Annotated in this window: 52 protein-coding genes (1 of these 52 only partly in view); 11 read left to right on the forward strand and 41 right to left on the reverse strand. The window is 72.1% G+C overall.

Annotated features, from left to right (window positions below):
* Together hrpA and B7K25_RS03445 are read left to right on the forward strand one after the other, a co-directional pair.
* Positions 1-2953, forward strand: partial view of an ATP-dependent RNA helicase HrpA gene (gene hrpA, locus B7K25_RS03440; protein ID WP_084104224.1) — the 3' portion only. 1487 nt of this gene lie to the left of the window's left edge; 2953 of the gene's 4440 nt are visible here — the last part of the coding sequence; the start codon falls outside the window, past its left edge; its stop codon occupies positions 2951-2953.
* A 19-nt stretch (positions 2954-2972) separates the two neighbouring features.
* A complete protein-coding gene (locus B7K25_RS03445; protein WP_084104226.1) occupies positions 2973-3926 on the forward strand; it encodes an alpha/beta hydrolase in 954 nt (317 codons plus the stop codon).
* Between the two features lie 155 nt (positions 3927-4081).
* Here B7K25_RS03445 and B7K25_RS03450 read toward each other — a convergent pair whose 3' ends face one another.
* The 20 genes from B7K25_RS03450 to mraZ form a co-directional block, all read right to left on the reverse strand.
* The gene (locus tag B7K25_RS03450; protein WP_234988058.1) at positions 4082-4999 is read right to left on the reverse strand and encodes an RluA family pseudouridine synthase; all 918 of its coding nucleotides are present in this window, start codon (positions 4997-4999) and stop codon (positions 4082-4084) included.
* Complete coding sequence (lspA, locus tag B7K25_RS03455) at positions 4992-5603, reverse strand: signal peptidase II (RefSeq protein WP_084104230.1); 612 nt, start codon at positions 5601-5603, stop codon at positions 4992-4994. The genes B7K25_RS03450 and lspA overlap by 8 nt, the downstream gene beginning before the upstream one ends.
* On the reverse strand, positions 5600-6052 hold the full coding sequence (locus B7K25_RS03460) for a TraR/DksA C4-type zinc finger protein (protein WP_084104232.1): 453 nt from the start codon (positions 6050-6052) through the stop codon (positions 5600-5602). Before B7K25_RS03460 ends, lspA begins: the two co-directional genes overlap by 4 nt.
* Positions 6053-6164: 112 nt before the next feature.
* Positions 6165-6989: a DivIVA domain-containing protein gene (locus B7K25_RS03465; RefSeq protein WP_084104234.1), complete on the reverse strand. Its 825-nt coding sequence runs from the start codon at positions 6987-6989 to the stop codon at positions 6165-6167.
* A 115-nt stretch (positions 6990-7104) separates the two neighbouring features.
* Entirely contained in the window at positions 7105-7404 is a 300-nt protein-coding gene (locus tag B7K25_RS03470; RefSeq protein ID WP_084104236.1) for a YggT family protein, read from the reverse strand.
* Between the two features lie 19 nt (positions 7405-7423).
* Entirely contained in the window at positions 7424-7906 is a 483-nt protein-coding gene (locus tag B7K25_RS03475) for a cell division protein SepF (RefSeq protein ID WP_084104238.1), read from the reverse strand.
* A gap of 82 nt (positions 7907-7988) precedes the next feature.
* A complete protein-coding gene (gene pgeF / locus B7K25_RS03480) occupies positions 7989-8711 on the reverse strand; it encodes a peptidoglycan editing factor PgeF (protein ID WP_144018819.1) in 723 nt (240 codons plus the stop codon).
* Between the two features lie 6 nt (positions 8712-8717).
* Positions 8718-9896, reverse strand: coding sequence for a cell division protein FtsZ (gene ftsZ / locus B7K25_RS03485; RefSeq protein WP_084104240.1), 1179 nt, complete (start codon positions 9894-9896; stop codon positions 8718-8720).
* A 148-nt stretch (positions 9897-10044) separates the two neighbouring features.
* Positions 10045-10929 (reverse strand): cell division protein FtsQ/DivIB, encoded by an 885-nt coding sequence (locus B7K25_RS03490; protein WP_159450095.1) that lies wholly within the window; start codon positions 10927-10929, stop codon positions 10045-10047.
* A 454-nt stretch (positions 10930-11383) separates the two neighbouring features.
* Positions 11384-12838 (reverse strand): UDP-N-acetylmuramate--L-alanine ligase, encoded by a 1455-nt coding sequence (gene murC, locus B7K25_RS03495; RefSeq protein WP_234988059.1) that lies wholly within the window; start codon positions 12836-12838, stop codon positions 11384-11386.
* Complete coding sequence (locus B7K25_RS03500) at positions 12835-13974, reverse strand: glycosyltransferase (protein ID WP_084104244.1); 1140 nt, start codon at positions 13972-13974, stop codon at positions 12835-12837. The genes murC and B7K25_RS03500 overlap by 4 nt, the downstream gene beginning before the upstream one ends.
* Positions 13967-15202, reverse strand: coding sequence for an FtsW/RodA/SpoVE family cell cycle protein (locus tag B7K25_RS03505; protein ID WP_084104246.1), 1236 nt, complete (start codon positions 15200-15202; stop codon positions 13967-13969). The genes B7K25_RS03500 and B7K25_RS03505 overlap by 8 nt, the downstream gene beginning before the upstream one ends.
* 11 nt (positions 15203-15213) lie before the next feature.
* Positions 15214-16590 carry a UDP-N-acetylmuramoyl-L-alanine--D-glutamate ligase gene (gene murD / locus B7K25_RS03510; RefSeq protein WP_084104248.1) on the reverse strand — a complete coding sequence of 459 codons (1377 nt, stop codon included), beginning with the start codon at positions 16588-16590 and terminating at the stop codon, positions 15214-15216.
* Positions 16587-17684, reverse strand: a complete 1098-nt coding sequence (gene mraY, locus B7K25_RS03515) for a phospho-N-acetylmuramoyl-pentapeptide-transferase (RefSeq protein WP_084104250.1) — start codon at positions 17682-17684, stop codon at positions 16587-16589. The genes murD and mraY overlap by 4 nt, the downstream gene beginning before the upstream one ends.
* Complete coding sequence (gene murF, locus B7K25_RS03520) at positions 17681-19069, reverse strand: UDP-N-acetylmuramoyl-tripeptide--D-alanyl-D-alanine ligase (RefSeq protein ID WP_084104252.1); 1389 nt, start codon at positions 19067-19069, stop codon at positions 17681-17683. Before murF ends, mraY begins: the two co-directional genes overlap by 4 nt.
* Complete coding sequence (locus tag B7K25_RS03525) at positions 19066-20757, reverse strand: UDP-N-acetylmuramoyl-L-alanyl-D-glutamate--2,6-diaminopimelate ligase (protein ID WP_084104526.1); 1692 nt, start codon at positions 20755-20757, stop codon at positions 19066-19068. Before B7K25_RS03525 ends, murF begins: the two co-directional genes overlap by 4 nt.
* Positions 20758-20768: 11 nt before the next feature.
* Positions 20769-22790 carry a penicillin-binding protein 2 gene (locus tag B7K25_RS03530; protein WP_084104254.1) on the reverse strand — a complete coding sequence of 674 codons (2022 nt, stop codon included), beginning with the start codon at positions 22788-22790 and terminating at the stop codon, positions 20769-20771.
* The gene (locus tag B7K25_RS03535; RefSeq protein ID WP_084104256.1) at positions 22787-23200 is read right to left on the reverse strand and encodes a hypothetical protein; all 414 of its coding nucleotides are present in this window, start codon (positions 23198-23200) and stop codon (positions 22787-22789) included. The genes B7K25_RS03530 and B7K25_RS03535 overlap by 4 nt, the downstream gene beginning before the upstream one ends.
* The gene (rsmH, locus tag B7K25_RS03540; protein ID WP_084104258.1) at positions 23197-24180 is read right to left on the reverse strand and encodes a 16S rRNA (cytosine(1402)-N(4))-methyltransferase RsmH; all 984 of its coding nucleotides are present in this window, start codon (positions 24178-24180) and stop codon (positions 23197-23199) included. The genes B7K25_RS03535 and rsmH overlap by 4 nt, the downstream gene beginning before the upstream one ends.
* A gap of 105 nt (positions 24181-24285) precedes the next feature.
* Positions 24286-24753, reverse strand: coding sequence for a division/cell wall cluster transcriptional repressor MraZ (mraZ, locus tag B7K25_RS03545; RefSeq protein ID WP_084104260.1), 468 nt, complete (start codon positions 24751-24753; stop codon positions 24286-24288).
* A 234-nt stretch (positions 24754-24987) separates the two neighbouring features.
* Here mraZ and B7K25_RS03550 point away from each other — a divergent pair, with 234 nt between their 5' ends.
* From B7K25_RS03550 to B7K25_RS03560, 3 genes are all read left to right on the forward strand, one after another.
* On the forward strand, positions 24988-26004 hold the full coding sequence (locus B7K25_RS03550) for a MoxR family ATPase (protein ID WP_084104262.1): 1017 nt from the start codon (positions 24988-24990) through the stop codon (positions 26002-26004).
* Positions 26005-26073: 69 nt separating this feature from the next.
* On the forward strand, positions 26074-27375 hold the full coding sequence (locus tag B7K25_RS03555; protein ID WP_084104264.1) for a DUF58 domain-containing protein: 1302 nt from the start codon (positions 26074-26076) through the stop codon (positions 27373-27375).
* Positions 27372-29549: a DUF3488 and transglutaminase-like domain-containing protein gene (locus B7K25_RS03560; protein ID WP_084104266.1), complete on the forward strand. Its 2178-nt coding sequence runs from the start codon at positions 27372-27374 to the stop codon at positions 29547-29549. The genes B7K25_RS03555 and B7K25_RS03560 overlap by 4 nt, the downstream gene beginning before the upstream one ends.
* A gap of 125 nt (positions 29550-29674) precedes the next feature.
* Here the strand turns inward: B7K25_RS03560 and B7K25_RS03565 are convergent, their stop codons facing one another.
* Entirely contained in the window at positions 29675-30064 is a 390-nt protein-coding gene (locus B7K25_RS03565) for a DUF3040 domain-containing protein (RefSeq protein ID WP_084104268.1), read from the reverse strand.
* A 91-nt stretch (positions 30065-30155) separates the two neighbouring features.
* Here B7K25_RS03565 and B7K25_RS03570 point away from each other — a divergent pair, with 91 nt between their 5' ends.
* Positions 30156-30932 carry a spermidine synthase gene (locus B7K25_RS03570; RefSeq protein WP_084104270.1) on the forward strand — a complete coding sequence of 259 codons (777 nt, stop codon included), beginning with the start codon at positions 30156-30158 and terminating at the stop codon, positions 30930-30932.
* A gap of 139 nt (positions 30933-31071) precedes the next feature.
* Here B7K25_RS03570 and B7K25_RS03575 read toward each other — a convergent pair whose 3' ends face one another.
* Both B7K25_RS03575 and B7K25_RS03580 read right to left on the reverse strand, forming a co-directional pair.
* Positions 31072-31275 (reverse strand): cold-shock protein, encoded by a 204-nt coding sequence (locus tag B7K25_RS03575; RefSeq protein ID WP_084104272.1) that lies wholly within the window; start codon positions 31273-31275, stop codon positions 31072-31074.
* A gap of 141 nt (positions 31276-31416) precedes the next feature.
* Positions 31417-32340, reverse strand: coding sequence for a PAC2 family protein (locus B7K25_RS03580; RefSeq protein ID WP_084104274.1), 924 nt, complete (start codon positions 32338-32340; stop codon positions 31417-31419).
* Positions 32341-32525: 185 nt separating this feature from the next.
* Here B7K25_RS03580 and B7K25_RS03585 point away from each other — a divergent pair, with 185 nt between their 5' ends.
* Positions 32526-34736: an AAA family ATPase gene (locus B7K25_RS03585; protein ID WP_144018821.1), complete on the forward strand. Its 2211-nt coding sequence runs from the start codon at positions 32526-32528 to the stop codon at positions 34734-34736.
* Between the two features lie 326 nt (positions 34737-35062).
* Here the strand turns inward: B7K25_RS03585 and B7K25_RS03590 are convergent, their stop codons facing one another.
* Entirely contained in the window at positions 35063-35863 is an 801-nt protein-coding gene (locus tag B7K25_RS03590; protein WP_144018822.1) for a hypothetical protein, read from the reverse strand.
* 100 nt (positions 35864-35963) lie between these two features.
* Between B7K25_RS03590 and serA the strand changes: the two genes are divergently transcribed.
* Together serA and B7K25_RS03600 are read left to right on the forward strand one after the other, a co-directional pair.
* Positions 35964-37160: a phosphoglycerate dehydrogenase gene (gene serA / locus B7K25_RS03595; RefSeq protein ID WP_371328275.1), complete on the forward strand. Its 1197-nt coding sequence runs from the start codon at positions 35964-35966 to the stop codon at positions 37158-37160.
* A gap of 83 nt (positions 37161-37243) precedes the next feature.
* Complete coding sequence (locus B7K25_RS03600) at positions 37244-39298, forward strand: DEAD/DEAH box helicase (RefSeq protein WP_084104282.1); 2055 nt, start codon at positions 37244-37246, stop codon at positions 39296-39298.
* Positions 39299-39609: 311 nt separating this feature from the next.
* Here the strand turns inward: B7K25_RS03600 and nrdR are convergent, their stop codons facing one another.
* Positions 39610-40068, reverse strand: coding sequence for a transcriptional regulator NrdR (nrdR, locus tag B7K25_RS03605; protein ID WP_084104284.1), 459 nt, complete (start codon positions 40066-40068; stop codon positions 39610-39612).
* Positions 40069-40558: 490 nt separating this feature from the next.
* Entirely contained in the window at positions 40559-40990 is a 432-nt protein-coding gene (locus B7K25_RS03610) for a LysM peptidoglycan-binding domain-containing protein (protein WP_159450096.1), read from the reverse strand.
* Positions 40991-41159: 169 nt separating this feature from the next.
* Between B7K25_RS03610 and lexA the strand changes: the two genes are divergently transcribed.
* Entirely contained in the window at positions 41160-41876 is a 717-nt protein-coding gene (gene lexA, locus B7K25_RS03615; protein WP_200807828.1) for a transcriptional repressor LexA, read from the forward strand.
* An 82-nt stretch (positions 41877-41958) separates the two neighbouring features.
* Here the strand turns inward: lexA and B7K25_RS03620 are convergent, their stop codons facing one another.
* Genes B7K25_RS03620 through hflX form a run of 3 tightly spaced genes read right to left on the reverse strand, consistent with a single transcriptional unit; the run spans position 41959 to position 45850 of the window.
* Positions 41959-42183 carry a hypothetical protein gene (locus B7K25_RS03620; RefSeq protein ID WP_084104288.1) on the reverse strand — a complete coding sequence of 75 codons (225 nt, stop codon included), beginning with the start codon at positions 42181-42183 and terminating at the stop codon, positions 41959-41961.
* Between the two features lie 33 nt (positions 42184-42216).
* Positions 42217-44301: an ATP-dependent DNA helicase gene (locus tag B7K25_RS03625; RefSeq protein ID WP_084104290.1), complete on the reverse strand. Its 2085-nt coding sequence runs from the start codon at positions 44299-44301 to the stop codon at positions 42217-42219.
* Between the two features lie 40 nt (positions 44302-44341).
* Complete coding sequence (gene hflX, locus B7K25_RS03630) at positions 44342-45850, reverse strand: GTPase HflX (RefSeq protein ID WP_084104292.1); 1509 nt, start codon at positions 45848-45850, stop codon at positions 44342-44344.
* A gap of 60 nt (positions 45851-45910) precedes the next feature.
* Between hflX and B7K25_RS03635 the strand changes: the two genes are divergently transcribed.
* Positions 45911-46519 carry a class I SAM-dependent methyltransferase gene (locus B7K25_RS03635; protein WP_084104294.1) on the forward strand — a complete coding sequence of 203 codons (609 nt, stop codon included), beginning with the start codon at positions 45911-45913 and terminating at the stop codon, positions 46517-46519.
* A gap of 115 nt (positions 46520-46634) precedes the next feature.
* Here the strand turns inward: B7K25_RS03635 and B7K25_RS03640 are convergent, their stop codons facing one another.
* From B7K25_RS03640 to B7K25_RS03695, 12 genes are all read right to left on the reverse strand, one after another.
* On the reverse strand, positions 46635-47219 hold the full coding sequence (locus tag B7K25_RS03640) for a YdeI family protein (protein WP_084104295.1): 585 nt from the start codon (positions 47217-47219) through the stop codon (positions 46635-46637).
* 18 nt (positions 47220-47237) lie between these two features.
* Positions 47238-48161 carry a diaminopimelate epimerase gene (dapF, locus tag B7K25_RS03645; RefSeq protein WP_084104297.1) on the reverse strand — a complete coding sequence of 308 codons (924 nt, stop codon included), beginning with the start codon at positions 48159-48161 and terminating at the stop codon, positions 47238-47240.
* 52 nt (positions 48162-48213) lie between these two features.
* The gene (miaA, locus tag B7K25_RS03650; protein ID WP_084104298.1) at positions 48214-49179 is read right to left on the reverse strand and encodes a tRNA (adenosine(37)-N6)-dimethylallyltransferase MiaA; all 966 of its coding nucleotides are present in this window, start codon (positions 49177-49179) and stop codon (positions 48214-48216) included.
* Positions 49180-49186: 7 nt separating this feature from the next.
* On the reverse strand, positions 49187-50740 hold the full coding sequence (gene miaB, locus B7K25_RS03655; RefSeq protein WP_084104299.1) for a tRNA (N6-isopentenyl adenosine(37)-C2)-methylthiotransferase MiaB: 1554 nt from the start codon (positions 50738-50740) through the stop codon (positions 49187-49189).
* 2 nt (positions 50741-50742) lie between these two features.
* On the reverse strand, positions 50743-52203 hold the full coding sequence (gene rny, locus B7K25_RS03660) for a ribonuclease Y (RefSeq protein WP_084104300.1): 1461 nt from the start codon (positions 52201-52203) through the stop codon (positions 50743-50745).
* A 26-nt stretch (positions 52204-52229) separates the two neighbouring features.
* Positions 52230-52706 carry a regulatory protein RecX gene (locus B7K25_RS03665; RefSeq protein ID WP_159450097.1) on the reverse strand — a complete coding sequence of 159 codons (477 nt, stop codon included), beginning with the start codon at positions 52704-52706 and terminating at the stop codon, positions 52230-52232.
* 53 nt (positions 52707-52759) lie between these two features.
* Complete coding sequence (gene recA / locus B7K25_RS03670; protein WP_084104302.1) at positions 52760-53848, reverse strand: recombinase RecA; 1089 nt, start codon at positions 53846-53848, stop codon at positions 52760-52762.
* A gap of 211 nt (positions 53849-54059) precedes the next feature.
* A complete protein-coding gene (locus B7K25_RS03675) occupies positions 54060-54293 on the reverse strand; it encodes a DUF3046 domain-containing protein (protein WP_084104303.1) in 234 nt (77 codons plus the stop codon).
* On the reverse strand, positions 54293-54604 hold the full coding sequence (locus B7K25_RS03680; RefSeq protein WP_084104304.1) for a helix-turn-helix domain-containing protein: 312 nt from the start codon (positions 54602-54604) through the stop codon (positions 54293-54295). Before B7K25_RS03680 ends, B7K25_RS03675 begins: the two co-directional genes overlap by 1 nt.
* A gap of 91 nt (positions 54605-54695) precedes the next feature.
* Positions 54696-55211, reverse strand: a complete 516-nt coding sequence (locus B7K25_RS03685; RefSeq protein ID WP_371328276.1) for a CinA family protein — start codon at positions 55209-55211, stop codon at positions 54696-54698.
* Entirely contained in the window at positions 55198-55788 is a 591-nt protein-coding gene (gene pgsA, locus B7K25_RS03690) for a CDP-diacylglycerol--glycerol-3-phosphate 3-phosphatidyltransferase (protein ID WP_234988060.1), read from the reverse strand. The genes B7K25_RS03685 and pgsA overlap by 14 nt, the downstream gene beginning before the upstream one ends.
* A gap of 24 nt (positions 55789-55812) precedes the next feature.
* Complete coding sequence (locus tag B7K25_RS03695) at positions 55813-57612, reverse strand: bifunctional sugar phosphate isomerase/epimerase/4-hydroxyphenylpyruvate dioxygenase family protein (RefSeq protein WP_084104307.1); 1800 nt, start codon at positions 57610-57612, stop codon at positions 55813-55815.
* Positions 57613-57671: the final 59 nt, after the last annotated feature.

Below are 57671 nucleotides of genomic sequence, written 5' to 3' on the forward strand. Positions count from 1 at the left end.
CCTGCGCACGTCGCTCGCGTCGGTGCTGCTGCAGATGATCGCCGTGGGCGTGGTGTCCTCTCCCGACGACGTCGCGGCCTTCCCCTTCGTCGAGCCGCCCGACACGCGCGCCATCCGCGACGGCGTGCAGCTGCTCACCGAGCTGGGCGCGATCGCGACCGATGACGGCGGTCGCGCACGGCTCACGACGACGGGACGCTCCCTCGCGCGCCTGCCGATGGACCCGCGCCAGGCGCGCATGATCGTCGAGGCGGGGCGCCACGGCGTCGCGCGCGAGGTGGCGATCATCGCGGCCGCCCTCAGCATCCAGGATCCGCGCGAGCGGCCGGCCGAGCACCGCGAGGCCGCCGACGCGCTGCACCGACGCTTCGCTGACCCCACGTCGGACCTGCTTGCCTACCTCAACCTCTGGGAGTACCTGCGCGAGCAGCGCCGCGACCTGTCCGGCAACGCGTTCCGTCGGCTGTGCAAGAGCGAGCACCTGAACTTCCTGCGCGTGCGCGAGTGGCAGGACGTGGTGGAGCAGATCCGCATCACCGCCAAGCCGCTGGGGCTCGCCATGCCCCGCGTTGACGCGCAGCGTTCGTCGGACGTCGCTGATAGTCAGGCGCATCGCTACGTGTGGAACGCCGACGCCATCCACCGGTCCGTGCTCGCCGGGCTGCTGTCGCAGCTGGGCATGCAGGAGACCGGCGAGCCCAAGGCGTCGCAGTTCTCCCACCTGCGAGGGCCGCAGCGCGAGGCGGCGATGCGCCGCGCGAAGAAGCAGGCGCGCAACGAGTACATGGGCGCGCGCGGAGCGCGGTTCGCGATCTTCCCCGGCTCTCCCCTGTCCAAGAAGCCGCCTGCGTTCATCATGGCCGCGGAGCTGGTCGAGACCAGCCGTCTGTGGGCGCGCGACGTCGCCGCGGTCCAGCCCGAGTGGGCCGAGGACCTTGCGGGAGACCTCGCCAAGCGCACGTACTCCGACCCGCACTGGTCCAAGCGCCGCGGCGCGGCCGTCGCGACCGAGAAGGTGCTGCTCTACGGCGTGCCCATCGTCGCGGACCGCACGGTGCTGTGGGGCCGCGTCCGCCCCGAGGAGGCGCGCGACCTGTTCATCCGCCACGCGCTCGTCGAGGGCGACTGGGACACGCACCACCGCTTCTGGAAGGACAACCAGCGGCTCATCGAGCAGGCGGAAGAGCTCGAGGCTCGCTCCCGCACGCGCGGCCTGCTCGCCGACGACCAGGCGCTGTTCGACTTCTACGACGAGCGGATCCCCGAGGACGTGGTGTCACAGCGCCACTTCGACCGCTGGTGGAAGGACGAGCGCCGCCGCTCCCCCGAGCTGCTGACGCTGTCCCTCGACACCGTCGCGCCGGAGCACCAGGACGTCGACACCTCGCAGTACCCCGAGCTGTGGCCGCAGGGCGACCTCGAGCTGCCGCTCACCTACCAGTTCGAGCCGGGCACGGATGCGGACGGCGTCACCGTGCACATCCCCCTCGCGGTGCTCCCGCGGGTGGTGCCCGACGGCTTCGACTGGATGGTGCCCGGCATGAGCGCCGAGCTCGCCACCGCGACCATCCGCGCGCTGCCCAAGACCGTGCGCCGGCTGCTGGTCCCCGCGCCGGACGCGGCGCGCGACGTGGTCGCGTGGCTCGCGCGCGAGACGCCGGAGTGGGCCGACATGGCGCGCGCCGGCGACATGGCGGACTCCTATCGCGACGCGTTCACGCGCGCCGTGCGGGCAGTGCGCGGCGTCGAGATCCCGGCGGAGGCATGGGAGGGCCTCGCGGAGCGCCTCACCGCGCACCTGCGCATGACCTTCCGCGCCGAGGACGAGCGCGGCCGCACCCTCGAGGAGTCCACCGACCTCGTGCTGCTGCAGCGCTCGCTGGCACCTCAGGCTCAGACCGCGGTGAGCTCGGCGGTCGAGCGCGCCGCACGGGCCGCTTCCGGTCGCGGCCGCAGCGCCGATGCGCCCGCCGGCTCCCCCGCCGACGTCTCCTCGGGTGGCGGCCAAGACGGCACCAGCCGGGTCGATGCCGCCGCCCTCGCGGGCGCGGCCTCCGCCTCTGGTCTTGCCGAGCGCGCTGGGCTCGCCACCTGGCCGGACCTTCCGGGAGGCGCGCTGCCCGACGAGGTCACCGGCACCGTGGGCGGCGCCACAGTCCGCGGCTATCCGTCGCTCGTCGACGAGGGCAAGGCCGCCGCGCTGCGGGTGCTCGCGTCTGCCGAGGACCGCGCCGCGGCGCACGCGGCGGGCGTCCAACGCCTGCTCCTGACGGAGTGCGCGCTGGCGCCCAAGCGCATCAGCTCGCGCTGGACCGGACGCGAGGCGCTGACCCTGGCCGCCGCGCCCTACCGCGGTACGGACGCGCTCGTCGCCGCCCTGCAGGAGACAGCCGTGCGCTCACTGACGTCCGGGCCCGACGTGTCCGCGGCCGCCGTCATGGACGCCGACGCCTACGGGCGCGCCCGCGACCACGTCCGTGCCCGGATCGAGGACGAGACGCACCGGCTCGCCGGCCTGGTCGTCGCCGCCCTCGACGCCTACCGCGACCTGGACGCTGCGCTGAGCGGTTCGCGCTCGATGGCCCTGCTCGCCGTCGTCGCCGACATCCGCGCCCAGGCTGACGCGCTCGTCGGCGACGGCTTCCTCGCCCGCACCCCCCTCGAGCGCCTGCCGCACCTGCCGCGCTACCTCAAGGCGGCTTCGGCGCGGCTCGAGAAGGCGACGGCAGACCCGAACCGTGACGCCGCGCAGATCTGGACCGTACGCGAGGTGACCGAAGAGCTCGAGGCTGCGCGCGCATCGGCCGCCCAGGGTCGTCCTGACCCCGAGCGCGCGGCGCAGCTGGACCACGCGCGCTGGATGCTCGAGGAGCTCCGGGTGTCGCTGTTCGCCCAGGGGCTCGGCACGTCCGAGCCGGTCAGCGACAAGCGCATCCGCAAGCTGCTCGCATGACGCTCGAGAGGACCCTGCCATGACGTCGCCCGAGAGCACCCCCACGCCCGCCTGGCTGCTGTGGACCGACCGTGTGCTCGCCGCCGCGGCGCTCGGCGTGGTCGCGTGGGCGTGCGTGACGGCGTGGGGCGCGATCGTGCACGGCCACCCCGCGTACGCGATCCTGCTCGCGCTGACGGCCATCGGGTCCGTCCTCGTGCTCGTGCTGAGCGTGACGCGTCGCACGGGCCGTCCCGGGTGGCGCCGGGCATTGCGCGTGGGCGGAGCCGTCCTGGGCCTCGTCTGGATCGTCACCGTCGCGTGGCTGCGCCCCTTCCCCGCGATCGAGCCGGCGCTCATGGCTCTGGAGTCCGATGATGCGGTCGCGGTGACCGAGACCGCGACCCGGATCGTCTTCGAGCCCGCCGATGGCGGGGACGAGCCGGCGCTGCTGTTCCAACCAGGCGCCCGCGTCGACCCCCGCGCGTACGCCGCGCATCTGCGGCCGCTCGCCGAGGCCGGTCACCTCGTGGTGATCACCAAGCAGCCGCTCGGGATCGGCTTCCTCAACATGGGCGCCCTCGATGCCGCGCGTGAGGACTTCCCGAGGGTGACGTCGTGGGCGGTGGGCGGGCACTCTCTGGGCGGCGTCGTCGCGTCCATGGAGGCCGATGCCAGCGACGATGCCGCGGCTCCGGCGGCCGGACTCCTACTCTTCGCGTCCTACCCGGCCGGCGACATCAGCTCGACGCTCACGGCCGCCGTGGAGTCGATCTCCGGCACCGAGGACGGGCTGTCGACGCCCGAGGCGATCGACGAGTCCCGCGCCAACCTGCCGGCGGACGCGCACTTCACGATCATCGAGGGCGCGAGCCACGCGCAGTTCGGCGATTACGGACCCCAGCCCGGAGACGGCGTGGCGACGATCTCGGACGACGACGCGCGGGCGCAGATCACCGCGGCGGCGCTCGCGTTCCTCGACTCGCTCTCATAGAGCTGCAAGCCCGACCACCCGGAGTCTCGCGTACCGCTCAACACACAGCTGGGGCTGAGGTGACGGGTGAGGTCATTGTGCTGTCCCGTGCGCCTCACCAGTCTCCTGCGTCCCCGCTGTGTGTTGAGCGGTACGAAGAGGAGCGACCTGAGGCCTTAGCCGCGGAGCTGCTCGAGCGCGCTCGCGAGGTCCTCGGGGTACTCCGACGAGACCCGCACCTCGCCGCCGCGCACGGGGTGCTCGAAGGCGAGCTCGCGCGCGTGCAGCCACTGGCGGGACAGGTTCAGGCGGCGCGCGAGCGCGGGGTCGGCGCCGTAGGTCTGGTCGCCCACGAGCGGGTGGCGCATCGCGGCCATGTGCACGCGGATCTGGTGCGTGCGGCCGGTCTCGAGGTGGATCTCGAGCAGCGACGCCGCGGGGAACATCTCGAGCACCTCGTAGTGGGTGATCGATGGCCGGCCGTCCTGCACGACCGCGAACTTGTAGTCCGAGGACGGGTGGCGGCCGATGGGCGCGTCGATGGTGCCCGCCGTCGGGTCCAGGTGGCCCTGCGCGATCGCGTGGTAGACCTTCTCGACCGTCCGCTCCTTGAACGCCGCCTTGAGCGCCGAGTACGCCGGCACGGATCGCGCGACGACCATGAGGCCCGAGGTGCCCACGTCGAGGCGGTGCACGATGCCCTTGCGCTCGGCCGGTCCCGCATCGGCGACCGTGACGCCCATCGAGGCGAGTGCGCCGACGACCGTCGGTCCGGTCCACCCCGGTGACGGGTGCGCGGCGACGCCCACGGGCTTGTCGATCACGACCAGGTCAGCGTCCTCGTAGACGATGCCGAGCCCACCGGGAAGCTCGGGCTCCGGGGCCGCCTCGCGCTCGTCGGGGATGTCCACGGCGAGGATGCCGTCGCTGACGCGATCCGACTTCCCCAGGATCCGCCCGTCGAGCATGACCGCGCCGTCGCTCAGCAACTCGGCGGCCTTGGTGCGGGACAGGCCGAGCATGCGCGCGAGCGCAGCGTCGGCGCGGTCGCCTACCACCGCATCGGGGACGGGCAGGTAGCGGGTGTCAGCCACGGTGGTCGGCGTCGCTCGGCGAGGACGCCGCGGGAGCGTCGTCCACGACCCCGTCGGTGGGTGACGCGGGAGCGTCGCCGGCGTGCGCATCGGCCGCCTCGACGTTCGACTCAGCCACGCCGTCCTCGCTCGGCTCGGGCGCCAGGAGCGGCTTGTGCATGAAGCTCAGCAGCAGCACGGCGGCCGCGGCGCCCACGATGGCGATGTCGGCGACGTTGCCCACGAACCAGCCGTTGTAGTTGATCATGTCGACCACGTGCCCCTGGCCGAAGGACGGCTCCCGGAACAGCCGGTCGATGAGGTTGCCCACCGCGCCGCCGAGGCCGATGCCGAAGATCACGACCGCGAGCCGCGACTGCGCGCGCCGTGCGTAGTAGACGATGCCCGCCGTCACGATCAGCGCGACGATGGTGAGGATCCACGTCGTGTCGTTGCCCAGCGAGAACGCGGCCCCGGAGTTGAAGACCAGCTGGAACGACAGCAAGTCCCCCAGGACCTCGACCTGCTCGCCCGGCTCGAGGGCGGCAAGGGCCCACTGCTTGGTGATCTGATCGATCACCACCACCAGGAGGGCGACCAGCCACAGGGCTGGTCGCCAGGTCACCGCCGCTCCTCGCGCTGCTTGCAGGTCACGCAGTGGGTGGCACGCGGGAACGCCTGGAGGCGAGCCTTGCCGATGCCCTGGCCGCACGACTGGCAGGTGCCGTACGTGCCGGCCTTGACGCGGCGCAGCGCGTCGACGCTCTGCTCGAGCATGTCGCGCGTGTTGTTGACGATCGACATCTCCTGCTCGCGCTCGAGGGCCGTCGACCCCGCGTCTGCCTGGTCGTCGCCAGCACCCTCCGAGGTGTGGAGCAGGTCGTCGAGCTCGTGCTCGGCACCGTGGAACTCCTGCACCAGCCGCTCGACGTCAGCGTTGAGCGTCTTGACGATCGCGCGAAGTTCGGCGACCTTCCAGGGCTCGTCCCCGTCGCGCACCGCGAGGCGCTTGGCGTCGCCGGCCTTGAGCTCGGCCGGATCGACGACCACGATCGTCACATCAGTACTGGTCATGCCCTCTTCCTCGAATCAGGGTAGTGACGAGAGACTAATCCCGTTTGCCCGGCATCGCAAAGTGCCACGCCAGCACCGCGCGCCGTACGGCGCGCCGTCACTCGGTCTCAGCTCAGCGCTGCTCGTCCTCGGCGGCCGGCTGCTCGCCGAACACCTGGGCGACGTCGCTCGAGCCGGCGGGCGATGCGCCCCAGGGCGCGGCGCTCTCGGCCGAGGGCTCCTGGTCGCGCACCTGAGCCCAGGGGCTCTCGGCGGCCTTGGGGCCGTCCTCGTCGGCCGCGGCCGAAGCAGCGGACGGCGCGTCGGCGACCGAGGCGTCCTCGGCGGCCTGGCCGAAGCCGCCGTCGAAGGCGGGAGCGGCCGCAGGAGCCGCAGGCTCCTCGGACTTGGCACCGTGGTCAAGGTCACCGAGGAGGTTCTCGAGGTAGCTCTTGAGGCGAGCGCGGTAGTCACGCTCGAAGCGGCGCAGGTCGTCGATCTTGGTCTCGAGCTCGGTGCGCTCGGTCGCGAGCTGGTCCATGCGGTCGCGGGCGTCCGTCTCGGCCTGCTCGACGATCGACTCGGCCTTGACCTTCGCCTCGTCGATGAGGCGGTCGCGCTCGGACTCGCCGGCCTGCACGTACTCGTCGTGAAGCTTCTGCGCCATCGCGAGCATGCCGGTCGCGCTGGGCGGAGTGGGGTCGGTCGCGGCGGCGAGGAGGCCACCCTCGGTCGAGGGCTCGGGCTCGGGGGCCGACGGCTGCGACGGCGTGGTGGCGGTGCCAGCCTGCGCCTGGGCGAGGCGCTGCGCGAGGTCGTCGCGCTCAGCGGTGAGCGACTGGATCGTGTGCGCGACCTCGTCGAGGAAGTCGTCGACCTCGTCCTGGTCGAAGCCCTCGCGGTACTTGGTCTTCGAGAACGCCTTGTTGAGAACGTCCTCTGCCGTCAGCAGTGCCATGGTCGAACCACCTTCACTTCCTCGGTCCGGCCGGGATACCGGCCTTCCGTCTTGGTCACTCTACTCAAGGATGTCTATCGGCACCCGTCGTCGCCCGCTCAAGGGCGAGCGGTCATCACCGGACCGCCACGCTCGCGTACGCCAGCACCGCGCTCAGCAGGTAGCAGGAGAAGAACAGCACCAGGAACGCGATGTCGAGGCGCAGCTGGCCCAGCTGGAGGGGCGGGATGACCTTGCGCAGCACCTTGAGCGGCGGGTCCGTGATCGTGAAGACGGACTCCGTCACCACGAGGGAGATGCCGCTGGGTCGCCAATCGCGCGCGAACGAGAGCACGAGGCCCAGGATGACGCGCGCGAACAGCGTCAGCATGAACAGGAACAGCGCGAAGCGCAGCGCGTCGAGGATCAGGACCACGCAGAGAGCCTAACGGAGGCTAGCGGCCGTTGAAGAACTCGTTCTCGACGGGCTCGGGCTGCTCGGTGTCCATGCCGATCTCGACGTGGGCCGGCGACAGCAGGAACACCGAGGTCGTCACGCGCTCGATCGAGCCGTGGAGGCCGAACGACAGGCCCGCCGAGAAGTCGACCAGACGCTTGGCGTCGGCGTCGGACATCTCGGTGAGGTTCATGATGACCGGCACGCCCTGGCGGAACGCCTCGCCGATGAGACGAGCGTCGTTGTAGGTGCGCGGCTTGATGGTCTGGATGCGGCGCAGGTCGTTCGCCGACATGTGGCTCGCGGGCGTGCGCTGGCGCTCGTTGCGCGCGGCCTTCGCCGGTGCCTCGTGGCGCTCGCGCACCTCGGACATGTCGTGGAGGTTGGTGACGGGCGCGAGCTCGTCGTCCGCGTAGTCGTACTCCTCGTGCTGGTTCACGTCGAATCCGAGGTACTGGATCGCCTTGCGCATCGCGCTCATCGGGGGCTCCTTCGAAGATCTCGCTCTTGGTAGAACGGTAGGTCGGGCGTCGCACCCACTCGGGGAGCGACACGCCGCGCGGTCATTCGCACACCACAACTCCGGCGAATCGGCCGGTCACGCCGTCGCGGCGATGGGAGAACAGGGTGTCCGTCTCGACCGTGCACAGCCGGCTGCGGATGATCTGCTCGAAGCCCAGCTGGGACAGCCGGGTCTCGATGGCGCGCCCCAGGTCGAGCGACGGCGTTCCCGTGCGGGTCGAGGTGAACGCGGACGGATGGCGGGCCGCGACACGGGCGCGCATCTCCGCGGGGACCTCGTAGCAGCGGCCGCACACGGACGGCCCGATCGACGCGTGCATCCCGCCGGCGCCGCGGCTGTGGCGGCCCACCCCGCGGATGTCGAGCAGGGAGGCGACGGCGTTGTCGATGACGCCCGAGAAGAGCCCCTCGCGCCCCGCATGCACCGCGGCGACGGCGCCCGTCGTGGGGTCGTGCATGAGCACGGGGACGCAGTCGGCCGCGATCGCTGCGAGGGCGACGCCGGGCACGTCGGTGACGAGCGCATCGGCCGTCTGCGCCACCTCACCGGGGCGCGAGATGCGCGCCACCGCGATCCCGTGCTCCGCTGACAGGAACGTCACCGGAGCGCCGGCGTGGCGCGCGACCGTCTCCCGGTTGCGCGCCACGGCGGCGGGGTCGTCGCCCACGTGGTCGGCGACGTTGAGCGAGTCGAAGGGAGCGACGCTCGCGCCCCCTGCGCGACTCGTGAAGAACGCGCGAACTCCCAGTCCGGCGTCGAGCACCTGCCCCTACCGCAGGAACTCGGGCACGTCGAGGGCGTCGGCCTCCTTGCGGACCGGGCTCACGTCGATGGCGTCGGTCGCGGGCGCCGGCTCGGCGTCGTCAGCGTCGATCGCCTGCGGCACGGGCGCCGAGGACGACTCGACCGGAACCTTGACCGGCTCCTTCTCCTCGGCCGTCGGGGTCGCCTTCGCGCCCTCGATGGTGCCGAGCGCGCCCGAGTGGTGACGCGTGGTGGGAGCGCCGCCGTCGAAGCCTGCCGCGATGACCGTGATGCGCAGCTCGTCGCCGAGCGAGTCGTCGATGACCGTTCCGAAGATGATGTTCGCCTCGGCGTGGGCGGCCTCGCGCACCAGGCGGGCGGCCGTCTCGACCTCCTTGATGCCCAGGTTCGAGCCACCGGCGATCGACAGCAGCACGCCGTGCGCGCCCTCGATCGACGCCTCGAGCAGCGGCGACGAGATCGCGCCCTCGGCCGCCTCGAGAGCACGGGACTCGCCGCGCGAGGAGCTCACACCCATGAGGGCCGTGCCCGCGCCCTGCATGACGGACTTGACGTCGTTGAAGTCGACGTTGATGAGGCCCGGGGTCGTGATGAGGTCCGTGATGCCCTGGACGCCGCCCTGGAGCACCTGGTCCGCGGCCGCGAACGCGCCGAGGATCGACAGCTCGGTGTCGTCGATGTCGAGCAGGCGGTCGTTGGGGATCACGATGAGGGTGTCGACCTCCTCGCGCAGGCGCTGGATGCCGGAGTCGGCCTGGTCCGCGCGGCGGCGGCCCTCGAAGCTGAACGGGCGGGTGACGACGCCCACGGTGAGGGCGCCCAGTCCGCGCGCGATGCGGGCCACGACGGGCGCGCCACCGGTGCCGGTGCCGCCGCCCTCGCCTGCGGTGACGAACACCATGTCGGCGCCCTTGAGCGCCTCGGCGATCTCGTCCTCGTGGTCCTCGGCGGCCTGGCGACCCACCTCGGGGTCGGCGCCGGCGCCCAGTCCCCTGGTGAGCTCGCGGCCGATGTCGAGCTTCACGTCCGCGTCGGACATGAGCAGCGCCTGCGCATCGGTGTTGATGGCGATGAACTCGGCTCCCTTGAGGCCGACGTCGATCATGCGGTTGACGGCGTTCACGCCGCCGCCGCCCACGCCGACGACCTTGATGGCGGTGATGTAATTCTGCGGTGCGGCCATGAGACCCTCTCCCAACCTTAACCCTCTAGTTGAGGGTTATAGTTATGTCAACTACTTCCACGTCCGAAGGTACGGCCGGGCGCGCGATCGGCGCGTGAGGCGCGCGCGTGTCGCCGGATAATCGCGGCGACCTTGGCGGCGGGAGCGGTCAGGACACCGTCGGCAGCGTCGGCGCGGAGACGTCGATCACGTCCGCGTCGGCCTGCTCCTCGAGCAGCACCAGCAGCACCTGCGCCTTGAGCGCGGACTCCTCCGCGCTCCCCCACTCCACGCGTGGCCCGTCGCGCAGCACGAAGTGGATCGAGTCCTCGGTCTGCGCCTCGACGTCCTGGATCCGGTCGCGCAGGGACACCGGCACCTCGTCGATCACCGCGATCACGCCGTCGAGGATGCGAGAGTTCTCCGCGTCGACCGGCACGTTGACCACGGGCAGGTCCTCGGGCGCGGCCTCCGCCTCGGCGACCTGGGTGCCGCTCTCGTCGAGCAGGACGAACGTGCCGTCCGCGACCGGGATCGCGGCGACGGGCTCCGCGGAGTCGATCGTGACGCGCAGGCCCGCGGGCCACACACGCTCGACGCGCGCCTCCTTCACCCCCACGAGCTCCTCGAGGCGGTCGGAGACGTGCGCCGTGTTGAGCAGCACGAGCGACGTGCCAGCCGACTCCGCCACGATCGCCTCGACGTCCGCGGGGTCGACCACCGTGCCGAAGCCGCTCGCCTCGAGGTTGTCGTCGTCGAACGCGAACACCGGCGACATCAGCAGCACCCACGCCGCGGCGACTCCTCCTGCGGCGTAGAGAGCCCGGCGTCCCCAGCGCGCCGACAGCAGGCGCCGATGCGCGCTGCGCTTCTCCTTGAGCCGGTCCTGCATGCGGGTGGACACGGTCGACGGCGTCGCCGCCGTCTTCGCCCACGGGGTCGCGAGGGTGCCGGAAGTCGGTGAGGGCCGATGCGCGGGCTGGGTCTCGCTCGCCTCCGCACCCGAGCGGCCGAGGCGGCCGCCGGTGAGGGTCGACAGGGTGCGGCTCAGCACGCCCGGCTGGGTCTGCACCTCGGACGATCGCGGCGGTTGAACTGAACGCTGCGCCGAGGTCGCGCTGGGCGCCGAAGTAGCCGACGACCGTGCCGACGGCGGACGGGCGGCCGACGCCGCCGCGCGCTGACGTGGAGCCGACGGCGTCGACGCCGGGCGTGCGTTGGTGGCCCGCGCAGGCTTGCGCGGCGCGGCGGGCTTGCGCGAGGACTCGGCGGTGCGCTTGGCGTTGGCGCCGCGCGACGGCGAGCCACCGGAGTCGCGCTTGGCAGCTCCTCCGGAACCACGCTTCGACGGCGCGCTCGCTGCGGCGGGCCGCGAGCGGGGGGCACGATCCTGCGCTGGCCGATCCTGTCCCGTTCGATCCTGAGCCGTTCGATTCTGCGCCGTGCGCTGCTGGCTCGACCGCGGCGCGGCGGGGCGAGCGACGCTGCCCGTCGTCGGGGGCCGTCGCTCAGCCATCGGAGCCGTCCCGGAGGCGGTCGAGGATCCAATCGGCCGCGAGCGTCACGGTGCCCGAGCCGACCGTCATCACCTGGGTGCCGGGACGCGCGAGCGAGGCGGCGACGTCCGCGGCCTCGCGCAGGTCCTCCACCACCTGGGCCGACGAGCCCTCGGGCACGACCATCTGGTCGAGGATGCTCTGCGAGCTGACGCCGGGGATCGGGTCCTCGCGGTCGCCGTGGACGCCCGCGATGACCACGTCCGCATCCTCGATCGACAGGGCGGCCGCGAAGTTGCCGGCGTGCAGCTGCGTCCGCGTGAAGAGCGCGGGCTGGAACAGGACGACCAGGTGCTCCTGGCCCGCGGAGCGGGCCGCGGCGAGCACGGCCGCGACCTCCGTGGGGTGGTGGGCGTAGTCGTCGACCACGCGCACTCCCCCGACCTCGCCGCGAAGCTGGTAGCGCCGTCCCGTGCCCGCGAAGGTGGACAGCGCATCGGCCGCTGCGAGCGCATCGGCGCCCATGACGACCGCCGCCGCCCACGCGGCCGCGGCGTTGAGCCGCTGGTGCGAGCCGGGCACGGGCACCGTGAGCCGCAACGGTCCGTCGAGCGCCACCTCGCCATCGCGCGAAATGGATCCATCTCGCTGCTTTAAGGGCTGAGGCCAGCGAGATGGATCCATTTCGCCGGAGGAGAGGGGGCTGGTCACGGAGAGGTGGGTCGCGGAGACCTGCACGTCCGCGTCCGAGCCCTCGAAGCCGTAGGTGATGACGTCGACGCCCGCGTCGCGCGCCTGGTCCGCGATGCGCATGACGGTGGCGTCCTCGGCGCACGCGATGAGCACGCGGCAGCCGAGCGCGAACTGCGCGAACGCCTCCTCGAGACGCTCGACCGAGCCGTAGTGGTCGAGGTGGTCCGGCTCGATGTTGAGCAGGATCCCCACCTCCGAGTCGTAGCGGAGGAAGGAGCCGTCGGACTCGTCGGCCTCGACGACGCCGATGCCGGCGGTGCCCGCGTAGCCGCCCGCGACCGCACCCTCGACGCCGAACACCCGCGCGCCGACAGCGAAGGACGCGTCGATGCCGCTGCGGTGCAGCGTGTGCGCGACCATCGCGGAGGTCGTGGTCTTGCCATGGGAGCCCGCGACGGCGACCAGACGGTCATCCTCGAGCGCGAACGCCAGTGCCTCCGAGCGGTGCAGCACGCGGATGCCGAGCTCGCGCGCGCGGGCCAGCTCCGGGTTGGTCTCGCGCACGGCGGTCGAGATCACGACGGCATCGACGCCCTCGACGTACGTCGCGTCGTGGCCGATCCTCACGTCCATCCCCGCCTCGCGCAGCGCGAGGAAGTACGCGGACTCGCGCTGGTCGGAGCCCGACACGGTCACGCCGCGCGCGGCGACGAGCCGCGCGACGGCGGACATGCCGGAGCCGCCGACGCCGATGAAGTGCATGCGCTCGGTCACGCGTCCCCCTCGCGCGGGCCGGCGCCGATGGCGGTCTCGATCATGTCCGCCACGCGGGCGGCGCCGTCGCGGATCGCGATCGCCTCGGTGGCGCCGCGCATGAACTCTGCGACCTCGGGGTCGAGCAGCATGTGCTCCACCCCGCGCTCGATGGCGACCGGGTCGAGGTCCGCGTCGTCCACGATGACGGCCGCACCCGCGGCCGCGGCGGGGCGCGCGTTGTCGGCCTGCTCGCCGTTGCCGTGGGGCAGCGGCACGTAGAGCGCCGGGAGCCCGAGCGCCGTGACCTCGCACACCGTCGCGGCGCCCGCGCGGCAGATGACCGCGCCGGCCGCGGCGAGCGCCGTGGCCATGTCGTGGCTGTACTCCTCGACGCGGTAGCGGCCCGCCTGGTCCGGCGGCAGCAGGCTGTGGACGCGCCGGGCGTCCTCGTCCTTGCCCAGGCCCGTGAGGTGCCACACGTGGACCCCGCCGGCGACGAGCCGCGGCACGGCGTCGACGACGGCGGCGTTGACGCTCGCGGCGCCGAGGGACCCACCCGTGACGAGCAGCACGGGGGCGTCGGCGCTCCAGCCCGCGACGGCACGCGCCGCGGCGCGAGCCTCGGGACCGGCCGTCGGGTCCGCGAGCACGTCGGCGAGCTCGCCGATCTCGGGGCGCAGCGGCAGGCCCGTGACGACCGCGCCGCGCAGCTTGGTGCCGGGAAAGGTGACGGCGACGTGCCGCGTGAGACGCGAGCCGAGCTCGTTCGCGATGCCGGGCCGGGCGTTCGCCTCGTGCACGACGATCGGGACCTTGGCCTTGCGCGCGGCGAGGTATGCCGGGGTCGAGACGTATCCGCCGAAGCCGACCACGGCATCGGCCTTCGAGTCCTCGATGGCAGCCGATGCGGCCGCAACGGCCGCTCGCAGGTTGCGGGGCAGCCGGAGCAGGTCGCCCGAGGGGCGCCGCGGCATCGGCACCTTGGGAACGGTGTGCAGCGGCACGCCCGCGCGCGGCACCAGGTCTTGCTCGAGGCCCTCCGCGGTGCCCAGCGCGGCGACGACGTGATCGCGCGAGCGCAGCTCCGCGGCGGTTGCGAGCAGGGGGTTGACGTGTCCGGCGGTGCCACCGCCGGCGAGCAGGATGCTAGCCACGGCGGCCCCGGGCCACGACGGCGAAGGAGCGCTTGATGACGGAGGGGCGCGCGGCGAAGGCCTCCTGGGCGCCCGGCTCGCGGCGCGCGTAGGCCATGAGCACGCCGATCGCGGCGAGCGACACCATGAGCGAGGAGCCACCCGAGGACACGAGCGGCAGGGGCACACCGGTCACCGGCGCGAGGCCGACGACGACCGCGATGTTGATGCACGCCTGGCCGACGATCCACGCGCCGATGGCCGCCGCGGAGATCTGCACGAACGGGTCGGAGTGGCGGGTCACGAGCCGGTTGACCGCGACGATCAGCATGCCGAACGCGACCAGCATCAGCAGCGTGCCCACGAGGCCGTACTCCTCGCCGATGATGGAGAAGATGAAGTCGGAGTCCGCGACGGGCAGGTAGCCCCACTTCTCGCGGCTCATCCCCGGGCCGAGGCCCCACAGCCCGCCCGAGGCGAGCGCCCAGGTGCCGTGGAGGGTCTGCATGCACGCGCCCTGCGGGTCGCAGGTCTCCGGGTTGAGCCACGCGTCGATGCGCGAGCCACGCGACGTGCCCTCGTTGAGCAGCACGATGGCGCCGACCACGGCGACGCCGCCCGCGGCGGCGAACCACCGCAGCGGCAGGCCCGCGACCCAGTACGCGGCCGCGACCATGAGGCAGATGACGATCGCGGTGCCCATGTCGCGGCCGATGAGGACCAGGGCGAGCACGGTGATGGCGGCGATGCCGCCGGGCACCAGCGCGCCGCGCAGCGTCGTCAGCTGCTCGCGGCCCACCGCGAGGGCGACGCCGAGGAACAGGGCGAGCGCGAGCTTGGCGAGCTCGGACGGCTGGAACGTGGCGGGGCCGATGCGGATCCAGTTGCGGTTTCCGCCCGACGCCTCACCCACGGCGACCACGACTAGCAGCAGGCCTATCGAGGTGAGCAGCAACGGGAAGGCGAGCTTCTTCCAGAACCCGAGCGGCATGCGGGAGCCGAACACGAGCGCGACCACGCCCACTCCGAGCGCGAGGACCTGGAACAGGAACAGCGAGTACGGGTTGTCGCCGGTGCGGCGCAGCGCGTCGGACGAGGTCGAGGACAGCACCACCGCGAGGCCGACGACCACGAGCAGCGCGGTCGCGGCGGCGAGCAGGTAGTACGTCAGGACCGGTGAGCCGCTGGGCTGAGGGCCGTTGCCTCCGTCACGGGATGCGGGAGTGCGCCGCGGGGCCGTGGCCGTCATCAACGCCTCCTTCAGGCTTCCAGCGCCCCCACCGCTGCCGCGAAGGCGTCCCCTCTGTCCGCGTAGGAGCGGAACTGATCGAACGATGCGCAAGCCGGTGACAGGAGGACTGTGTCGCCAGGCTGGGCCAGGCGTCGAGCCGCCTCCACCGCCTGCTCCATCACAGTGTCGCCCGGTTCGATGCGGGTCACGGGGATATCGGCCGCGTGTCCTGCGAGCGCGCTCGCCAACGGCTCCGGATCCGCCCCGATGAGCACGACCGCACGCACCCTGTCGCGGACCCGCTGGACGAGGTCGTCGAACTCCTGACCCTTGGCCTGCCCGCCGGCGATCCACACTACGGACCGCGCCGAGCGCCCCCCGAAGGCCGCGATCGCGGCGTGCGCATTGGTGGCCTTGGAGTCGTCCACCCAGTGCACCTCGCCGACGGTCGCGACGTGCGCGGTCCGGTGCGCGTCGAGCCCGAACGACCGCAGCCCTTCGCCGACGGCCTCCGGCGCGACGCCGACGGCGCGGCACAGCGCCGCGGCCGCGAGGGCGTTGGTGACGAGGTAGGGCGGCACGGCGCCGGCGACCAGGTGCTCGAGGTCGGACACCGCGCCCAGCTCGAGCGCCTCGGTGCGGCGGCCGTCGTGGAAGGCACGGTCCGCGAGCAGGCCCTCGACGACGCCCAGCTGGGACACCGCGGGCGACCCGAGCGTGACGCCGATCGCGCGAGCGCCTTCGACCACCTCGGCGTCGGCGACCATCGCCTCGACCACCGCATCCGCTGCGGGGTACACGCACGCGACCTGGACGAGGTTGTACACGCGGGCCTTGTCCGCACGGTAGGCCTCGACCGAGCCGTGCCAGTCGAGATGGTCCTCGTCGGCGTTGAGGCACACGGCGGCGTGCGGCGACAAGGTCGACGTGAAGTGCAGCTGCAGGGACGCGATCTCGACGGCGAGCAGGTCGCGGCGCTCACGGGCGGCCGCGATCACGGGCACGCCCATGTTGCCGCACACCGCCACGTCGAGTCCCCCGGCGGCCGCGATCGCGCCCACCATCTGCGTCGTCGTGGTCTTGCCGTTGGTGCCGGTGACCAGCACCCAGGGGATGCCCTGGCGCCGCACGCGCCACGCGAACTCCATCTCCGAGACGATCTCGACGCCCGCATCGGCGACCGCGACCACCCACGGGTGATGCGGCGCGAAGCCTGGCGAGGACATGCACAGGTCGAAGCCGGCGACGGCGACCTCGGCGAGGTCGGCGTGATCCGCGTCGGGCGCGCCGGGGTCGACCACGACCGCCGTGGCGCCCACCTCGGCGCACGCCTCGCGCGCTGACCGTCCGGCGACGCCGAGCCCGAGGATCAGCACCCGCAGGCCGGCAAGGGGCTCCCCGCTCACTCGCCCGGCGGCAGCGCCGCGATCCACTCGGCGTAGAAGATGCCCACGCCGGCTGCGGCGGCGAGGCCCGCGATGATCCAGAAGCGGATCACGATGGTCACCTCGCCCCACCCGAGCAGCTCGAAGTGGTGATGCAGGGGCGCCATCTTGAACACCCGTTTGCCGCCGGAGATCTTGAAATAGCCGATCTGGATGACCGAGCTCGCGACAATGATGACGAACAGGCCGCCGATGATGACGCCCAGCAGCTCGGTGCGCGACATGATCGTCACTCCTGCGATCGCGCCGCCCAGCGCGAGCGAGCCGGTGTCGCCCATGAAGATCTTCGCGGGGGACGCGTTCCACCACAGGAACCCGAAGCACGCGCCGGCGATCGCGGCGCACAGGATGGCCAGGTCGCGCGGGTCGCGGACCTCGTAGCACTGGTTCGTGGCGGCGTCGAGGCTGCACCACTGGTTGTACTGCCAGACGCAGATGATCGTGTACGCGCCGAAGAAGATGAGCGCCGCGCCCGTCGCGAGGCCGTCGAGGCCGTCGGTGAGGTTGACGGCGTTGGACCAGGCGGTGATGAGGAAGTTCGCCCAGATGACGAACAGGATGATGCCCACCGCGGGGCCCCAGTAGGCGAGGTCGAGGGCGGTGTCACGCAGGAACGAGATCGATTCCGAGGCGGGCGTGATGCCGTGCTGGTTGGGGAACTGCAGCACGAGCACCGCGAACGCGATGCCGACGACGGCCTGGCCCAGGATCTTGTAGCGGGCTCTCAGACCGAGCGAGCGCTCCTGGCGGATCTTGATGTAGTCGTCGAGGAAGCCCACGAAGCCGAGGCCGACGATGAGCAGCACGACGAGCATCGAGGACGCGTACGGCGTGCGGCCGGTGAGCAGGTTCGCGAGCAGCCAGCCGATGACCGTCGCGCCGATGATGACGACGCCGCCCATGGTGGGCGTGCCGCGCTTGACCAGGTGCGATGCGGGTCCGTCGTGGCGGATGAACTGGCCGTACTGGTGGCGGGTGAGGAAGCGGATGAACAGCGGGGTGCCCAGGAACGCGATGAACAGCGAGATTCCTCCCGCGAAGACCACCGCTCTCATGCATCCACTCCCAGCAGCTCGTCGGCCAGCTTCCACAGCCCGGAGCCGTGGGACGCCTTGATCAGCACGGTATCGCCCGGCTCGAGACGCGCGTCGAGGTACGCGCGGGCCTCGTCAATCGTAGCGACGTACGCGGCCTCGTCCCCCCACGAGCCCTCGCGGACGGCGGAGACGTAGACGGGCCGCGCACCCTCGCCGACGGCGAGCAGGTGGTCGATCCTCAGCCTCACGACGGTGAGCCCGACCTCCTCGTGGCCGGCCCGCGAGGACTCGCCCATCTCCCGCATCTCGCCCACGACGGCGAAGGACCTGCCGGTGGTCGCGACGTCCTTGAGCGCGCGCAGCGCGGCTGCCATCGACTCGGGTGACGCGTTGTAGCTGTCGTCGAGGATCCACACGCCGTCGGCGCGCTCGGTCAGTGCCATCCGGTGCGGGCTGAGGGGCCTCGCGGCCCCCACGAGCGCCGATGCGCGCGACAGGTCGAGCCCACGCTCGAGGGCGACGGCGGTCGCGGCGAGCGCGTTGGTCACGTGGTGCTCGCCCACGAGCGTGAGCGCGGCGTCGGCGGCCTCGCCGGCCGCCTCGACGTGGAAGCGGGCGCGGCCGCGGTCCACGGTCACGGCGCTCGCGCGCAGCGCCGCCGATGCGGCCGTGCCGAACGTCGAGGTGCGCCGTCCGTCCTCGCCGAGCACGGGGCGCTGCGCCATCGCGGCCACCCGCGCGTCGTCGGCATTGAGCAGCGCCACGCCGCCGGGCACGAGCCCGTCGAGCAGCGTCGCCTTCTCCTCGGCGAGCCCCTCGGGCGAGCCGTAGCCGCCCAGGTGGGCGCTGCCGACGGTGAGGACCACGGCGATGTCGAGCGGCGCGATCGCGGTGAGGTAGGCCAAGTCGCCCGGCGCCGACGCGCCCATCTCGAGCACGAGGTGGCGCGTGGTGGCGTCGGCGCGCAGCACCGTGAGCGGCAGGCCGATCTCGTTGTTGAAGCTGCCCTCCGGAGCGATCGCGTCCGGCAGCACCTGCGCCAGCAGGTCCTTGGTGGTGGTCTTGCCGTTCGACCCGGTGATGCCGATCACCGTGATGTCGCCCTCGGTGCGCAGCAGAGCCAAATACGCCGCGGCGAGGCGGCCGAGCGCGGCGGTGACGTCCTCGACGAGCACGTGGGGCCCGGGGACCGGCTGCGACACGAGCGCGAGGCTCGCGCCCGCGGCGAACGCCTGAGGCGCGTAGTCGTGGCCGTCCACGCGCTCGCCCACGAACGCCGCGTACAGCGCGCCGTCGACGGCGTCGCGGGAGTCCTTGATGACGGACGAGACCGAGGCGTGCACGTCCGCCGCGAGCTCGCCGCCCACGGCGTTCGCGACCCACTGCGCGGTGACGGGCCTCACGCGGTCTCCCCCGGCGTCGGCTCGGCGGCGGAGGAGGCGGCGGCGGAGGCGTCGACGGAGGCGGCGACGAAGAGCGTGGCGACCGCCGCATCGACTTCGCTCACGGGTCCGTGCACCGTGACGGCGGCGGCGAGCGGCGCCGCGCCGGCGGAGATCCGCTCGTGCGCCGCGAGGTAGGCGTCGCGGTCGTTGTAGCGGTGGAACACGCCGGCGATCTCCTGGGTGGGCTCGTGACCCTTGCCCGTGACGATGACCGTGTCGCCAGGCGCGCCCAGGCGAAGCCCGTACTCGACGGCAGCGACGCGCGGCTCGACCTCGTGCACGTCGCGCAGGTCCGGGCGTGCCTCCCGGATGCCCTCGCGGATCGCCGCGCGGATCGCGGCCGGCTCCTCTGAGCGCGGGTTCTCGTCGGTGAGCACGATCACGTCGGCGAGGTCCGCCGCGATCGAGCCCATGACGGGGCGCTTGCCCTGGTCGCGGTCGCCGTCGGAGCCGAAGATGAGGATAAGGCGTCCCGGCGTGATGGGTCGAACCCCCTGGAGCGCGAGCGTCAGCGCGTCCGGCGTGTGGGCGTAGTCCACGATGGCGAGGGGGTCCGCCTCCGAGCGCTCGACCACGCGCTCCATGCGGCCTGGGACCTCGTGGGCCGTGGCGACGCCGTCGATCGCCTTCTCGAGCGGGACGCCCGCGGCGTGAGCGGCCGCGATCGCGACCATCGCGTTGGACACGTTGACGAGGCCCGGCAGCGGGGACGCCGCCGCGTGGCTCGAGCCGTCGGGGGCCCGGAACACGAAGCGCGATCCCACGCCGTCGAGCCCGATGTCCGCGCTCGTGACCACCCAGTCCGCGTCCTGCGGGTCGTCGACGTGGGTCGAGACCGTCTCGCACGGGATCCGCACCTGCGCGGCGAGCTTGCGGCCCCACTCGTCGTCGACGTTGATGATGCCGCGGCGCGCGCGGCCGGGGGCGAAGAGCTTGGCCTTGGCCTCGAGGTAGGCCTCCATGGTGCCGTGGAAGTCCAGGTGGTCCCACTGCAGGTTGGTGAACACGGCGACCGAGAAGTCCACGCCGCCGATGCGCTCGAGGGCGGCCGCGTGGGAGCTCACCTCGGTCACGGCGGCGGTGACGCCGTCCTCGACCATCCGGGCGAGCAGGCCGTGCAGGACCGGTGCCTCGACGGTGGTGCGGGGCGACTCGATCGCCTCTCCTCCGATGCGCAGCTCGACGGTGCCCATGATGCCGCGGCGTTCGTGCGTCTGCGCGAGCGCGTTGTCGATGAAGTACGCGGTCGTGGTCTTGCCGTTGGTGCCGGTCACCCCCACGAAGGCGAGCTCGCGCGACGGGTCCCCATAGACCAGTGCCGCGGCCTCTCCCATGGCGACCCGCGCATCGGCCGACACGAGAACCGGCACCGTCACGTCGGCGAGGAGCTCCGCACCCGCGGCGTCGGTGAGCACCGCCACCGCGCCGGCCGCGATCGCGTCCCGCGCGAACGTCGCGCCGTGCACCTTGAGCCCCGTGAAGGCGCCGAAGAGGTCGCCGTCGCGGACGTCGCGCGAGTCGACCGTCGCGCCGGTGACGCGGACGGCGTCCGCCGCGGCCGCATCGGCGCTGCGCAGGCTCGCGCCAGCGCGGTGGGCGATCTCGGCGAGCGTGCGGGGCACAGAACGCTGAGGTCGCAGTGCCATCTCCTGCACGGTCACTCCCAGGTGGTCGGGTAGAACTCCTCGGCGGGTCCCGACGGCGGAACGCGCAAGGCCTGCAGACCAAAGGTTGCCACGTCGGAGAACACTGGCGCGGCCACCACGCCACCCCAGATGGAGCTCTTGGGGTCGAACAGGATCACGGACACGACGATACGCGGGTCGTCCGCGGGCGCCACGCCCACGAACGACGCGATGATGCGGCTGAGCTGGCCGTCCGAGCCGACCGCCTGGGCCGTACCGGTCTTGCCGGCCACGCGGTAGCCGTCGATCTTCGCCATGCCGCCGGTGCCGGACTCGGTGACGTCCTCGAGCATGAGCATGAGCTGGTCGGCCGTGTCCTCGGAGATCACCTCGACGGGCTCGGCGGCCTCGCTCTCGACGAGCGTGCCGTCGGGCTGCTGGAGACCCTTGACGAGGCTCGGAGCGATGCGCACTCCCCCGTTCGCGACCGTCTGGTAGACCTGCGAGGTCTGCAGCGCCGTCACGGACACGCCCTGGCCGTACAGCACGGCCCATTCGGTGCGGCCGTCCCACTTCTGCCACGGGTGCAGGATGCCGGCCGACTCGGTCGGCAGGCCCACTCCCGTGCGCTGGCCGAAGCCGAAGTCGGACAGGTACTGGTAGCGCTGCTCCTCGGTGAGGTCCTCGCCCACCTGGATGGTTCCCGTGTTGGAGGAACTGACGAGGATCCCGGACAGGGTGAGCTTCTCGTCGGCGTGCTCGTGCGAGTCCTTGAAGGTCTGGTTGTTGTCGGTCGTGTACTGGTACGGCGCGACGTAGCGGCTGGTGGGAGTCGCGAGGCCCTCCTCGAGGGCAGCGGCCATGGTGATGATCTTCGCGGTCGAGCCGGGCTCGAAGACGTCCTCGACGGCGCTCGAGCCGCGCCGCGACGCCGGGGTCGAGCCGGGGTCGTTGGGGTCCACCGAGCCGGAGTCCGCGAGCGCGAGGACCTCGCCCGTCTGGACGTCCTGCATCATCACGATGCCGGCCGACGACCCGGACTCCGAGAGCGCCTGCGCCAGGCGCTCCTGCGCGTAGTACTGGATGTCGCGGTCGATGGTGAGCACCACCTTCGAGCCCGGCACCGCGGGCTCCTCCTCGAGCACGCCGGTCGGGATGACCGTGCCGCCGCCGCCGCGCTCGTAGGTGAGGGAGCCGGGGGTGCCGAGCAGCTCGTCCTCGTAGGACGCCTCGATGCCCGCGAGACCCCAGTTCACGCCCTGCTTGTCCTCGCGGCCACCCACGAAGCCCACGATGTTGCCCGCGATGTCGCCGTTGGGGTAGAAGCGCTCGGTGACCGGCTCGCGGTCGATGCCGTAGATGCCCTCGTCGTCGATGAGGTTCCACTGCTCGGGGGTGATGTACTTCGCGATGTACTGGAAGGACTTGTCGCCGACCAGGTCCACGGCGAGCTCCGACTCGCTCACGCCGAGGATGGGCGCGAGCACCTTGGCGGCGTCGAGCGGCCCCTGCATCACCACCTGGCCGCCCTCCTGGCGCGACCACTCCTGGAGCTTCACCTGGTTCACGAACACGTGGTAGCGCTCCGCCGACGTCGCCAGCACCACGCCGTTGCGGTCGACGATGTCTGCGCGCAGCGGCTCGTCGGTGGTGGTCGCGAGGCGGTTCTCGAGGGCGGCGGTCGACAGCTCCGCGGCGTTGACGCCCTGGATCATGACCAGCCGCACCGCGAACACGAAGAGCAGCACGAGGCTGAACAGGGTGATGATCCGCTGGCGGTTGCGCGGGTTGCCGACGGTCGCCGCGCCGGGGACGCCGACGCGGACCGTGCGGGCGGGCGCGGGGCGGCGCTGGGCTGGACGGGACTGGGCTGGACGGGACTGGGCTGGACGGGGCTGCCCGCTGCTCGCCCGTGACGAGCGCGGCTGCGCGGCGCGGTCACGGCTCGAGCCCTGGCTCTTCGGCCGGGGCGCCGATGCGCGCTGGCCTCCCGTCGTGCGCTTGCCCCCCGTACGGCGCGGCTGACCGCCGCTGCTGCCGTCCTCGCGCGTCATCCCTTGCCTCCCTGCTGCAGGACCGAGCCGTCGGTGAGCGAGACGAAGCCGAGGCTCTCGGCCGGCTCCATGCCGAGCCCGGCCGCCTCCTTCGCCAGGAACGTCGGCGACGAGTTGGACTCGAGCTCGCTGATGAGCGAGGCGCGCTGCTGGTGGAGCTGGGCGATCTCGATCTTGAGGTCGCGCCGCTCGTAGGCGCCCTCCGACATCGCCGTGTTGATCATGAGGACCGCAAGCATGGCGGCGAGCACCACCGCGACGCAGCCCCAGGCGAACGGCGCGAGCGAGCGCGCCTGCTCCGGGGCGGACACCGCACGCAGCTCTGGCCGCTGGCGCGACTGCGTGCGCTCCCGGGGCTGCGCTCCGGCGGAGGACACGGTGCGCGGCTTGCGCAGGGGCGCGGCGCTCATGCTGCCCTCCTCAGGCGTGACGGCGGGGTGGGACGGGTGCGCTCGGCGGCGCGCAGCCGCACGGGCTTGGAACGGGGGTTGGCCTCGGCCTCCTGGGCGCTCGCCTTCTCGGCACCGCGGGTGACGAGCCTCAGGTACGGCTGGTCGTCCTCGGGGACCACGGGAAGCCCGGGCGGCGCCGACGACGTCGCGCCCTCGGCGAACGCGGACTTCACGATGCGGTCCTCGAGGCTCTGGTACGCCATCACGACGATGCGCCCGCCCACGCGGGTGCCCTCGATGGCGGCCGGCATCGCGTCCTCGAGCACCTCGAGCTCGCGGTTGACGGCGATGCGCAGCGCCTGGAACGTGCGCTTGGCGGGGTTCGAGCCGGGCTGGCGCGAGGCCGCCGGGATGCAGGCTCGCACGATGTCGGCGAGCTCGGCGCTGCGCGTGACGGGAGCCGTCGCGCGGCGCTTCACGATCGACTCGGCGATGCGCGCCGCGAAGCGCTCCTCGCCGTAGTCCCTCAGGATCCGGGTGAGCTCGCGCTGGTCCGCGTCGCGCAGGAGGTCGGCCGCCGTGACGGGGTCCTCGCGGTTCATCCGCATGTCCAGCGGAGCGTCCTGGGCGTAGGAGAAGCCGCGCTCCGCCTCGTCGATCTGGAGCGAGGAGACGCCGAGGTCGAGCAGGATGCCGTCGGCCGCATCGGCCCCCACCGCGGCGAGCGCTCCGCGGATGTCGTCGTACTCCGCGTGGTGGGCGGTGAAGCGGTCGCCGAAGCGCGCGAGGCGCTCGGAGGCGAGCGCGATGGCGTCGAGGTCGCGGTCGATCCCGACCACCCGCGCCTCGGGGCACTGCTCGAGGATCGCCTCGGTGTGGCCGCCCATGCCCAGCGTGCCGTCGATGGCGACCGCGCCGCTGCGGGCGAGGGAGGGCGCGAGCAGGTCGACGCACCGCTGCAGCATCACCGGCTGGTGACGCGATGCCGCATCGGTCATTCCTCTCCCCTCCTGATGCACCGTGACCCGTGGTCTCCCTCCGGCTCTCTGACGGGGGGAAGTCCGTCAGAGCTGCGCGGGAGGAGGCCGCGGGCCACGGTGGCCTCACATGTCGTCGAACACCTCCGCGGCGGTGGCCGCGTAGTCCTCTTCTCCGTCTTCCAGGTACTGCTCCCAGGTCGCCGCGTCCCAGATCTCGACGCGCGAGCCCATGCCCACCACGGCGACCTCCCGATCGAGTCCCGCGTACCGGCGCAGCGGCGAGCCCAGCAGGATGCGCCCCTGCTTGTCCGGGATGTCGTCCTGGGCGTGGCCAAGGAAGTTGCGCAGGTAGTCACGGGCGCGCTTGTTCTCGAGCGGAGCGCGACGCAGTCGGTCGTGGATGACCGCGAACTCGTCCAACGGGAACAGGAACACGCACCGGTCGAGACCGCGCGTGGCGACCAGTCCCGAGGCCAGGCGGCCGCGGAACTTGGCGGGCAGGATCAGCCGCCCCTTGTCGTCGAGCCTGGGCGTGAACGTGCCGAGGAAGACCCCTGTGGGTCCCAGGCCGTGCGCCGCCAGTTCCGACACTCGACCTCACCTCCCAACGCCACGACTCGCCAGTGCGCCCCACTTTACTCCACTTCTCTCCACGATCGTGGAGCAACTGTGAGAAATCTGTGCCGCGGCGGTCAAACATGCAGGTAATCAGCGGTGGAGGAAGGTGGAGGGAAATCTCTGAGTCGAGAGTGCATCGGCGCGTCTGGGCGTACCGCAGCCGCGAGCTTTCGCCTAGGCTCGGGGAAAGGCTGCAAAGGAGCGTTCATGTCGAATCCCCTGCCCACCGACGCCGAGCTGAGCGACGTCGCCGAGGTCACCTCACGCATCCGCGAGGAGATCTCCACGGTGCTCTCAGGGCTCGACCAGGCCATCTCCGCGACGCTCGCGACCGCGCTCGCTCAGGGCCACCTGCTGATGGAGGACGTGCCCGGCGTCGGCAAGACCACGCTCGCGCGAGCCTTCGCGGCGAGCATCGACTGCACCGTCGGGCGCATCCAGTTCACCCCCGACCTGCTGCCATCCGACGTCACCGGCGTGAGCATCTTCCGCGCTGACGACCACCGCTTCGAGTTCCGGCGCGGCCCGATCTTCGCCAACGTCGTGATCGCGGACGAGATCAACCGCGCCTCGCCCAAGACGCAGGCCGCGCTGCTCGAGTCCATGCAGGAGCGGGCGGTGACCGTCGACGGGGAGACCCGGCCGCTGCCGTCGCCGTTCCTCGTGGTCGCGACCCAGAACCCCGTCGAGATGGAGGGCACCTACCCGCTGCCCGAGGCGCAGCGCGACCGCTTCATGGCACAGGTGTCCGTCGGCTATCCCGAGGCCCGCGCGGAGATGGCCATGCTCGACTCCCACGACGGCCACGACCCGCTCGCCGAGGTCAGGCCGGTCGCGGACGCCCAGGCGCTGGTCGACGCCATCGGCGTCGCGCGTCGCATCTACGCCGCGCCCGCGATCAAGCAGTACATCGTCGACCTCGTGAGCGCCACGCGACAGGACCCGGGGCTGCGCCTGGGCGCCTCGCCGCGCGCCTCGCTGCAGCTGCTCGCCGCCGCGAAGGCGCGCGCCGCGATGGCGGCCCGCAACCACGTGCTGCCGGACGACGTGAAGGCGCTCGCCGTGCCGGTGCTCGCCCACCGCCTCATCGTCAGCACCGAGGCGCGACTGTCGGGGCGCACTGCCGCGCAGATCATCCGGGAGGTCGTCACCGCGACGGCCGTGCCGAGCGCCGCCCGCGACACCGCCCCGGCGCGCGAGGCCGCCGTCGTGCGGGCGACCTGAGCCGCGCACGACGCGACGTGGGTGCGCGGGTGACGAGGACACAACTGTGAGGAGGCGAGGGGCTCGAGCATGACGACGGGGAACGCGAAGCCGAGCGGCGCCCGCAGGAGGCGCCCGCGAGCGGAGATGACCAGTCGCGGCACCGGCATGCTCGCCAGCGGAGTCGTCATCGCCGCCCTCGGCGTCGGCCTGTCGACGCCCATCCTCGTCCACATCGGGGTGGCCATGACGTGCGCCGTGGCGGTCGCCTGGATCTGGGTGCTGCTCGCCGTCGACTCGTTCCTCAGGACCTTCCCGCTGGCTCGCCGGCAGGTGAGCCCCCACCCGCTCACCGCGGGGCGCTCGGGCACCGTCACCGTCACCATCGAGGCCGCGCGCTCCCGTGCGCGCCACCGCCTGCGCCGCTCGCTCGCCGAGCACCTCGACATCCGCGAGCAGGCATCGGCGGAGCTCACCGGCGGCATGGGCACCAAGGCGACAGTGCGTCGCGAGCCCGGCAGGCTCGAGCTGTCCTACGCGGTGCATCCGGTGCGTCGCGGCCGCTGGCCCCTCGGGCCCTCGCTCGTGCACAGCTCAGACCCGTTCGGCATGTTCCTCGCCAACACGCCCGTCGGCGAGCCCCAGCTGGTGCCGGTGTGGCCAGCCGTGGTCGACCTCTCGGCCACGGCGGGGGCGCTCATGGGCCATGCCGACCGCATCGTCCTGGGTGCCCGCACTCCGTCACCGGACGACGCATCCCTGCGGGACTACCGCGAGGGCGACGACCTTCGACGCGTGCACTGGGCCAGCTCGGCACGGCGCGGCACCATGCTCGTGCGCTCGGACGAGCGCGCCGGCCGCCGCCCGGCCTCCGTGATCCTCGACCCGCCCCGCGACCCCAAGGCCCTCGAATGGGGCATCTCCGCCGCCGCGTCGATCGCGCTGTCCGTCCTCGACTCGGGCCACCCGGTGCGCATGGTGGGCGCGGGACTCGACCCGGCGGCCATCCGCCACCTGGGCGACCGCGGCTCCGCCGCCGCCCGCGTCGACCTCCTCAACCAGACGATCGACCTGCGTGCACCCGTGTCCCGCGGTGCGGCGACCGACGCCTTGGTGCGCGCGGCGTCCCTCACCGCGGAGGACGCGACGCAGGGCGAGGTGACCGTGGCGGTGGTCGATCCGCTCGAGAAGGAGGCGCTCGACGCCCTGTCCCCGCTGGGCGACACGGGCCGCGCGTGGGCGCTGGTGCGCTCGGACGAGTACCTCGAGGAGGAGGCCCGCGCGACGGTGCGCGCGCTGCGCCGGTCGGGATGGCGCGCGACCACCGTGACCGCCGCCGACGATCTCGAGGCGCTGTGGACGCGCATGCTGACCGCGGGAGACATCTCGTGAGCGCCGCGACGTCGTCGCGCTCGCCGTGGATGGCGACGCCACTCATCGCCGTCGCCACCTTCCTGGGGCTGTACGGACTGTCGACCATGCTCGTCATGGGCCCCTGGATGCGCACGGTCGCGACCGCTCTGCTGGTCGCGACGGCCGCGCTCGTCATCACCCGGCTGCTGTCGCGCTCGCGCGTGCTCCCCACCGTCATCGCCGCGCTCGCCACCACCGTGGTGCTCGTCCCGATGTTCGCGCGCCGCGAGGATGGCAGCGTCCACCTGCTGCCGACGCCCGGCGCCCTCGCCGACCTGGGCGTGGCGATCCGTGGCGGAGTCGAGTACGCCGCCGACACCGTGGCCCCAGCGCCCGAGGCGCTGCCGCTCACGGCGCTGATCACGGCGGCCACCGTCGCCCTGTTCCTCGTCGCGGAGCACCTGGCGGTGTCGTGGCGCACGGCCGCGAGCGCGGGGCTGCTCCTGCTGCTGCCGTGGCTGCCTGCCGTCATCTTCCAGCACCGGGTGTCGACCGCGGCGCTGCTCGGAGCGATCGTGTGCTGGCTGCTCGTGCTCGCGATCGCGCGCCGCTCCGCCTCGGGCGACCGCCGGCCCGCCGTCGCGAGCGCGCTCGCCGCGACGGCCGCGACCATGGGCATCGCGGTCCTCGTGGTGCCCACGGCGATGGGTGGACTCGGCTGGGGGATGATCCCGCGCATCGACGCCCCCGCCTCGCTCGAGACCGCCACCAGGCTCAACCTCGCGCTCGACCTGCGCACGTCTCTCACCACCAACTCGACCACGCCGGTGATCGCGTACACGACGCAGGGCCGCCAGCCCGACGCGTTCCGCCTGTACGCGCTGACCGACTTCGACGGCGTCCAGTGGTCGCGGGAGGACACCGAGATCCCGGGGATCTCCGCGAGCTCGGGCCTCCTGTGGCCGGCGCCCGTTCCGGACTGGGACGAGGGCACCCGTCAGCGCATCGACGTCCAGGTGCTGGGGCTCGCGGAGACCAACCTGCCGCTGCCTCCCTCCCCGCGCACCCTCGACATCGATGGCCCGTGGTTCTACGACCGCGAGCGCGACGAGGTCGTGGGCGACGGCGTGACCGCGCGCGAGACCCAGTACTCGGTCGTCACCAACCTCCAGTACACGTCCGCGCGGGCGCTACGGGACAACCAGGCCGCCATCGACGCCGGCGAGGACCCGTCCGACCCGCGCTACGTCGACCTCTCCCCCGCGATCGACGAGGGCCGCGTGCGCGACCTCACCTCCCAGCTCACCTCGGAGGCCGAGTCTCGCTACGACCAGGCGCTCGCCATCCAGCAGTACCTGCGCGACACGACCCAGTTCACGTACGACACCTCGGTGAGCCCTTCCGGCGGGGACGCGGTGTCGACCTTCCTCGACGATCGTGTGGGCTACTGCGTGCAGTTCGCCACGACCATGGTCGCGATGGCCCGGTCGATCGACATCCCCGCGCGCATGGCGGTGGGCTTCCTCGGCGGCTCGGCGACGGCGGCCGACACCTTCGTCGTCCAGGGCGGCGACGCCCACGCGTGGCCCGAGCTGTGGTTCCCGGACGCCGGGTGGGTGCGCTTCGAGCCGACGCCCGCGGTCCAGACGGGAGCGCCGCCCGAGTACGCGGATCCCGGCGCGAACGCGGCCCCCGTGCCGGAGGACGTGCTGAGCGGCCAGAACGTGCCGCCGGGGCCCGTGCCATCCCAGCAGCCGCTGCCGGTGCCGGAGCAGCAGACGCCCACCGGCGGGGCGGCGCAGGAGTCCCCGCTGCCCCTGTGGGTGCCCATCTCGATCGCGCTCGCGCTCATCGGCGCCGGGCTCGGCGCCTGGTGGCTGCTACGCCGGCGCGGCACTCACCGCGCCGCGGCCCGCGACGCCGAGCAGGTCTGGGAGCGGATGCGCGAGGAGCTCCCCGAGCCGATGCGCTGGCCCGCGGCCCTCACTCCGCACGAGGCCGCGGAGCACGTGGAGGCGGGCATGCGTGTCATGGGCGACGGGCTATCGGGAGGCTCTCGGGAGTCGTTGACGCGCCTCGCGAACGCGGTCGCGGACGCTCGCTACGCGCCGCACGGCAGCGACGTCGAGCTCGAGACGCTGCGCACGTGGGCCGCCGACGTCGTGGGCGAGGCCCGGGAGGCTGAGCGCGCGGAGCGGGCCTCCGCTCGCTAGGACGTGGGGAGCTCCGCGTCCGGAGTTGGGTTTACTCGCGCGTCGCGGACTCGTGGTGGACGCGCACCGAGCACGGCCGAGGGCGACGCAGGGCCACCGAAGGGGCCGCGCTCCTCAGGCGAGGGTCAGAAGTCGCCGTTCTCGCGGCGGCGCTCGAACCGCTCCTCCATGCGCTGCATGAAGGGCTTGCTCTGCTTCGCGGGTCGCGGCTTGGAGGAGCCACGCGACGTCGCGGGCGCCTCCGCCGAGGCCGGCACGCCCTTCTTGCGGGGAGCGAGCAGCGCCCACAGCGCGACTCCCACCATGATGGCGAAGCCGAAGATGCCGAGGACGGGCAGCTGGGTCATGACGCCGACGACCACGATGGTGAGGCCGACGACCACACCGGCGATCGCGCCGATGACGCGTCCGGGGGTGCGGGGGCCGCGCGACATGGCGCGGTGAAGCGAGGTGTCCTGCCCAAGATCCTGCTCGAGCTGGTCCAGCACGCGCTGCTCATACTCCGACAGCGGCATGGCGACCTCCCTCTCAACGCGTCCGGCGAATGTTCGTAGTCTAGTTCCAAGTGACCGTCAAGTACTACCCGGATCGACCAGGAGGCTGAACGTGGCCCGACGCACCGCCGCCGCGCCCATCGCGACGGCCGTCCCGCGGGACACCGACCTCCCGATCGCCACGGGAACCGTGAGGCTCACCGACGATCCAGATGGGTCAACGACCGTATGGGTCAATGATGTTCCCAGCTCCTCGATGCGCGCCGATCCGGAGGTCCTCGACTTCGAGTACATGCGCCACTTCGCAGCGGCGATCCGAGCGTGGGGGCCGCCCGAGCGAATGCTCGCCCTCCACGTGGGTGCTGGCGTGTGCACGATGGCGCGCCACCTCTCCCACGCCTACCCCGACTCGCGTCACATCGCGGTCGACGTCGACGCGACGCTGCCGGAGCTCGCGCGCTCGTGGTGGGACCTGCCGCGCTCGCCGCAGCTGCGGGTGCGGGCTCAGGACGGGCTCGCGGCCGTCGCCGAGCGCCACGACGACTCGCTCGACCTCATCCTGCGCGACGCGTTCGCGTGCGACGCGACGCCGCCCACGCTCGCCGACGAGGCGTGGTGGGGCCATGCCAGGCGTGTGCTGAGGCCCGGCGGCCTCGTGGTCGCGAACGTCAAGACCGTCCCCGGCCACGCGACGCATCGGCCCGACGCCCTCGCGGCGCGATCCGTGTTCCCCGGCGTCGTCGCCGTCGGCGAGGGCGCGGTGCTCAAGGGGCGGCGCCGCGGCAACGCGGTGCTGGTCGCCGGCGACTCCGTCGACGTCGCCGCGCTGCGGCGGTACGCCGCGTCCGCGCCGCTGCCCACCAGCGTGACCCCCGACTGGCCGAGCTGACAGGGACACCCGCGAGCGCATCGGCCCTCTGCACTCCACCGCCCTGTCCTGCCATCCCCGGGAAGACAGCGGCCCGACATGCCAAGAGGCCGCCACCCCGCGAACGGGGTGACGGCCTCCTGATCGAAGCCTAAGTGGCTCAGAGGGGGCGAACTGCCTCCGCCTGGGGACCCTTGGGGCCCTCGGTGACCTCGAACTCGACGCGCTGCGCCTCCTCGAGGGACTTGTAGCCGTCGGACTGGATCGCCGAGTAGTGGACGAAGACGTCGGCGCCGCCGCCGTCCTGCGCGATGAAGCCGTAGCCCTTCTCAGCGTTGAACCACTTCACAGAACCCTGTGCCATGCATGTTTCCTATCGTTACTGCCCGGGTGACGGGAAGCGAGACACCGTGCCTCGCTTGTCGCCGCAATGCTTTGGTCCCGGGCCGATGCTGGCCGGTTCGTGCACACTACGTATCTGCAACCAGGTCAAGTGTGGCACGTTTTAGGGCCCAGGGGGAGAGTCTCCTCGCTGTTGTTGCAGGAATCTCTCGAATTCGGCCCCCAGCTCCTCGGCCGAAGGGAGGGGTCCTTCGACGCCCATGCCGGACTCGCGCTGCTCCACGAACGCGTCGTACTGCTCCTCCAGCTGGGCCACCAGGGCCTGCACCTCGTCGCTCTCCGCGGCCTGTCGGGTGATCTCCTCCTGGGCGCGCGCAGCCTCGTCGTCGAGCGCGTCGGTCGACAGCGCAAGGCCGGAGATGGCCTCGATCTCCTCCATCGCCTTCTGCGCTGCCTGCGGGTACGGCGACTGCGCGAGGTAGTGCGGCACGTGCACCGCGACGTTGATCGCGGGCAGGCCCCACTGGCCGAAGCGGTACTCCATGAGGTTCTGCGCGCTGGCCGGGACCGTCACCGTGCCGAACAGGCTCGGCGAGTCCGGGAGCAGCTCCTGGGCCGTGCCGTGGATGGTCGCGGTCAGGGGTCGGGTGTGCGGCGCGGCCATGGGGATCCCGTGCGTGCCGAGCGTGAGGCCGATGCCCATGCGGTCCACGATCGAGCGCACGGCGCGGATGTACGCCTCCCAGCGGATGTCGGGCTCGAACCCGTGCAGCAGCAGGAACGGGGTGCCGTCGGCGTCGCTCACGAGGTCCAGGTCGAGGTGCGGCTCGTCGTAGTCGGTCCACTCGTTGACCGAGAACGTCATCTCGGGGCGGCGGGACCGATAGTCGAGCAGCTGGTCGATGTCGAACGTCGCGACGCGCACCGGCTCACCCTCGTCGAGGATGTGCTGCGCCACGAGCAGGCCCGCGCGTCCGGCGTCGATGAAGCCGCGCAGCGACTGCATCAGCACCGCGCCCTCCTTGGGCGCGACCGCGGCCCACGCCTCCACGCCTTCGGCGTTCCAGCTCACGAGTGGTGTGTCCATGATCTCCTCATCGTCTCACGCGTCCACTCCCTTCCCCGGTCCTGCCAGGCCCGTCACGCTGAGCGCGAAATACGGGCCGATGCGCACGTCGGCCTGGTCACAGGTGGTGGCTTTCGGGCGGGGTCACGGGGATAATGGAGGACTGCCTCGAACAGGACAACACCGGGGCATCGAAGGGTATGCCGATGCATGACGACCGCACCCTGGCCGCCGAGCGCCGTGGCCTGGATGCCGAGCAGCACGTCGTAGACGGGCTGTACTCGCGACTCGATGAGCTGAGGGACGAGGCGGCGCGCCGCCTCGGCGAGGTGCGACGGGAGGGACCGTCCGGCTCGCCGCAGAACCGCTCCGAACGCGACGCGTTCGCGACGTTGTACGAGGACCGCATCATGCAGCTCGACGCGGTCGAGGACCGGCTGTGCTTCGGCCGCCTCGACATGAGCGACGGCGAGCGCTTCTACGTCGGGCGCATCGGGCTGTCCGACGCGGAGCACGCCCCGCTGCTGACCGACTGGCGCGCGCCCGCGGCCCAGGCGTTCTACTCGGCGACCGCCGCGAACCCCGGCGGCGTGGTCAACCGCCGCCACCTCACCACCCGCGGCCGCACGGTCGTCGCGGTCGAGGACGACGTGCTCGACGTCGAGCGCCTGCGCGAGGCCGGGCTCGACGAGGGTCTCGCGGGCGAGGGCGCGCTGCTCGCGGCTCTCGGCGCGCGCCGCACCGGGCGCATGGGCGACATCGTCGCGACCATCCAGGCCGAGCAGGACGACGTGATCCGCGCCCCCATGACCGGCGCGCTCGTGGTCCAGGGAGGTCCCGGCACCGGCAAGACCGCCGTGGCGCTGCACCGCGCCGCGTTCCTGCTCTACCACCACCGCGAGCAGCTCGAGCGGCGCGGAGTGCTGCTCATCGGCCCCTCGCGCGACTTCCTGCGCTACATCGATCACGTGCTGCCGTCCCTCGGCGAGACCGGCGCGGTGTCGACCACTCTAGCGGGACTCGTCCAGGGCGTGCGCATCACCGGCGAGGAGGCCGACGCCGTCGCCTCCATCAAGGGCCGCACCGACATGGCCGCCGTCATCGCCTCCGCGGTCCGCGAGCGCCAGCGTGCGCCGCGCCGCGACCAGGAGATCCGCGTCGACGGCCGCACGGTCGTGATCCGCCGCTCGGACATCAAGGACGCCCAGGCGAAGGCCAGGCGCGAGGGCAAGCCGCACAACCAGGCGCGCGCGACGTTCGCCAAGGAGATGATCTCCCGGCTCACCACGCAGCTCATGGAGCAGCTCGACGGGCTGGGCGACGCCGACGACCGCATGGAGCTCGAGCGCGACGTCCGCGACAACAAGACCATCAAGATCGCCCTCAACCTGTGCTGGCTGCCGGTGTCGCCCGCGCAGCTGCTGCGGGACCTGTTCTCCAAGGCGCACCTGCTCGACCACGCCGCGGCGTCCATGCCGCGCCGCGAGCGCGACCTGCTGCTGCGCCCCGCATCGGCGCCCTTCACCGAGGCGGACATCCCGCTCTTGGACGAGGCGGCGGAGCTGCTGGGCGACATGCCCGGCGACGCTCCCCGCTCGTCGTCCTCCGAGGCGACCGAGGAGGAGCTCGCCTACGCCCAGGACGTGCTCGACACGTTCGGCGGCGACGGGATGGTCTCGGCAGAGTCCCTCGCCGCCCGCATGAAGGGCGGCGAGTCGCGCCTGTCGGTCGCCGAGCGCGCGATCCGCGACCGTACCTGGACCTACGGCCACGTCGTGGTCGACGAGGCCCAGGAGCTGTCGCCCATGGCGTGGCGCATGCTGCTGCGCCGCTGCCCCACGCGGTCGTTCACGATCGTCGGCGACGTCGCCCAGGTCGCCTCGCCCGCCGGCACCCGCTGGTGGCCCGAGGCGATGGACCCGGTGTTCGGCCAGTCCTGGACGCAGCGCGAGCTCACCATCTCGTACCGCATCCCCGCCGCCGTCGCCGAGGCCGCGCAGGCGTTCGCGACCGCGGCGCGCCTGCCCGTCAGCGAGCTGCGCGCCGCGCGCGAGCTCGACGACGCCGTGGCCGTCTCGCGGGTCGAGTCGCGCGAGCTGGTGGCGTCCGCCGCCGCCGTGGCCGCGCGCCACGCGTCCGACATGGCGGACGGCGAGGGCGGGCTGGTCGCGGTCATCGTGCCCGACGCGATGGTGGCGCAGGCTCGCGCGACGATCGGCGCCTCGGACGTCGAGGGGACCACGGTCGAGGTGCACTCCGCACGCGAGACCAAGGGACTCGAGTTCGACGTCGCGATCGTGGTCGAGCCGGCCGCGATCGCCGATGCGCGCGCAGGCGACCTCTACGTCGCGCTGACCCGACCCACCCGACGCCTCGAGATCGTCCACGCAGAACCGCTGCCCCAGGGGCTCGGCTGACACAGGGGCTCGGCTGAGTTCACGGCTCGGCTGAGCCGAGGGGTCGGCTGAACCCAGGTCTCGAGTGAGCCGAGCCGGAGAGAGCGGGCCAGCCAGCGCATCGGCGCTGCTCCGGGTGGGGGTGCCGTTCTGACTGCAGAACAGGACGCTCCTCCGCCGTCCTCCCTGACAGTCTGAACCAAGCTTGCGCGGACACGCCGGGGAGTGGCCCTCGCCGAGGCGACGCGCTCGGGGTGTCGGCGCGCGCGTTGGTTCAGACTGTCAGGTCGCGCGTCGAGAAACCGTCACTCCTGGCAAGGGTCTGCTCACTCCTGGCGAGGGTCTGATCACTCCTGGCAAGGGCCGTTGCCGACGATGGCCAGACCTGCGAGATCGCCGGGCCCCCAGTCGGTGAGCATGCGGTTCTCCGCGTTCATCAGCTCGGTCGGATCGTCGACGTGCGCGAGGCCCACCACGTGAGCGAGCTCGTGCTTGATCACGGCCGTCGCGAGGTCGGCGCCGCGGTCGGTCTCCATCAGCTCCGTCATGTCGGGAGCGTCGAGGATCATCACGCCCGCCGCGAGGTACCTCTGCTCGCCGTAGGCGCCGTTCACCGAGCTCGATCCGCCGAGCCCAGTCACCGCGCCCGTGAGCTCCGGCGTCTCCGCTGCCGTCGACCAGCCGACCACGATCGGCGCGAAGTCGTCGCCATAACGCTCCTGGAAGAGGTCCCGGTCGAAGCTCGCGACCTCGTCGGTGCGCCCCTCGTCACGGAACACCAGGCCGGTGTGCTCGGACACGTCGGCGACCGCGAGGTGGACCATCTCCTCCGCGCCCTCCGGCATGCCGTCGGGGTTGAGCACCCACCGCAGCGGCTGGCACGGGTCGTAGCGCGTGGGGCCCTGACCGTCCTCCTCGAACATGAACGCGTACGCGCCGTCAGTCGTGACGGGAACCGCAGGCACGAGCCGCGACGGGTCGCCGGGAGGCTCGGGGATGCGGATCTGCTCCCCCTCGACGACGAGCACGTTGCGCGGCTCGCCGAAACGCCCCAGCGACCCCCACTCGAAGTCCGTGACCCACGCGACCGCGAGGATCGCGGCCGCTCCCAGCGCCACGATCCCCAGCAGGCGACCCGCGGATCTCATGGGCGCAAGCCTGCCACGGCTCGGCAGGCGCGCGTGCGCGATGGGCACGCGCGAGCCGTGGAGTTGGTGACACCGCCCCGAGTGCGAGAGACTGTGCGCCGTGCGCGCACTTTTCCTAGAGAACCTTGCTCCCCAGGCCACCGAGATCCTCGAGGCCGCCGGCATCTCCGTCGAGAACCACGGCGGCGCCATGGACGAGGACGAGCTGATCGAGGCCCTCGACGGCGTCGAGCTGCTCGGCATCCGGTCCAAGACGATGCTCACGGACCGCGTCATGGAGGCGAGCTCGTCGCTCATCGCGGTCGGAGCGTTCTCGATCGGCACCAATCAGATCGATCTCGCCGCCGCGGCGAAGCGCGGCATCGCCGCCTTCAACGCGCCCTTCTCGAACACCCGCTCGGTGGTCGAGATGGCCGTCGCGGAGATGATCTCCCTCACCCGGCGCCTGCAGGTCCACAACCGACTGATGCACGAGGGCGTGTGGAACAAGTCGGCCGAGGGCGCGCACGAGATCCGCAGCCGCACGCTCGGCATCGTCGGCTACGGCAACATCGGCTCGCAGCTGTCGGTCGTCGCCGAGGCGCTCGGCATGAACGTCATCTTCTACGACAACGCGGAGAAGCTCGCGCTCGGCAACGCCACGCGCATGCCCACCCTTGAGTCGCTGCTCGAGGCCGCCGACATCGTCACGCTCCACGTGGACGGCCGCTCTGGCAACCAGGGCTTCTTCGGCCGCGCCCAGTTCGAGGCGATGAAGCACGGCGCCCTGTTCCTCAACCTGTCGCGCGGCTTCATCGTCGACGTCGACGCGCTCAAGGACGGGCTCGAGTCGGGCGCGATCGGCGGCGCGGCCATCGACGTGTTCCCCGAGGAGCCCAAGAAGAAGGGTGACCCCTTCGTCTCGCCGCTGCAGAACACCCCGAACGTGATCCTCACGCCGCACATCGGCGGCTCGACCGAGGAGGCGCAGCGCGACATCGGCATCTTCGTCGCGACGCGTCTGCGCGACTACGTCCAGAAGGGCTCGACGTCGCTGAGCGTCAACCTCCCGAACCTGCAGCTCGACCAGCCGCAGGGGTCGCACCGCATCGCGCACCTGCACGAGAACATCCCGGGTGTCCTCGCCGCCGTGAACCGCGTGTTCGCGGAGCACGAGGTCAACATCGAGGGCCAGCTCCTCGGCACGCGCGGCGAGCTCGGCTACGTGGTGACGGACATCGCCGCCGGCCTCACCGAGGACTCGGTCGCCGCGCTCGGCGCGATGCCGGGAACCGTTCGTCTGCGGGTGCTCTCATAGCCTCCGCGACCGAGCCCGCGACCGTCCCGTTCCGCGAGCTCGGTCTGCCCGACACGCTCGTCGAGGCCCTCGAGGCCGCGGGGATGGTCACGGCCTTCCCCATCCAGTCCGCCACCATCGCCGATGCGTTGGCTGGCAGGGACGTGCTCGGCAAGGCCCGCACGGGGTCGGGGAAGACGCTCGGCTTCGGCCTTCCCGCGATCGCTCGGCTCGCTCAGACGGGTCGGGCGGAGCCGGGGCGTCCCCGCGCCATCGTGCTCGTGCCGACGCGCGAGCTCGCGATGCAGGTCAACGACGCGCTCGAGCCCTTCGCCCACGCCATGCAGGTGTCGCTGCGCCTAGTCGCCGGCGGGCTGTCGATGTCCAAGCAGGTGCGCTCGCTCGAGCGCGGCGTGCACCTGCTCGTCGCGACCCCGGGTCGCCTGGCCGACCTCGTGCGCCGCGGCCATGCGGACCTGTCCGAGGCGGAGCTCGTCGTCCTCGACGAGGCCGACCACATGGCGGACATGGGGTTCATGGACGAGATCGAGGAGATCCTCGCGGGTGTGCCCGCGGGCGGCCAGCGGCTGCTGTTCTCCGCGACGCTCGACGGTGACGTCGACCGCCTCGTCTCCGCGTACATGGAGGACCCCGTCCTGCACGACGTCACCGAGGGCGACGACGCCCCGTCGACGCTGCGCCACGTGGTGCTCAACGTGCCGCCGCACATCAAGTACCAGATCGCCACGCGCATCGTCGCTCGCGAGGGCCGCACGATCGTCTTCGTGCGCTCGAAGCTCGCGTGCGACCGGATCGCGGGCGAGATGCGCGACGCCGGCGTGCTCGCGGTCGCGCTTCACGGCGACAAGACCCAGCACGACCGCAACTTCGCGATCACCGGCTTCCGTGCCGGACAGATCCCGGTGCTCGTAGCGACCGACGTCGCGGCGCGAGGCATCCACGTCGACCACGTCGACCTCGTGCTCCAGATGGACCCGCCGAGCAACCACAAGGACTACACGCATCGCGCCGGACGCACCGCTCGCGCCGGCGCGGACGGCCTCGTCGTGACCTTCGCGCTTCCCCACCAGCGCAAGGGCGTCGACCGGCTCATCGAGATGGCCGGGGTGGACGCCACCTTCCGCAAGCTGCGCGGCGAGGATGAGGACTCCCTCCGCATCGTCGAGGAGCTCACTGGCGCCCAGGAGCCGTCTGGCATCCCTGTCGACGAGCCTCGCCCCTCCGGCGGTCGCCCCGAGCGCGGTGGTCGTGGCGGAGGCCGCGGCGATCGCGTTCGTGACCGCGGAGACCGCCGCGACAGGCCGTCCCGTGGGGAGCAGGGACGACGTCCCACGCATTCACGGTCCTCGGATGGAGCGCGCGCCTCCGCGCAGCACGTGAGCTCGCGCGCACGGGCGGAGCTCGATGCCCGCGAGCAGTCGATCGAGCAGCGCGAGCGCGAGCTGGCGTTGCGCGAGCAGAACATGGCTGACCGCGAGCGGGCCGCGACCCGGCCGCGACGGGACAGCCGTTCGCACGGCGACGAGCGTGGCGGCCGCGACGGCCGCGACGCAGGCGGCAAGGGTCGCGCCGGCGGAACGCGCAACTCGCGAAACGACGGCCGTGGCCAACGACGCAGCAGCGACGGGCGCGCGCGGTCGGGCGACCGGCGCAGCGATGGTCGACGCGGAGACGACCGCTGGGACGGCGACCGCACTTCCAGGCGCGACTCGGGCGAGCGCGACGGGCGACGCTCGGGTGGCCGCGACCAGGGTCGCTGGAGCGACGAGCGCCGCAGCGGTGGCTGGGACCGCGACGACGAGCGGGGCCAGCGTCGCGACGCGGGTGGGCGCTCGCGTTCGCGAGGCACTTGGAGCGACGAGCGCGCTGGCGCGCCTCGGGGCAAGCGCTTCGACGATCGTGGTGGGCGAGACGACCGACGGGCCGACCGCGCACCGCGCGGAGCAGCCGATGACCGGCGCCGCCCAGCCGACGACGGCTCGCGTTCGTGGAGCGACGGCGACCCGGGACGCGGCGCTTCTGGCGCCAAGGGCTCCGGCGGGAAGAAGGCGGGCGGCAAGAAGTCGTCGGGGAAGAAGTCGGCCGGCAAGAAGACCACCGGCCGCAGCGGCAAGCCGCGCCCCAAGAAGAAGCACTAGTCCCCGGGAGCCTCGGAGCGCACGTCTCCCTGGCCGGATGCGTCACAGCGCCTGTCGCACCCAGTGTCGCCCCGCAAGGCTCGGGCCGCTAGCCGTCAGTACCTTGGCGCCGTGATGGTGGCTCACTGTCGTGTTTGAGCGAGGCGTGTCACCCGATGGTGCCTGAGCGTCGCTGACACCGGACGCCACGAGGTGCGCTCCCCCGGAGTCGTCGCGCCCCGATGGTGGCTCGCTGTCGCTTTGGCGCCACCCGTGTCACCTGATGGTGTTCGGGCGTCGGGTGAGCGGCACCAACCGTCGAACGGCCGCGTTCAGTCGCGCGCGGCGTCCTCTGCGCGAAGTCGCGAGATCGCGGACTCGAAGTCGTCGAGCGTCTCGAATGCCTGGTAGACGCTTGCGAACCGGAGGTAGGCGATCTCATCGAGCTCGCGCAGCGGAGGCAGGATCGCGAGGCCGATGTCGGTGGCGTCGATCTCCGCCTGGCCCGAAGCGCGGATGGACTCCTCGACCTTGTGCGCCAGCAGTGCGAGGTCGTCGTCGCTGACGGGACGGCCTTGGCACGCCTTGCGCACACCGGACATGACCTTGTCTCGGCTGAAGGACTCGACCACTCCGTTGCGCTTCACGACCGAGAGACTCGCGTTCTCGACCGTGGTGAACCGCTTGCCGCAGTTGGGGCACTCGCGCCGCCGGCGGATCGAAAGGCCATCGTCGGCCGTCCGGGAGTCCACCACACGCGAATCGGGGTTGCGACAGAAGGGGCAGTGCATGGCACTACTCTGCCACGCGCGCGCTGCGCCCCTGGCCGCGTCGTTTGGCGACACTGAGCCACCATCAGGTGACGCGCGCCTCGCGAAACCGACAGCCCACCACCATCTGTGCGCTAACGAACGGGGGTGGCACGCCATGGGTGAGCCGGGCTCGCGGGTCAGCCGGGCGCGCAGGTCAAGCGCACCTCGTTGACCGACACTGAGCCACCATCAGGTGACGCGCGCCTCGCGAAACCGACAGCCCACCACCATCTGTGCGCTAACGAACGGGGGTGGCACGCCTTGGGTGAGCCGGGCTCGCGGGTCAGACGGGCGCACAGGCTAAGCGCGCCTCGCGAAACCGACGCTCAGCCACCATCGGGCGACACGCGCCTCGCGAAACCGACAGCCAGCCACCATCTGAACGCTAAGGAACTGGAGTGGCAGGCGACGCGCGGGTCAGCCGGGCTCGCGAGACCAGACGGGCTCGCGGGTCAGACGACCTCGCGAATCAGCCGACCTCGGGGAGCAGGAGCTGCTGGCCCGCCTGGAGCGAGGCGCCCTGCATCGCGTTGACGGTCTGGATATCTGCGACCACGTCGCGGACGTCCACGCCCTCGGGGGTGATGCTCGCGGCGATCGACCACAGGGTCTCGCCTGACGACACCGTGTAGCTGTCGAGCACCGGCGGGACCTCGTCGCCGGCGTTCGCGATCGCCTGCGGGGCGAGGAACGCGCCGAGCACGAGGAGCAGGACCACGACGATGCCGCGGCGGCGGGCGCGGGCGGCAGGCGTCTGGATGGCGGAGATGCGGACGCGCCCCGACTCGGGTCGCACGGCCTGAGGTCGGCGCGCCGGCGTCGACGCCGGGGCAACCATCCGGACGGGCGCGGTGCGTGCACAATGGATGGCGATCGGCGAGGTCATCGCGTAGGCAGTCATCTCTTCCTCCGTTCGAACATATGTTCGTCGAACACGTGTTCTAGTTGTAGCATCCACCGGCGACACTCGCAAGACTCGCTCGAACATATGTTTGATTTCGCCTCGCGAGTGCCCTACCGTCATGGAAGACACCTCATCACCGGGGTCTGACATCGATGCAGGAGGAGACATGGGCGAGCGCAGCGAGGGCGCGACCATCCACCAGTTCCCGAGCGCCCCTGGGGAGCGCCTGACCGACCGTCAGCGGCGCATCCTCGAGACCATCAGGGACTCCGTGGAGTCGCGTGGCTATCCCCCGTCGATGCGCGAGATCGGCGAGGCGGTGGGCCTCACCTCCACCTCATCGGTCAAGCACCAGCTGTCGGCGCTCGAGACCAAGGGCTACCTGCGGCGCGACCCGCACCGCCCGCGCGCGATCGAGGTCGTTCTGCCCGGCGAGGAGTCTCAGGAGACGGCCGCCCCCGAGCCGAGCACCGCATCGTCGCCGTCCGCGGCTCCGGTCGAGCGCGACGACGTCTCGATGGTGCCGCTCGTCGGCCGCATCGCCGCCGGTGGCCCAGTCCTCGCCGACCAGGCCGTGGAGGACATCTTCGCCCTCCCCAAGCAGCTCACGGGCGACGGTGAGCTGTTCATGCTCAACGTCACCGGAGACTCGATGATCGACGCCGCGATCTGCGACGGCGACTGGGTCGTGGTGCGGCGCCAGAACACCGCGGAGAACGGCGACATCGTCGCGGCGCTGCTCGACGACGAGGCCACGGTGAAGACGTTCCGCCACAAGGACGGTCAGGTGTGGCTCATGCCGCACAACCCGCTCTACACGCCGATCGACGGCACCCACGCGTCCATCATGGGCAAGGTCGTCTCCGTCCTGCGTCGCGTCTGAGGCGCGACTCGAGCACAGCCACAGCCCAGCACGCGCATCGGCGCTGCTGAGGCAGCCGCGGTGCCCTGAGACAGGGCGGCGGTCAGGACTCCTGGCGCCAGCCGTCCTGCCAGTGGAACCCGCCCCTGATCGCCTCGCGCATCGCCTTCATCGCGTTGGCGATCGTGGTCTGGTAGACCCGCGACTCGTCCGTGGTCGCCGCGTCGGCGCGCTCCCGGGAGCCCTTCTCGAAGTGCGCGAGGTACTCGGCGAAGCGCTCGCGCTCCTCGCGCTGGCCGCGTGCGTACTCGTCGGTCGTGTCGCTCATGTGGGGTCTCCTTCTGGAAGCACAGCCTAGGCCCTAGTCCCCCGCCGCGGCGTCGAGCCGGCGCAGCGCGTCGAGGACCACGGTGCGGTCGGACGTGCCCCACAGCGGCGGCATCGATCGTGCGAGGTATCCGCCGTAGCGGGCGGTCGCGAGCCGCGAGTCGAGCACGGCCACGACGCCCCGATCACCGTGGGTGCGGATGAGCCGCCCGGCGCCCTGTGCCATGAGCAGCGCGGCATGCGTCGCCGAGACGGCCATGAAGCCGTTGCCGCCCGACTGCGCGACGGCTTCGGTGCGGGCCTGCGCGATCGGCTCATCGGGACGCGGGAACGGGATCCGGTCGATCACCACGAGCTGCGCCGTGGTCCCGGGCACGTCGATGCCCTGCCACAGCGACGTGGAGCCGAACAGGCAGGCGCGCGGGTCCTCGCGGAAGCGCTCGACGAGCGTGGGCAGCTGGTCATCGAGCTGGTACAAGACGGGCACGTCGAGACGCGCACGCATCGCCTCGGCTGCGGCCTGGCCCGCACGGTGCGACGAGAACAGGCCCAGGGTGCGGCCGCCCGCAGCGGTGATGAGCTCCGCGAGCTCGTCGAGGGCCTCCTCGGAGATGCCGCCGGCGCCCGGGCGGGGCAGGTGCTTGGCGACGTAGAGGATGCCCTGCTTGCCGTAGTCGAAGGGGCTGCCGGCGTCCATCGAGACGGGGTCGTCGATCCCCAGGTGGCGCGCCATCGAGTCGAAGTTGCCGCCTAGGGCGAGGGTCGCCGACGTGAACACGGCCGCCTTGTCCTGGATCAGGCGCTCGCGCACCAGGCCCGCCACATCGAGCGGCGCCGCGACGATGCGCACCGCCTGGCGCGACTCGTAGTCGCCATCAGGAGGCGCCAGCCAGATGACGTACCGGCCGTGCTCCCCGAGCAGCTCCTCGCACACGTCGAACACCTCGGTCACGGCGGCGTGCGCGACCTTGGTGGTCGCCGATGCGCTCTCCCCCGGCCTGCCTCCCTCGCCCTGGTCCTTGCTCAGCTTCTGGAGCTCGGACACCATCGCGCGGGCGGCGGCGCGGGTGAGGTCGATGGCCTCGGCGAGCGCCTCGGGCAGGCCGAGCCGGAGGCGGCCGGGCTCGCAGTCGCCGAGCGCGGCATCGACGGCTCGCGCCGCACGGTCCAGGTCGTCGGACAGCACGCCCACGCGGCGGGCGGCGCTGCCCGCGCGGTCGATGCGCTGGACGGTCAGCTCGTGCGTCGCCGACGACGTGATCCTGGACACGAGCTCGTGCGCCTCGTCGACGATGAGCGCCGCGTGCTCGCCGATCATGTCGTGGCTCGCGGCCTGCACGCCCAGCACCGCGTGGTTGGTGACGACGACCTTCGACCGCGCGGCGTGGTCGCGCACGCGCTGCGAGAAGCACTCCTTGAGCATCGGGCACTTCGACTCGAGGCACTCACGGCCCGTGACGCTCACCTGCGACCACGCCCGGTGCGAGACGCCCGGCACGAGGTCGTCGCGGTCGCCGGTCTCGGTCTCCTCGGCCCAGGCGTGCAGCCGTGCGACCTCCTTGCCGAGCTCGCTCGTCGGACCTGCCTGGATGGGCAGCATGTCGTCGTCCGGCTCGCCGTAGCCGCCGGCCATCTTGTGCCTGCACAGGTAGTTGCCGCGCCCCTTGAACAGCGCCACGTCGGGCCGTCCGCCGAGCTCCGGCTCGAGGGCGTCCAGCACGCGCGGCAGGTCCTTGGTGAAGACCTGGCGCTGCAGTGCGAGCGTCGCGGTCGAGACCACCACCCGCTCGTCGTGGCGCGCCGCATGGGTCACCGCCGGGACCAGGTAGGCGAGCGACTTTCCGGTGCCCGTCCCCGCCTGGATGAGGGCGTGCTCGCGGTGCGACAGCGCCCTCTCCACGGCGCGGGTCATGGCGGTCTGGCCCTCGCGCTCGGCCCCGCCGAGCGCCGACACCGCGATGCCGAGCAGGCGAGTCGCCTCGGTCTCGTCGGCCTCGTCGCCGGGGAGCGCCGATGCGCGCGCTGGGGTGTCGCCCTCCGTCGCCTCCTCGCCGGGCGAGGCCGCTGCGGAGGTGGCGTCCGGCGCGGCGCCTGCGCCTGTGCTCGCGTCGCCGCCCATAGAGGTCCCCCGGGGCGTCACGAGCGCGTCACCGAGGCGCTCACGCGGCGACGGCGGCGGCGTTCAGGCGGGCAGCGAGCGACTCGTCGACCATCGCGACCAGGCGAGTACCCTCGGGCTCGTGGGTCTCTTCGAGGATCTCGCCGTGGGTGTGCGCCTCGCTGATGAGGTCGCCGCGGGTGTACGGCACGAGGACGTCGATGCGGATCTCCGGACGCGGCAGCTCGCGGCCGATGAGCTCCATGAGTGCCCCGATGCCCTCTCCCGTGAGCGCGGAGACCTCGATGGTCGTCTCGGGACGCGCGCGCAGCCGCATGAGCGTCTCCGGGTCCGCGATGTCGGCCTTGTTGAGCACGATGACCTCGCGCACCTTGTCCGCACCCGGAACGTCGGACAGCACGGTGCGCACGGCGCTGATCTGGCTCTCGGGGTCGGGGTGCGACGCGTCGACGACGTGGAGCATGAGGTCGGCGTGGGCGACCTCCTCGAGCGTCGAGGCGAAGGCCGCGACCAGCTGGTGCGGCAGGTCGCGCACGAACCCGACGGTGTCGGAGACGGTGAAGGCGCGGCCGTCCGGGGTCTCGGAGCGGCGGACGGTGGGGTCGAGCGTGGCGAACAGCGCGTTCTCGACGAGGACGCCGGCGCCCGTCACGCGGTTGAGCAGCGAGGACTTGCCGGCGTTCGTGTAGCCGACGATCGCGACGTTGGGCAGCGCCTGGCGGTTGGCGCGGCGCACCTCGCGCGCCGGCTCCATCGCCTTGATCTGGCGACGCAGCTGCGCCATGCGGGTGTGGATGCGTCGACGGTCGAGCTCGATCTTGGTCTCACCGGGTCCGCGCGATCCCATGCCCGCCCCGGCGCCGCCCACCTGGCCACCGGCCTGACGGGACATCGACTCACCCCAGCCGCGCAGGCGCGGCAGCAGGTACTCGAGCTGGGCGAGCTCGACCTGAGCCTTGCCCTCCTTGGACTTGGCGTGCTGCGCGAAGATGTCGAGGATCAGCGCGGTGCGGTCGATGACCTTGACCTTGACGACGTCCTCGAGCGCGCGGCGCTGGCTGGGGGCGAGGTCGTCGTTGACGACGACGGTGTCCGCGCCGACGGCGGCGACGATCTCGCGCACCTCCTCGGCCTTGCCCTTGCCGATGTACGTCGCGGGGTCGGGATGCGGACGGCGCTGCAGGACGCCGTCGAGCACCTGCGAGCCTGCTGTCTCGGCGAGCGCGGCGAGCTCACGCAGGCCCACCTCGGCGTCGGCGGCGGAGCCGTGCGACCACTGCCCGACGAGGACGACCTTCTCCAGGCGCAGCTGGCGGTACTCGACCTCGGTGATGTCCTCGAGCTCGGTCGACAGGTTGTCGACGCGGCGCAGGGCCGCACGCTCCTCGCGGTCGAACTGGTCGCCGTCGTAGTCGGTCCGGGCGGTGCCGCCCTCAGCCACGGCCGTCCCGGCGCGCGACAGCACTCGCTCGATCACCGCGTCGGCGCGAGAGGGTGCCTGGTCGTCGTGGTCGTACGGGCCGTCGTCGTACGGAAGGGTCTCACTCATGCTGGATCCATTGTCGCATCGGCCGCCGACACGCACCACCAGCGGCGGTACGCTCCTGGCGTGAGCGAGGACCACTACTTCAGCGCCGAGCCGGCGTCCGCCGACGAACGACGCGTGATCTCCGTGAACCTCGCCGGCCGCGAGGTCGACGTCGAGACCGCGCCGGGGATCTTCTCCCCCGGCCACGTCGACCTCGGCACCCAGGTGCTGCTGCGCCACCTCCCGCCGGCTCCGGCCGGTCAGGTGCTCGACATCGGCTGCGGCTGGGGGCCGCTCGCCCTCACGGCGGCGCTCGGGACGGCCGATGCGCGCGTCACCGCCGTCGACGTCAACCGCCGCTCGCTCGACCTCACCGCCCGCAACGCGGAGCGCCTCGGCGTCGCCGCTCAGGTGACCGCCCTCGAGCCCGACGACGTGCCGACCACCCTCACGTTCGACGCCATCTGGTCGAACCCGCCGATCCGCATCGGGAAGGCGGCCCTGCACGAGCTGCTCGCGACGTGGCTTCCGCGCCTCGCGCCGGGCGGCGAGGCCTGGCTCGTCGTGCAGCGCAACCTCGGCGCCGACTCGCTCGCGCGGTGGATCGGCGAGCAGGGCTGGGGAGAGATCGAGAAGGTGGCGAGCGCCAAGGGCTTCCGCGTGCTGCGTGTCACCCGCCGTGCCAGCTGAGCGCGCATCGGCCCTTCCCCTCCGAGCACGACAGTGGACCCACCTTCACCCTGAAGCTTGCCGAAAGGATGAAAGTGGGCCCACTCTCGTCAGGGGAAGGGGTTGGCGGAGGTGGTCAGATCCGCTCGCCGCGCTCCGCCGCGTCGGCGATCCGCTCGATCCGCGCCGCGCGCGTCGCCTCCCGCTTGGCGAGCACGAGCTGCGCGAGCGCGTACTTGCGCGCGGACGGCGGGAAGGCGTCGAAGTGTGCGCGGGCGCCGGGTCGCGCCTCGAGCGCCGCGGCGAGGTCGGGCGGGACCACCAGGTCCTCGACGTCGTCGAGCAACGTCCACGATCCGTCCTGCTTCGCCCGCGCGATGGCCGCAGCGCCTGCAGGCTCGATGAGGCCCGCGGCCTCGAGCTCTGCGATGCGCGCCTTGTTGGGCCGCGACCAGCCCGAGCCCTTCTTGCGCGGCGCGCAGTAGAGCATGGTGCGCTCGTCGTCGACCTTGCCCGCCGTCGAGTCGACCCAGCCGAAGCAGAGCAGCTCGCGCACGAGGTCGTCGTACTCCATCTCGACCCGGCCGCTCTTGGCGGTCCAGCGCACCACCCACACGCCCGCGGTGCGGGTGTGGTGGGCGGCGAGCCACGCGCGACACTCGGCCGCGCTCTCGGGATGGATGCGCTCGCGCCCGTCGGGCGCCGCGTCGACGGGGTGCATCGCTCGGCACTCCCCCGGTCAGGCGCGCACGGCGCCCGCGGGCGCCGCCTGAGCCACGACCGAGGGCGAGGCGAGCGACACGTCGACCTCGCCGTCCGCGACCAGCACCGCGGGTCCCTCGAGCACCGTCCGCGTGCCGACCACCCGGACGGTCACCATGCCGCCGGGGACCTCGACGTCCCACACGTCGGGGGCGCCCTCGCCGGCCCACGAACGCACCGCGAGCGCCGCCGCGCAGGCGCCGGTGCCGCAGGACCGCGTCTCGCCCGAGCCGCGCTCGTGCACGCGCATCCGGACCCGCCCCCGCTCCACGCCGTCGCGGACCTCACCGCCGCGGGTGACCACGAACTCGACGTTGGATCCCGCGGGCGGGGTGGGGGTGACGCGCGGCGCAGAGGTCAGGTCCAGCGCCTCGAGCTCGTCGGTCGAGGCCAGCGCCACGACGTGGTGAGGGTTGCCGACGTCGATCGACAGGGCGGGGCGCGCGGGGCTCAGCCCGCCAGCCTCGACCTCCGCGTCGAAGCCGCCGGGCGCATCGGCGATGCGGAACTCCCCCATGCCCACGGCGTAGCGTCCCCCGCCGAGAGCCGTGAGGGTGCGGGTGCCGCCGCGGGTGCCGATCGTGAGGCCGCCGCCCAGCTCGGCGCCGGCCTCACGCTCGAGGAAGGCGGCGAACACGCGAGCGCCGTTGCCGCACATCTCCGACGTGGAGCCGTCCGCGTTCCAGTAGTCCATGAACCACGTGTCGGCGCTGAGGCCGGACCCCGCGGAGAGGTGTCCCGCGCGCACGGCACGAATGACGCCGTCGGCTCCCAGGCCGGCGCGGCGGTCGCACAGGAAGCGCACCAGCTCGGGAGTCAGGTCGATCGCGCCGCGCTCGTCGAAGAGCAGCACGAAGTCGTTCTCCGTGCCGTGGCCCTTGGTGAAGCGCAGGTGAGTCATGCCCTCAGGCTACCTGCGGCGCATCGCCAGGACGGCCGATGCGCGGGCTGGCTCAGCCCTCGACCGCGGCCAGGGCGTCGGTCGCCGCGCGCTCGACGTCCGCGCCGTCGCGTGGGGCGTCGATCCACCGCACTCGCGCGTCGGGGCGGAACCACTTCGCCTGGCGTCGCGCGAGGCGCCGCGTCGACTGCTGGATGAGCGCGCGCGTCTGCTCGACGGTGAGCTCGCCGTCGAGGTGGCGCAGCGTCTCCGCATAGCCCACCGCCCGGCGTGCCGTCACGCCGTCTCTCAGTCCTGCCGCCTCGAGGGACCGCACCTCGTTGACGAGGCCCGCGTCCCACATGTGGTCGACGCGCCTCTCGATGCGCGGGTCGAGCACGTCGTAGTCGAGCCGCAGCCCGATCTGGACCGCCGGGATCTCGTACTCGTGCGTGGGCAGCGTCGACGAGAACGGCCGTCCCGTCAGCTCGATGACCTCGAGCGCACGCACGATGCGCTTGGCGTTCTGCGCGGGGATGCGCGCAGCGGCGTCGGGGTCTGCCGCGGCGAGCTCGCGGTGCAGGATGCCCGGGCCCTCGACCTCCGCCCGTGCCTCGAGGCGGGCCCGCACCTGCGGATCGGTGGGCGGGAACTCGAAGCGGTCGAGCAGCGCACGGACGTACAGGCCCGAGCCGCCGACGACGACGGCCCGTCCGCCGCGCGCGTGGATCGCGTCGATGTCGGCCCGTGCCTCGCGCTGGAAGCGCGCCACCGAGGCGTCCTCCGTGACGTCGAGCGTGTCGAGCTGGTGGTGCGGGATGCCCCGGCGCTCCTCGGCCGTGAGCTTGGCGGTGCCGATGTCCATGCCTCGGTAGAACTGCATCGAGTCAGCGTTGACGACCTCGCCGCCGAGCCTCTCGGCGAGCGCGAGCGACAGCGCGGACTTGCCGGTCGCCGTGGCCCCCACCAGCGCGATCGCACGGGGCGCGGCGACACGGTCGGGTGCGGGCGCCGATGCGCGCTCGGCCTGGGCGCTCACGGGCGGCTCAGGCGCCGCGCGCGGCGTTCGCGGGGCGCAGCGTCGGCATGCCGAGCCCCACGGGGCCGCCGGGCGCCGGGGTGCCGGTGCCGCAGGCGCTGCCGCAACCGCCCGACGTGTGGTCGTGCTCGCCCGACTGCACGCCGTCCCAGGCGTCGCCCGCCCGGGTGCGGCGGACGGCGTAGGTGCCGCCGGCGATGCCGCTGTCCGCGATGAGGTGGTGCGGGGCGCCGTGCGTGACGTCGACCGTGACGAGGTCGCCGGGGCGCGGAGACTCCGCGCCGTCGGGCACGGTGAAGTGCACGAGGCGGTTGTCGGGAGCGCGTCCAGACAGCCTGGCGTGCGCGGAGTCCTTGCGACCTCCGGACGCCTTGCCGGACGAGTCGAGGACGAGCAGCTCGACGGTACGGCCGACGAGGGCCTGGTTCTCCTCGAGCGAGATCCTCTCCTGGAGCTCCTGGAGGCGCCCGAAGCGCTCCTTCATCACGTCCGCCGGGATCTCGGGCAGCTCGTAGGACGGGGTCCCCGGGCGCGGCGAGTATTGGAAGGTGAAGGCGCTCGAGAATCGCGAGGCCTCGACCACCCGCAGGGTGTCCTCGAAGTCTTCGTCCGTCTCGCCCGGGAAGCCGACGATGATGTCGGTGGTGATCGCCGCGTCCGGCATGGCGTCGCGCACCTTGTCGAGGATCCCCAGGAACTTCGACGAGCGGTACGACCGGCGCATGGCGCGCAGCACCGCGTCAGAGCCCGACTGCAGGGGCATGTGCAGGCTGGGCATGACGTTGGGGGTCTCCGCCATCGCCTGGATCACGTCGTCGGTGAACGCCGCAGGGTGGGGCGAGGTGAACCGGACGCGCTCGAGGCCGTCGATGTCGCCGCACGCGCGCAGCAGCTTGGCGAACGCGCCGCGGTCGCCGAACTCGACTCCGTAGGAGTTGACGTTCTGGCCCAGCAACGTGATCTCGACGACGCCCTGAGACACGAGCGCCTCGATCTCGGCGAGGATCTCGCCCGGTCGCCGGTCGCGCTCCTTGCCCCGCAGGCTCGGCACGATGCAGAAGGTGCACGTGTTGTTGCAGCCCACCGAGATCGACACCCAGCCGCTCGCGATGGCATCACGGCGGCTCGGCAGGGTCGAAGGGAAGACCTGGAGCGACTCCTCGATCTCCACCTGCGCCTCAGCGTTGTGCCGGGCGCGGTCGAGCAGGGCGGGCAGCACGTCGAGGTTGTGCGTGCCGAAGACCACATCGACCCACGGCGCCTTCTCCACGATCTCGCCGCGGTCCTTCTGCGCGAGGCAGCCGCCCACGGCGATCTGCATGCCGGGCCGCTCGGCCTTCGCGGAAGCGAGCTGGCCGAGGTTGCCGTAGAGGCGGGTGGCGGCGTTCTCGCGCACCGCGCACGTGTTGATCACGACGACGTCCGCGACGTCTGCCCCCGCGGGCGCGGCGACGTAGCCGGCGCCCTCGAGGAGGCCGGCCATGTGCTCGGAGTCGTGGACGTTCATCTGGCACCCGAGCGTCCGGACGAGGTACGTGGGTGCGAGTGCGGTGTCAGTCATGCCTACCCTGCGACGGCATCCGCGCGTAGCTCACGGATGACGGTCACCTTGATCTCTCCAGCGAAGCTGAAGTCCTTGCTGATGTGCTCAGCAATTGTACGCGCCAGGTCTCGCGTGCCCGCGTCGTCGACGATGTCGGGCTCCACGACGACGCGCACCTCGCGACCGGCTGCCATCGCGACCACCTTGACGACGCCCGCGTGCTCGGCGACCAGGTGCTCGAGGCTCTCCATGCGCTCGACGTAGCCATCGGAGTCCTCGCGGCGGGCGCCGGGGCGCGACGCGGACACCGCGTCGGCGATCTGCACGATCACGGCCTCGAGGGTCTGCTGCGGGACCTCGTCGTGGTGCGCGGCGATGGCGTTCACGACCTCGCCGCTCTCGCCGTGCTCGCGGGCGAGCTGGGCACCGATCGCCGCGTGGGTGCCGTCGCGGTCGTGGCTGAACGCCTTGCCGATGTCGTGCAGGAACGCCGACCGTCGTGCCAGCTCGACGTCGGCGCCGATCTCGCGCGCGATGTCGGCGGCGATGCGCGCCGACTCCACAAGGTGGCTGAGCACGTTCTGGCCGTACGAGGTCCTGAGTCGAAGCCGGCCGAGCGTCGAGACCAGCTCCTGGCTGATGCCGCGCACGCCGGCGCTCTCGATGGCGTCGAGTCCCGCGTCGAGGTGGCGCTGGTCGACGTCGTCGACCGCGCGCGCATACGCGGCCTCGACACGCTGGGGCTGGATGCGGCCGTCCTCGATGAGGTCGCGCAGCGTGACCTCGGCGATCTCCCGGCGCTCCACGTCGAACGACGACAGCTGGACGGCGTTGACTCCGTCCTCGACCATCACGTTGACGCCGGTGAGCGACTCGAAGGCGCGGATGTTGCGCCCCTCGCGTCCGATGATGCGGCCCTTCATCTCCTCGCTCGGGAGGTCGATCCAGGTGGTCGAGGTCTCGGTCACGGCCTCGCCCGTCTGGCGCTGCATCGCCTGCACGAGCACCTCGCGGGCACGCTGCTGGGCCGTCTCGCGAGTCGAGCGCTCGATCCGGCGCACCTCGGACATGGCTGCGTCCTTGGCAGCCTGCACCTGCTCCGCGACGAGGCGTTCGCGCGCCTCCGCCGCCGTGAGCCCGGCGACCGCCGCGAGTGCCTCGCGCTCACGGTGCTCGAGCGAGGAGCGCTGGTCCGCGAGCCGGCGCTCGTCGCGCGCGACCACGGTGGCGCGCTCGTCGAGAGCACGCTGGAACTTCTGCGAGGCGCGCTGATCGCCGGCGAGGTCCTTCTCGCGCTGGGCGACGCGCTCCTCGCGGCGCTGGGCCTCGGAGTGCAGGTCGCGGGCCTCCTCGCGCATCGCCTGCGTCTCCGCGGACGTCGAGCGACGGATCTCCGCGGCCTCGCGCCTGGCGAAGTGCACCACGAGCACGGACGCGAGGAGAAGCAGCAGGGTCGCGACGGTCGCGATCAGCTGTGGCACCGCGGTCCTCCTCGCATCAGGGCATGCTACTCGCCTGCTCTATCGGCACGTTGGAGCTCCTTCACAACCCCGAATGCGACGTCAGGCGAGTATCCCTTGCGCCCGAGCATCGCGACGACCCGTCTGACGCGGGTCTGGTCGTCGTGGCCCTCCAAGGACCTCCAACGCTTGGCCGCGAGGGATCGTGCCGCATCCTGCTCGTCGTCGCCGCTGATCTGCTCGAGCGCCGCCTCGATGTCGTCGTGCTCGAAGCCCTTGCGCCGCAGCTCCTGCGAGATAGCGCGCCGCGAGGCTCCACGTTCGGCGTGACGCGTGCGGGCGATCGATCCGGCGAGCGCGGCGTCGTCGAGCAGCCCCACCTCGAGGTAGCGCGCGATGATCTCGTCGGCGATCGCGGGCTCGACCTCGCGCTTGAGCAGCCCCTCGCGCAGCTGCGAGGACGAGCGCGCTGAGTGCGTGAGGAGCCTCAGCGCGATCTCCCGCGCGCGCTCGGCAGGGTCCACGGGTGTCGTGGGTGCGGACTGCTGCCGAGCGCGCGGGGACATCGATGCGCGACTCAGAAGGTCGCGCGCTCCTTGGCGGCCTTGGCGGCCGCCTGGGTCTCGTCCTCGGGCGCGACCTGCGGCGACTGGTCGCCCTCGCCTGCCGCGACGCCGATGCCGAGCTTGGTCTTGATCTTCTTCTCGATCTCGACCGCGAGCTCCGGGTTGTCCTTGAGGAAGTTGCGGGCGTTCTCCTTGCCCTGGCCGAGCTGGTCGCCCTCGTAGGTGTACCAGGCACCCGACTTCTTCACGAAGCCGTGCTCGACGCCGAGGTCGATGATGCCGCCCTCCTTCGAGATGCCCTGGCCGTAGAGGATGTCGAACTCCGCCTGCTTGAACGGCGGCGCCATCTTGTTCTTCACGACCTTGACGCGGGTGCGGTTGCCGACGGGCTCGGTGCCCTCCTTGAGGGTCTCGATGCGGCGCACGTCGAGGCGCACCGACGAGTAGAACTTCAGCGCCTTGCCGCCCGTGGTGGTCTCGGGCGAGCCGAAGAACACGCCGATCTTCTCGCGCAGCTGGTTGATGAAGATCGCGGTGGTGCCGGTCGTGTTGAGCGCGCCGGTGATCTTGCGCAGCGCCTGCGACATCAGTCGGGCCTGGAGGCCCACGTGACTGTCGCCCATCTCACCCTCGATCTCGGCCTTGGGCACGAGCGCCGCGACCGAGTCGATGACGAGGACGTCGACGCCGCCGGAGCGCACGAGGATGTCCGCGATCTCGAGGGCCTGCTCACCGGTGTCGGGCTGCGACACGATGAGGCTGTCGGTGTCGACGCCGAGCTTCTTCGCGTACTCGGGGTCGAGCGCGTGCTCAGCGTCGATGAACGCTGCGGTGCCACCGGAGCGCTGGACGCTCGCCACCGCGTGCAGGGCGACGGTCGTCTTTCCCGAGGACTCCGGACCGTAGATCTCGACGATGCGGCCCCGCGGAAGCCCGCCGATGCCGAGCGCGATGTCGAGCGCGATCGCGCCCGTGGGGATCGCCTCGACGGCGACGCGCTTCTGCTCGCCCAGGCGCATCGCCGAGCCCTTGCCGAACTGCCTGTCGATCTGTCCGAGCGCTGCCTCCAGCGCCTTCGAGCGGTCTGCCGCCTGTGCCATGTCGTCTCCCAATGCTCTGCGGCATTCCTGCCGCGCCTGACCTTCCATCAGCAACGCTATGACGCGCCTCTGACATCGGCGTCGCGTGGTGCCCGACTCGCTGAGGAGGGGCCGGCGCGACGGCCGTCCTGGGACCAGCGTAATCGAACGCATGTTCGAAGGAAAGCGCACGCGCACGGCGTGTCGCGCGAGCGGCGCGGGCGGCTCGCGGTCAGCGCGGCGGAGGCACGGCGCGCTCGCGCCGTCCCCCGTCGCGACGCTCGAGCGGGACGTCCATCTGATCGCACACGGCGTGCCACACGTCGCGGGGCGCGACCCCGTCAGCCAGGGCCGCATCTGCCGTGCGCGAGTCGAGCCCGTCGAGGGCGAGCTCCCGCGCCAGCGTGCGGGAGTAGGCCTCGCCGAAGACGTCGTCGAGAAGCGCCCAGAACTGGCTGTGGCGCACTAGCGGGCGCGCACCTCGCCGAGCAGCTCGGGAACGGTGTCCGGGATGGTCGGCATGACCGACACGTCGTCGAGCGCCTCGGCGGTCTCGAAGCGGTCGGACACCTCGCGCAGGATCGCGGACATCGGGACGTCCAGCGCCTCACAGATCGAGGCGAGCAGCTCGGAGGAGGCCTCCTTCTGGCCACGCTCGACCTCGGACAGGTAGCCGAGGGAGACACGGGCTCCCGAGGAGATGTCGCGCAGCGTCCTGCCCTGGGTCAGGCGGGCGTCCCTCAGGACGTCGCCGATCTCGTTGCGCAGCACAGGCATGCGGATCCTCCCCGGAGTGGCGCTCAGCTCTTTCACGTCACGTCTAACGCAGGGTACCCCAGCCGTGTTCCCTGAGTCCACGAGGCTCAGGTCACGTTCCGCGCTGAGCGGAACGGCCGATGCGCTCGTCCAACGCCTCGAGCACGAGTCCGAGGGCCGCGGTGACCGCGCCGGCCCTCACCTGGGCGCGGTCACCGGGCACCATGAGGGTCCGCGCCACGGTGCGCCCGTCCGTCGACACGGCGAGGCACACGGTCCCCGGCGCGGCCCCGTCGTGCGCCTCAGGCCCCGCCGCTCCGGTGGTCGCGACGCCCACGTCGGCGCCGGTGACCTCGCGGACTCCCGCGGCCATGGCCGCCGCGGTCGCCTCGGACACGACGCCGTGGTCGCGCAGGAGCGCGGCGTCCACGCCGAGCACGCTGTGCTTGAGCTTCGCGTCGTAGGCGACGACGCCGCCGAGCACCACGGCGGAGGCACCCGGGGTGTCGACGAGAGAGCTGCAGAGCGCTCCCCCGGTCAGCGACTCGGCGGTCGCGAGCGTCACCTGAGCCGCGAGCGCCGCGTCCAGCACCGCGGACGGGGTGACGGGTGCGTCAGGAGCCGGCATCCGCATCGGCCTCCGTGACCGCCGCGGGGGCGCGGGAGGCCCGCGCCGCGGCGACGATGCGGCGGCCGTAGTCGATGCCTGTCACGACCGCCACCACGACAGCGGCGACGAGCGACCACCAGCCGAGGGTGTCGAACCACGCCGGCCCCTCGGGCCACATCAGCAGCGTCAGGGCGAGGAGCTGCAGCACCGTCTTGACCTTGCCCCCCATCGACGCCGCGATCACGGTGTCCGCGGCGACGGCGAGCCGTCCGAGGGTCACGCCGACCTCGCGCACGACCAGGACAGCGAGGGGCCACCACGGGAGCCCGTCGACGATCACCAGGCACGCGAGCCCGCCCAGGATCAGCACCTTGTCCGCGATCGGGTCGGCGAGCTTGCCGAACGAGGACACGACGCCCCAGCGGCGTGCAAGGTAGCCGTCGAGGTAGTCGGTCGCCGCCGCGGCGAGGAAGAGACCCAGGGCCCACCAGCGCATCGGCCCGTCGGCTCCGCCGTCCGCGAGCAGCAGCCACACCACGATCGGCACCGCCACGAGGCGTGCGGCGGTGAGGATGTTGGGGACGGCGGCGCTCACACGCACACCTTAACGGTGGCGGCGTCAGCCGAGGGCGTGCGTCGCGGCGGTGGCGCGGCGCTGGGCCGCGAGGCGCACCGGCGCGTTCACCGCTCCGTAGCCGTCGTACCCGCCGCGGCGCTCGACGAGCTCGACGAACACGTCGCCGACCGCGGGCGTGTAGAGGTGCAGGAACTCGCCGTTCGCGTCGCGGTCGTAGAAGATGCCGAGCTCCCGCAGGTCGGAGAGCAGGTCCGCGTCGAGGCTCGTTCCCCACCGTGCCGCGAGGTCGTCGTAGTAGTTGTCGGGCACCGGCAACGTCTCGAGTCCGCGCGCTCGTGCCGCACGAGCGAGCGCCACGAGGTCCCCGCAGTGGACGGCGACGTGGCGCTGCGGAGTCGGAGCGGTGGGCGGCGCAAGGTTGATCGGGATCCGCACGTCGCCCGACGGTGTGCGCATGACCTGGCTGCGCACGAGGCCCATGGGACCGGGCACGTCCTCGGCCGCCTGCGCCTCGAGCCCGAGCGCGCTGCCGGCAAAGAGCACGGCCTCATCGAACTCCTGCCACGGGAAGCCGAGGTTGACGTGGTCCACGACGCCCGCGAAGGAGCCCTCGGCGCCTCCGCCCACGAACTCCGTCATCCAGGACTCCTCCGCGCGGTGCGAGCTCCAGTAGACCTCGGTCCCGTCGGGAGACGCCACGGCCCGCAGCTCCTGCTCCCCTGCGTAGGTGCGACGGTAGGCACGCGGCGCGCCCAGCGCCTGCGCACGCTCGACCGCCGCGTCGGCGTCCGGCACCTCGAGCCCGATCGCCGACAGTCTCGGCCGTTCGTCGCGGACCTGTTCGTTGAGGATGATGCGGGCGTCACCTGCGGTCCACAGGCGCACGGGCTTGCTGCGATGCCTGCCTCGGAAGGCGAAGCCGCAGCGCTCGAGGAGCGCGTCGAAGCGCTCGAGGTCGGCGCCGCCGATCTCGACGAAGTCGGTGCCCGTCGGAAGCTGCTGGGGCGGCACCGGGACGGCGCCTGTCGCGGTCGAGCCGGCGCGATCCTCGAGCCAGGTGAGCGATCGGCGGGCGTGAGCGGCGGTGCGCACGACGTCCGTCTGGCGGAACGTGTCGTTGAACACCTCGAGAGAGATGGGCCCCGCGTAGCCTGCGGCCTCGACGTGGCGCAAGAACCCCGCGAGGTCGAAGCTGCCCTCTCCCGGGAACAGGCGGTGGTGCCGGCTCCACGACAGGACGTCCATCTGCAGGGCGGGCGCGTCGGCGAGCTGCACGAAGAGGATCCGGTCGCCGGGGATCTCCTCGATCGCGCGCGCATCGTGCCCACGGGACAGGATGTGGAAGCTGTCGAGGCAGACCCCGAGGTTGGGTCGATCCGCGCGACGGACGACGCGCCACGCGTCGCGGTAGTCGCTCACGAACCTTCCCCACGCGAGAGCCTCGTAGGCGAGCCGGATGCCGTGGGCGGCGGCACGGTCCGCGAGCTCGCCCAGCTGGCGCGCCGCGACCGCGTCGTCGCCGATGGTCGCGGTCGCGACGTTCGAGCACACCAGCATGAGGTCCGTGCCGAGCCTGCGCATGACGTCGAACTTCGCCTCCGCGCGTTCGAGCGTGGCCGCGAAGGTCGCATCATCCACGCCCTCGACGTCGCGGAACGGTTGGAACATGTCGATCTCGAGGCCGAGCCGTGCGCACAGCGCGCGGATCTCCTCGGGTGACTCCTCGGCGGCGACCAGGTCCGCGTCCATGATCTCGATGCCGTCGAACCCGGCGGAGGCGCAGGCATGGATCTTCTCCACGAGCCCTCCGGAGAGGCAGACCGTCGCAATTGACGTGCGCATGAGACGCAATGTACCACTCGGTACATTTCTTCGCCGAGGCCCTTGCACCGCTGTGTACC

Origin of the sequence: Demequina sp. NBRC 110056 (assembly GCF_002090155.1) — a bacterium.
In the GTDB taxonomy this organism is placed as follows: Bacteria; Actinomycetota; Actinomycetes; order Actinomycetales; family Demequinaceae; genus Demequina.

Excerpts from the sequence above, each read along its gene's own strand:
- B7K25_RS03445 (WP_084104226.1), top strand. The coding sequence starts at position 2,973 with ATGACGTCGCCCGAGAGCACCCCCACGCCCGCCTGGCTGCTGTGGACC.
- B7K25_RS03460 (WP_084104232.1), bottom strand. The coding sequence starts at position 6,052 with ATGACCAGTACTGATGTGACGATCGTGGTCGTCGATCCGGCCGAGCTC.
- B7K25_RS03465 (WP_084104234.1), bottom strand. The coding sequence starts at position 6,989 with ATGGCACTGCTGACGGCAGAGGACGTTCTCAACAAGGCGTTCTCGAAG.
- B7K25_RS03475 (WP_084104238.1), bottom strand. The coding sequence starts at position 7,906 with ATGAGCGCGATGCGCAAGGCGATCCAGTACCTCGGATTCGACGTGAAC.
- ftsZ (WP_084104240.1), bottom strand. The coding sequence starts at position 9,896 with ATGGCCGCACCGCAGAATTACATCACCGCCATCAAGGTCGTCGGCGTG.
- B7K25_RS03505 (WP_084104246.1), bottom strand. The coding sequence starts at position 15,202 with ATGACGGCCACGGCCCCGCGGCGCACTCCCGCATCCCGTGACGGAGGC.
- mraY (WP_084104250.1), bottom strand. The coding sequence starts at position 17,684 with ATGAGAGCGGTGGTCTTCGCGGGAGGAATCTCGCTGTTCATCGCGTTC.
- B7K25_RS03525 (WP_084104526.1), bottom strand. The coding sequence starts at position 20,757 with ATGGCACTGCGACCTCAGCGTTCTGTGCCCCGCACGCTCGCCGAGATC.
- B7K25_RS03530 (WP_084104254.1), bottom strand. The coding sequence starts at position 22,790 with ATGACGCGCGAGGACGGCAGCAGCGGCGGTCAGCCGCGCCGTACGGGG.
- B7K25_RS03535 (WP_084104256.1), bottom strand. The coding sequence starts at position 23,200 with ATGAGCGCCGCGCCCCTGCGCAAGCCGCGCACCGTGTCCTCCGCCGGA.
- rsmH (WP_084104258.1), bottom strand. The coding sequence starts at position 24,180 with ATGACCGATGCGGCATCGCGTCACCAGCCGGTGATGCTGCAGCGGTGC.
- B7K25_RS03550 (WP_084104262.1), top strand. The coding sequence starts at position 24,988 with ATGTCGAATCCCCTGCCCACCGACGCCGAGCTGAGCGACGTCGCCGAG.
- B7K25_RS03555 (WP_084104264.1), top strand. The coding sequence starts at position 26,074 with ATGACGACGGGGAACGCGAAGCCGAGCGGCGCCCGCAGGAGGCGCCCG.
- B7K25_RS03565 (WP_084104268.1), bottom strand. The coding sequence starts at position 30,064 with ATGCCGCTGTCGGAGTATGAGCAGCGCGTGCTGGACCAGCTCGAGCAG.
- B7K25_RS03575 (WP_084104272.1), bottom strand. The coding sequence starts at position 31,275 with ATGGCACAGGGTTCTGTGAAGTGGTTCAACGCTGAGAAGGGCTACGGC.
- B7K25_RS03580 (WP_084104274.1), bottom strand. The coding sequence starts at position 32,340 with ATGGACACACCACTCGTGAGCTGGAACGCCGAAGGCGTGGAGGCGTGG.
- B7K25_RS03585 (WP_144018821.1), top strand. The coding sequence starts at position 32,526 with ATGCATGACGACCGCACCCTGGCCGCCGAGCGCCGTGGCCTGGATGCC.
- B7K25_RS03590 (WP_144018822.1), bottom strand. The coding sequence starts at position 35,863 with ATGAGATCCGCGGGTCGCCTGCTGGGGATCGTGGCGCTGGGAGCGGCC.
- B7K25_RS03600 (WP_084104282.1), top strand. The coding sequence starts at position 37,244 with ATGGTCACGGCCTTCCCCATCCAGTCCGCCACCATCGCCGATGCGTTG.
- nrdR (WP_084104284.1), bottom strand. The coding sequence starts at position 40,068 with ATGCACTGCCCCTTCTGTCGCAACCCCGATTCGCGTGTGGTGGACTCC.
- B7K25_RS03610 (WP_159450096.1), bottom strand. The coding sequence starts at position 40,990 with ATGACTGCCTACGCGATGACCTCGCCGATCGCCATCCATTGTGCACGC.
- lexA (WP_200807828.1), top strand. The coding sequence starts at position 41,160 with ATGGGCGAGCGCAGCGAGGGCGCGACCATCCACCAGTTCCCGAGCGCC.
- B7K25_RS03620 (WP_084104288.1), bottom strand. The coding sequence starts at position 42,183 with ATGAGCGACACGACCGACGAGTACGCACGCGGCCAGCGCGAGGAGCGC.
- B7K25_RS03625 (WP_084104290.1), bottom strand. The coding sequence starts at position 44,301 with ATGGGCGGCGACGCGAGCACAGGCGCAGGCGCCGCGCCGGACGCCACC.
- hflX (WP_084104292.1), bottom strand. The coding sequence starts at position 45,850 with ATGAGTGAGACCCTTCCGTACGACGACGGCCCGTACGACCACGACGAC.
- B7K25_RS03640 (WP_084104295.1), bottom strand. The coding sequence starts at position 47,219 with ATGCACCCCGTCGACGCGGCGCCCGACGGGCGCGAGCGCATCCATCCC.
- dapF (WP_084104297.1), bottom strand. The coding sequence starts at position 48,161 with ATGACTCACCTGCGCTTCACCAAGGGCCACGGCACGGAGAACGACTTC.
- miaB (WP_084104299.1), bottom strand. The coding sequence starts at position 50,740 with ATGACTGACACCGCACTCGCACCCACGTACCTCGTCCGGACGCTCGGG.
- recA (WP_084104302.1), bottom strand. The coding sequence starts at position 53,848 with ATGGCACAGGCGGCAGACCGCTCGAAGGCGCTGGAGGCAGCGCTCGGA.
- B7K25_RS03680 (WP_084104304.1), bottom strand. The coding sequence starts at position 54,604 with ATGCCTGTGCTGCGCAACGAGATCGGCGACGTCCTGAGGGACGCCCGC.
- B7K25_RS03685 (WP_371328276.1), bottom strand. The coding sequence starts at position 55,211 with ATGCCGGCTCCTGACGCACCCGTCACCCCGTCCGCGGTGCTGGACGCG.
- B7K25_RS03695 (WP_084104307.1), bottom strand. The coding sequence starts at position 57,612 with ATGCGCACGTCAATTGCGACGGTCTGCCTCTCCGGAGGGCTCGTGGAG.